Below are 57,671 nucleotides of genomic sequence, written 5' to 3' on the forward strand. Positions count from 1 at the left end.
ATGCAGGGTAAAACCTAGAATCGTTAATACTAATACAGTTAACGATTTTTTCATTAAAACAGAATCTTGAATATAATCTTTTTCATTTAAACTCATTAGCTCTTGCTTTTTACTATCTTCTACTTTTAACTTTTTACGATAGATAAGAACAAGAATCCCCAGTGTAACAACACCGATAATCAGTACTGCAGGAGCTAAATTTAATAAAAAAGCATTAAAATCAAGGTGAGGGTTCGCTGCCCCAATCATGATATTAGGCGGGTCGCCTATTAAAGTTGCCGTTCCTCCAATATTTGAAAACAGCACTTCTGATATAAGAAACGGAAAAGGGTTAATGTTTAAGATAGTAGTAATCGAAAATGTAACGGGAACGATTAATAACACGGTTGTCACATTGTCTAAAAAAGCTGATCCGACGCCTGTTAAAATCGATAAAATAACTAGAATTCGAACCGGATCACCTTTAGCAATTTTAGCAGACTTGATGGCTGCGTATTGAAACACACCCGTTTTATTTGTAATGCCGACTAAAATCATCATACCCATAAGAAGGACAATTGTTTCCCACTGAATGTGTTCGGTAATAGCATTATTAAAATCAACAATGCCTAACAAAATCATTAATATGGCACCTAAAAGAGCTGCTGAAGCGCGATTGATCTTTTCAGTCATAATCAGAAAATATGTAATGATAAATATAATAATGGCTGCGTATACATGAAAACTTGTAATGTGTTGAATTGCATTGTGCATAACTGTAACCTGGCGATATGTCATCTAGACGTCGCGAAGTGTAGATGACGTAAACTTTGGATGTTTTCCAGGTTTTCACCTCATCTTTCATCATTTAATTTACATCCAACTTTACGGTGAAACTTCTATAAAATCCGCTTTCCTTTAACCAACCTCCTTTAAAAGCTTTGGTGTTCTTTAAAATAAAGACGATTCCTTCAGCATTATATCATATTTACATAAAAGCTTTCTTGCTAATTATTCATGTGATTTTCAACCCACACGCTTATTATGCACCTTAAATTCAGTTTGCATAATTGATTCCTCTAAAATTGGACAAAGTTAGACAAAGTTGGAACAGTGTCCAATTTTGTCTAACTTTATGAGAGCAAATAAAACAATGGATTGCTAAGATATAGCGGTTTTCATGTTGGCACGGTACTTGCAAGAATAGTTAAGTGAAGGCTAGAAATCAAATGAGGAGGCTTACCATAATGAAAACTGCTCAAAATAAAACAGAAAAGCTTACGAAAGAAAAAGCCAGCTGGATGTATCAGAAAATGGCAGAAATTCGAAAGTTTGAAGATGAAGTACATCAAATTTTTGCAAAAGGGGTACTGCCTGGTTTTGTTCATCTGTATGCAGGTGAAGAAGCGGTAGCGGTTGGAATGTGCGCTCATCTTAATGACAGTGACAGTATTACGAGCACTCATCGGGGACACGGTCATTGTATTGCTAAAGGCGGCGATTTAGATGGAATGATGGCTGAACTATTTGGGAAGGTAACCGGGTTAGGCAAAGGAAAAGGCGGATCTATGCATATCGCGGATTTAGATAAAGGAATTTTAGGAGCAAATGGAATTGTAGGAGGAGGCTTTCCGCTTGCATGCGGTTCTGCTTTAACTGCTAAGTATAAAAAGACAAAAGATGTAAGCGTTTGCTTTTTTGGAGACGGAGCGGGCAATGAAGGAACGTTTCATGAAGGAATTAACTTAGCAGCCATTTGGAAACTGCCTGTTGTTTTTGTTGCTGAGAATAATGGCTACGGAGAGGCAACTCCCTTTTCTTATGCTTCAAGCTGCAGCACGATTGCAGATCGTGCCGCATCTTATAACATTCCAGGCGTACGAGTGGATGGAAAAGACGTAATGGCCGTTTATGAAGCAGCTGCAGAAGCTATTCAACGAGCTCGCAGAGGGGAAGGCCCAACGTTAATTGAATGTGTAACGTATCGAAATTACGGGCATTTCGAAGGCGACGCACAAACGTATAAATCAGGCAGTGAAAAGAAAGAACATCTCCAGGAAAAAGATGCTATTGCTCTTTTTGAAAACTATTTGCTTTCAGAACAAGTAGTAACAGAAAAAGAGCTCAGAGATATTGAAGGTGATGTAGAAAAAGCAGTAAAACGCGCGGTTGAGCTAGCAGAAACAAGCGATTATCCTGATGCTTCCGAACTACTAACAGATGTTTATGTATCTTACTAATTAAAGGGGGAAAAGAAGATGACTAGAAAATTAAGTATGTCTGAAGCTATCAATGAAGCAATGAAACTAGCGATGCGAAAAGATGAGAATGTGATTCTGCTCGGAGAAGATGTAGCCGGTGGAGCGGAAATTGACCACCTGCAAGACGATGAAGCGTGGGGCGGGGTCCTTGGAGTTACGAAAGGGCTTGTGCAAGAATTTGGACGTGAACGAATTCTTGATACGCCTATTTCAGAAGCAGCTTATATAGGAGCTGCAATGGGAGCCGCAGCCACAGGGTTAAGACCGGTTGCAGAATTAATGTTTAACGACTTTATTGGCTGCTGCTTGGACCAAGTGCTGAATCAAGGCGCAAAATTTAGATACATGTTCGGAGGAAAAGCAGAAGTGCCGGTTACAATTCGAACGACTCATGGAGCTGGATTTAGAGCTGCAGCTCAGCATTCTCAGAGCTTGTACGCTTTGTTCACTAGCATTCCTGGCATTAAAGTAGTGGTGCCTTCTAACCCTTACGATGCAAAAGGCTTGTTATTAGCAGCAATTGAAGACAATGATCCGGTTATCTTTTTTGAAGACAAAACATTGTACAACATGAAAGGTGAGGTTCCTGAAGGCTACTATACGATTCCATTAGGAAAAGCGGACGTGAAACGCGAAGGAACGGATTTAACTATTGTAGCGATTGGCAAACAAGTAAATACTGCACTTACAGCAGCAGATCAATTATCTCACAAAGGAATTGACGTAGAAGTAGTGGATCCGCGAAGTCTATCCCCTTTTGACGAGGAGACGATTCTTTCTTCTGTAGAAAAAACGAATCGATTAATTGTTATTGACGAAGCCAACCCAAGATGCAGCATAGCAACAGACATTGCTGCGCTAGTTGCTGATAAAGGATTTGACATGCTTGATGCACCTATTAAACGAATTACAGCGCCACATACACCTGTGCCATTTTCACCTCCATTAGAAGATATTTATCTGCCAACACCGCAAAAAGTAATTGAAGTTGTATCGGAGTTGCTCGGAGATAAATCGCTTTTAAGCGTGTAAGTAAAGAGAAAGGAGGAGGAAGCAAATGGCTGCAGAGGTTGTAATGCCAAAACTAGGTATGGCAATGAAAGAAGGAACCGTTTCGACATGGAATAAAAAAGTTGGAGACTCCGTTTCAAAAGGAGATATGATTGCAAGCATTAATTCTGAAAAAATAGAAATGGAAATTGAAGCTCCGCAGGACGGTGTGATTCTTGATATTCTTGTGCAAGAAGATGTAGGGGTGCCTCCTGGAACGATTATCTGTTATGTTGGAAAGCCAAACGAGCAGCTTACTGAGCAAAACAGTTCAGCAAATGAGCTCCAGGTTCCCAAAAACGAGGTAGCCGCCACTATTTCTTTAGAAGAGCCGCCAGCAAACGCAGCTTCATCAAAGAAGAGCAAAGAAACTGTGCGCATTTCACCAATTGCACGGAAAATAGCCGAATCTGAAAACATTGATATTGAAATGATTAAAGGAACGGGACCAAAAGGAAGAATCACAAAAGCGGATGTAGAGAAAGTGCTGACAGAAAAAGCTTCAGAAACAAGTCATCCACCAGCTGAAATAGATGAAGCTGCAAAAAAAGAAACGCTTCCAGTAGCTGGCATGAGGAAAGTCATTGCAGGCCGAATGCATAATAGCTTATTAAACAGTGCTCAATTAACGATTAATATGAAAGCTGACGTGACGGATTTGCTGTCTCTTCAACGAGAAATTAAAGAAGTGATTCAACAACGTCATAGTGTAAAAATATCTCTAACCGATTTTATTGCTCGTGCTGTTGTTCTTTCACTTCAAGAACACAAGCAAATGAACAGTGCCTATATCGATAACGAAATTCATCTCTATAATCATGTTCACCTTGGAATGGCCGTGGCTTTAGAAAATGGGTTAGTTGTTCCTGTTGTGCAACATGCTGAAAAAATGCCGTTAGTTGAATTAGCTGCAGAGATTAAAACACGAGCAGCGGATGCTCGGCAAGGTCAACTGAGCACTGATAGGATGCAAGGCTCAACATTCACTATTACTAATCTGGGTGCTTACGGAGTAGAGTATTTTACACCTGTATTAAATCCGCCTGAAACAGGAATCCTTGGAGTTGGAGCTACTGAAGATGTACCTATGTATAAAGAAGACGATTTACAAAGAAGAAACGTGCTGCCTTTAAGCCTGACGTTTGATCATCGCGTACTGGACGGGGCACCTGCAGCTAATTTTCTTGGAACTATTAAACAATACTTAGAGCAACCTATTTTACTACTCTTATAGAAAGGTGGTGCATTCCGTGAAACCTTTAGTTGTCATTGGCGGCGGTCCTGCAGGATATGTGGCGGCAATCACTGCCGCCCGGCAAGGAAAACAAGTTACGTTAATCGAACAAAAAGATTTAGGTGGAACATGTTTAAATGAGGGCTGCATGCCAACAAAGTCATTATTAGCAAGCGCGGAAGCCTATGAGAAAATTAAGCAAGCTGAGCAATTCGGCATCACTCTTCCTTTGGAACAAGTGAAAATTAACTGGGGTGGGGTTCAGCATCATAAAACAGCCATTGTTAAAAAACTGGTGCAGGGAATTGGCTATTTGATGAAAAAGAACAGTATTAAAGTCATAAAAGGAGAAGCTTCCTTTTTGACAAATCATCGCCTAGCCGTGCAAAACGAAAATCACGTAGATGAGATAGAGGCTGAACAGTTTATTATTGCTGCAGGTTCAGAACCTGCTAGTCTGCCATTTGCACCTTTTGATGGAAAGTGGATTATTCACAGTGGACAAGCAATGTCACTGTCTGCTATCCCTTCATCTCTTTTAATAGTAGGAGGAGGGGTAATTGGTTGTGAATTTGCAAGCATTTACAGTCAAATGGGAACAAAAGTAACGATTGTGGAAGCGGCAGATCAGCTGCTTCCTGGTGAAGATGCCGATATCGCCTTTACGTTACAGGAAGAGTTAGAGAAAAAAGGCGTAGCGATTTACACATCCGCTTCGCTAACAGAAATGCAGCCAGAAGATAAAACAGCTCTATTTAAACATAAAGAAGAGCTACACGAACTGCAATCTGACTATGCATTAATTTCAATTGGGAGAAAGCCTAGAGTGCTAGATTTAGGTTTAGAAAAGATTGGCGTACATTTCTCAAAACAAGGAATTGATGTTAATGAGCATATGCAAACGAATATACCTAATATCTATGCTTGTGGAGATGTAGTTGGCGGAATTCAGCTTGCTCATGTAGCCTTTCATGAAGGCACAGTTGCTGCTTTACACGCATGTGGAAAAGATAAGAACGTAAATTATCGAGCTGTACCACGCTGCATCTATACTCACCCTGAAATTGCAAGTGTCGGTATGACAGAAAAACAGGCCCGAGAAAAATACGGCGATATTCGCGTCGGAGAATTTTCGTTTACGGCAAACGGCAAAGCGATGATTGCAAATGATCCGGTTGGAAAAGTGAAGATAATAGTAGAACCGCAGTTTAATGAAATTATTGGGCTCTCCATTGTAGGTGCACATGCTACAGAATTAATTGGACAAGGAACCATCATGCTGCACGGAGAGTTGACCACGGATGTAATGGAAGACTTTATCGCTGCTCATCCTACATTATCCGAAGCAATTCATGAAGCTCTTTTGCATTCAACGGGTCAGGCCGTTCACTCATGATTATACAAGTGCTCAAGTTATTAAGCTCTTTAAGGATGAAAAGTAAAAATGAATGATTTAAAAAGTAAACTAGAGGATGAAGGAATCATGGTAGAGGTATAGGGATTTTCCTGCATCCTCGTCTAGTTTTTCTATTAATTTTTACATAACGTGAGCTTAAGAATCTATCTTTGATAATGATAACGTTTTCTTTGTGATTTATAATAATAGTAACAAGCCTTGATTTACTATATTCAATCAAGTTTATAGGGGAGAGGTAAGAAATGGAATCTACACTTTCTTTAAACACATGGAAACGTTTTGTAAACGAAGGGGCACTTGAATCGTCAAGGTTAAACGACATTATTGTAAAATCATGGCATCGTTGTAAAAGCGCAGATGTTAACCCTTACCTAGATAAAGGCAGATCGATTTTAAGAAACGAAGATTTTCATTCTCGAAAACAAATGAATTCTTTATTTCTCGAAACGGCTTTGCCGCACTTAGAAAGAATAAGACAATCAGCGGCAGATTTAGGAATGGTTGCTCTATTAATTGACCCAGAAGGCTATATTTTATCTATTACAGGAAATAGACTTACACTGAATGAAGCAAGAAAAATTAATTTTGTGGAAGGTGCTTGTTGGACAGAGAAAGAAGTAGGAACAAATGCAATCGGTACGGCTCTGCAAACGGAAGAACCCATTATGATAACAGGTACAGAACATTATTCGATTGCTTCGCATCAATGGAGCTGTTCGGCGGCGCCTGTTCGAAATGACGACGGAAATTTAATTGGGGTTATTAATATTTCTTGTCCCGTAAACAGAGCTCATCCTTATATGCTTGGAATGGTTACGTCCATTGCGTATACAATCGAACGGGAGTTAAGCATTCGAATGCACAAAGACGAAATTGAGGTGGTTCATGCTTCTATGAATTTTGTCGATAGCAAGCAGCTCTTGCTGCTTTGCAATTACAAAGAAATGATTGTAGGAGCAAGTAAGACCGTTCGGGAATGTATACCTAAATGGTCAGGCCAAAAGTTGAATACGATTGTACAACAGGGATTTCGTATAGTGATGGAAGTGCCTGTAATTTCAAAAAGACACGGTCATTCTATTGGAAAGATTGTTTACTTATCAGAAGAAACGATTCATAACCAAACAACTAAACAGATCTCTGCTCAATCATTTTGTTTTAAAGGAGAAGCAGGCATAAGCCGATCCTTTCAGCGAACACTAGAAGAAATAAAGCATGCGGCTCCTACGGATACAACGGTCTATATTTTAGGGGAAACAGGCACTGGAAAAGAAGTAGTGGCGAGAACGATTCATGAAAACAGTTCGCGTAAAAACGGACCTTTTATTGCTCTTAATTGTGGTGCCATTCCGAAGGAACTTATGGAAAGTGAATTATTTGGCTATGCGGAAGGAGCCTTTACAGGAGCGCGGCGTCAAGGATATCAAGGGAAGTTTGAACAGGCTAATCATGGTACGATTTTCCTTGATGAAATAGGTGAACTTCCTCATTCTATGCAAGTTTCTTTGTTAAGAGTATTGCAAGAGCGCAAGGTCACGCCTGTGGGAAGCAATCAGGAAATTCCGGTAGACATCCGGATTATTACCGCTACTCATCGAGATCTTCGCCAACTTGTCAATGAAGGGAAGTTTCGAGAAGATTTATACTACCGGCTTCACGTGTACCCCGTGCATCTTCCGCCTTTACGGGAAAGAAAAGAAGATATTCCGCATCTTATGCGGTACTTTTGTCAAACGAATGATTGGAATATGAATTTCCCCAAGGAATTAGTGGATAAATTGATAGATTACCAGTGGCCCGGAAACATTCGAGAATTATTTAATGTACTTGAACGCTTGAAGATTTCGCTAAACACCGACACAAAAAAAGAGACAATATTGAATTATTTGGGTTCTTTAAACCTCGGTGGTCAGAGGAACCTTTCTCACTCTGATACTTCACAAGAAATACAAGAAAACGATTTTACGTCCTTACCCGCACTCACATTTCGTGAAAAAGTTCAAAAAGACTTAATGATGGATGCTTTACGCAAAACTCAGGGAAATGTGTCACTGGCCGCTAAGCTGTTAGATATACCACGAAGTACATTTTATAACAGATTAAAAAAATTCAATTTGTAAGCTGAGAGTTTTTAACTGTTTTAAATTTAGAAGAAGTAAAAAAATGAACCATTGATTGATCAAGATTTTTGATTAGTGGTTCGTTTTTTTTGTTATGGTAAGCGTAGGTTCGATTTGTTTAAGTTCTTCTAGCAGTTGATTGGAGGGCAAGACAAAGACTCCTGCGGGAACAGCGGAACAGGTGAGACACCACAGGAGCATATGCGACGAGGAGGCTCAGCGCCCGCCCGCGGAAAGCGAAGTCTTGCACGGAAATCAACTGCCGTGTCATAAGCAGTTCAGCTCATGTATCCTATTTGTTCGTCTTTAGATTGAATTGATTTCGTTATATCTCAATTTTTTTAAATTTAATGAGGAATGTACGTATATTTTATTATCAGATTATTCTGTACTATATACAGTATATTGTATACAATATATAATCTAATCAATATCTAATTAACAAAACCAGAGGTGATGAGTGAATGACAGACAAACAGTTTAGAAATGTACAAGACGGAACAAAAGCGGTATGGGCAGGAGAAAAAGAATCGCTTGCTTATAATGCCACTCAAGTTCCCGTCGTCTTCAGCGTAGCTTATAATTATGATGATGTAGACGAATGGCAAGAAGTTGCGTTAGGAAACAAACCAGGCTATACGTATAATCGCATGAGCAATCCTACGGTTAAAGCTTTTGAAGAAAAAGTAAGGATACTCGAAGAAGCAGAAGAAGCGGTCGCATTCTCCTCCGGAATGGCGGCTATTAGCAGCACATTATACACGTTTTTAAAACCCGGAGACCGAGTCGTATCGGTAAAAGATACATATGGGGGAACAAACAAAATCTTCACTGAGTTTCTTCCTAACATTGGAGTGGATGTAACCTTATGTAATACGGGAAATCATGAAGAAATTGAAGCGGAAGTAAATAAAGGATGTAAAGTGCTGTATTTAGAATCTCCTACAAATCCTACGATGAAAATTATTGATATTGAAAGAATAGCGAAAGCAGGAAAATCGGTAGGGGCAGTGGTCATTATTGATAATACGTTTGCGACACCAATTAACCAAAACCCTCTTCAATTAGGAGTAGATCTTGTCATTCACAGTGCCACAAAATTTTTAAGCGGACATGCGGATGCCTTAGGAGGAGTAGTATGCGGCTCTAAAGAATTAATGCAGCATGTGTATCACTACCGTGAAATCAATGGCGCGACCATGGACCCCATGTCAGCGTATCTTATTTTAAGAGGAATGAAGACGTTAAAATTACGTATACGTCAACAAGAACGAAGCGCTTTGGAAATTGCTAAATTTCTTCAAAAGAAAGAAGCTGTTGAAGCCGTCTATTATCCTGGATTGGAAACACACCCTCATCATCATATTGCCAAAAAACAAATGAAAGGCTTTGGTGGAATATTAAGCTTTGTGTTAAAAGGAGAAATGGAAGCTATTAAAATTTTGCTGCCAAAGTTAACGTATGCAAATAAAGCCGGTAATTTAGGAGCAGTTGAAACGATTTACGGTCCGGCAAGAACGACTAGTCACGTAGAATGTACGCTTGAAGAACGTAAAGCTCTTGGAATATCCGAAGGACTGGTTCGCATATCTGTAGGAATTGAAGATACGGAAGATTTAATTGCAGACTTAGAACAAGCATTTGCTCACTTAGAATCTGCATCACCTATTAGTAATTAAAAAGACATGTATTACTTTTTAAATAAAAATAAGGTAAGCAACTCTTTTTAGTTGGTAGACGTTTCTTCAAAATTGCAGAGATATTGTGGAATAAAGCTGAGAAATTAAACTGCACGTGTATTTTTTCGTCTGATTTTGTAGGTATACTGATAAATTAGATGAAATAAAAATGTTTTTACACGCTTTAAAAATAAACTAACTTACAATAGCCTACAAATAAGGAATGATAGTATGTCGAAACAAGAAAATGAATACACAATAAAAGATGCATCATTGTTTGGATTTAAATTAATGCAGGTAAGTAAAGCCATCTGGCGAGCTGCAGAAGATGATTGGGAGCAATGGGTGAAACCTTATGGTCTGAATGTAAATGAGCATCATATTTTATGTTTGGCTAGCAGCACGGGAGAAATCTCTATGTCAGAGTTAGCTAACTTAGGCGCTATGCATATCTCTACAGCATTTAATTTTTCGAAAAAATTAGAAAATCAAGGATGCCTTCATTTATCCAAAAGGGAAAATGATAAAAGAAATACCTACATCAAACTGACTGAAAAGGGAGAACAATTATTGCTTGACACGCTCAAAGGATATGAACCACATAACAGTAAGGTGTGCAAAGGCGCACTTCCTTTAAAAACGTTATACGGAAAATTTCCCGATTTTCCAGAGCTCGTAACCGTTGTTCGTCACGTTTGCGGCGGCGACCTAGTGACCGTTGCTGATCAACCTTTTGTGAATATAGAAGAAGCGGGAATAGAAGAAAATGAAGATAAGAAAGAAGTCCAGCTAACTAGTAATTGAACGCGCTGAATAATGGGCAGAGAATAGGGCTTCGTGAAAATAAGTGAATAACAGACCGAGCTGTTTTATCCGTGAGAAACTTCACGTATAAAACAGCTCTTTTTTATTTTGTGAATAATGATTCTCCATTATATTATGAGAAATTTAGGATAAGCTACCAGTAGTAAATTTATCAGAGAGAAGGAGTGGTTACCATGAATAAGTCAGACTCAATTTCTGTTTTTCAGCTGATCCTTCTTTCGATGACGTTTATTGGCTTAAAAACTCATGTGATGCTTATATCTCCATTAATTAAAACGGCAGGGCGCGATGCTTGGGTCACTGTTCTTCTTACTTGTCTTTTAACACTCATATGGGTTCCTTTACTTGTATATGTAAATAAAAAAACAAACGGCGAACATCTTTTTCAATGGATGAAAAAACATATGAATAAGTCATTTACCAACGTTGTTATTTTTCTTATAATCGCTTATTTGACCATTATGGAAATTGCCACCTTACGAGAGACGATTACGTGGATCAATATTATTTTTCTTCAGCGAACACCTTTAATTATACTCGTTTTATTATTTGGTTTTACCTGTTGCTTACTTGCCGCTACGAGCATGAGAACGATTAGTATTGTAAACGTGTTTCTTTTATTTTTTATTGTACTATTAGGTTTTTTTGTTTCTTTTACAAACTTTCAATTTAAAGATTATTCTTTATTGCAGCCTGTTTTAGAAAATGGCTATTTTCCGGTTATTAAAAGTATTGTATTTCAAGGATCAGGGATGGTAGAGCTGCTGCTGCTGCTTTTTTTGCAGCACAAAGTACCGCAGCCTATACGCTATAAGCATTTAGCGGTGGCAGGAATTCTCTTAACGGGCCTTACAATTGGGCCTCTTATTGGGGCAATTACTGAATTTGGTCCTGTAGAAGCCTCTAAGCAACGTTTCCCTCCCTATGAAGAATGGGGAATTGCATCACTTGGAAAGTTTATAGAGCATATTGACTTTTTATCTATTTATCAGTGGCTGTCGGGTACCTTCATCCGCATTTCGACCTTTCTTTTTATTATGAAAGAATTAGTTCCATTTCAAAAAGGCCACAAAAGGTTTCTTTTACTCATTTTAGTGGTTATCACTGTATGCACGCTGGCTCCTATAACAGACTTTACTTTTTCAAATCTTTTATTTTTTACAATCATACCGGCTACTTTCTGGCTGTTTGTTGCTTTTTCTCTTTTCTTAGTAGTCATAGTCTTTCTAATTTCTCATAAAACAAGGAGGGATAAAAGTGGAATTTTTTAAGAAGCAAAAAGACTACAGCTCTAAAAAACAAGAGAGCGAAAGTCTTTTAAAAGAAAGTTCTTCTCGTTCTCAGATCATCAATGAGCGTACGTTAAGAGATTTATTTGGAAAATGCGGCGATATTAACTTCGAGACCGTTTATTTTTATAACAAACGAGTGCTTATGATTTATTGTACCGGTTTAGTGAGTACGGAAATGCTATATGGAATGATCCCTAAAAGATTAGAGGAATGCTGCGCTAAGCTAGAGGGGGAAGTAGAAGGAGACAAGATCATAAAATTATTAAACCTTCCCTCAGTTTCTATCGTTCAAAATGAAGAACAGGCAGTTTCAGAAATTTTTTCCGGGAAATTATTCATTGATTTTGGATTACCACACGCTGTTGTGTCTATCGATATTTCTGACCGTCCTCAAAGAAGTCCAGAAGAAACGAAAAATGAAGTAACCATATTGGGACCTAGAGATAATTTTATTGAAGACTTACCTGTGAATATTGCTTTAATTCGCAAGCGTCTTAAATCGGTTTCCTTGTTAACAAAATCTTTAGAAATTGGAAAACGAACAAAAACAAAAGTAAGCATTTTATACATGGAAGACGTAGCGGACAAGAAGATACTTGACGAAATTATGGAGAAGTTAGCGAATATTGATATAGACGGTATTTTCAGCGGAACACAGCTAGAAGAGCTCATTAATAAAAATCCGTATAGTTTTTTTCCTCGCCACGCTTATACAGGGAGACCTGATTTTGCGGTTCAATCTCTGTTAAATGGCCGGTTCATTATATTAATTGATGGAACTTCATATGCGTATGTTACACCCATTAACCTTTTTTACTTATTAAAAGGATCTGAGGATAAAGAAAATACATATTTATACAGCTCTTTTGAGCGTGTTCTTCGAATCTTCGGGCTTTCTATCGCTGCTTTTTTGCCCGGTTTTTGGGTTGCAATGACGGCTTTTCATCAAAATCAGCTTCCGCTCAGCCTATTAGCTACGGTTGTTGAAGCAAGAAGAGGTGTCCCGTTTCCTACCTCTCTTGAGGCCATATTAATGCTTCTTTTATTTGAATTGTTTCGAGAGGCAGGATTTAGACTCCCGACTTCTGTCGGGCAGACACTCAGTGTAATCGGAGGGCTTATTATCGGTGATGCAGCCATTAGAGCCGGTTTAACAAGTCCTGCCATGCTTGTTGTTATTGCAGGCTCTACGATTGCTACGTTTACACTAGCAAATCAGTCCCTTATAGGAACCATTTCACTGATCCGCTTTTTTAGTATTATCTGTGTCAGCATTTTAGGTTTTTTTGGGTTTTTTATTTCCATCTTTTTAGTCATGATCTATATTACAAACATTCGTACATTTGGTGTGCCATATTTCGAATTAGCAACCCGACTAGACGCGAAAAACATTTTAAAATCTCTCTTCCGCCTGCCCGAAAGTAAAAAAGCTACAAGAGCTAGTATGCTTAACCCAAGCGATTCCACCCGCGAAGAAGGAGGAAGTTAGTGAAAAGAACCATAAGGAACTTACTTATACTTTTTATGAGCTCTTTTTTATTGTTTCTTTCGGGGTGCTGGGATACGAATGAACCGGAACAAATGGTATACGCACAGGGAATGGGGGTAGATTTTAAAGATAATCGTTACGTTCTCTACCTGCAGACAATCAATTTAAGTTTATTGGCAAAATCCGAGGCAAGCGGTGCTGGCGCTGGTCAAGTCAAAGTAGAAGTTGGCTATGCAACAGGAAAAACCATTGATGAAGCTATTTTTAGGTATTATCAAATTTCCCAGCGCAGAATCTTTTTTGGGCACTTAGCTTTCCTTGTTTTAACGGACGATGCATTAAAGCATGGCGCTGTTAAATCTGCGGTGGATTTTTTAGATCGTTATCGGGAAACGAGATACAACATCTGGATGTATGCTACAAAAAGCCCTTTGAAAAAAACGTTGTTAGCTACCCCTATGTTCGAAGTATCTAACGCTCTTTCTCGCTTGAGCGATCCTAAAGTGATTTTTAAGCAAAACTCATTTATTCCACCAATTGATTTAAGAGAGCTTATTATCCATCTTAACGAACCAAGTCACGAAGTAAACATTCCTTTAGTTGAGACTAAAGAACATTTAACAACGGATCAAAAAAGAGAAACAGCTATTCAAGTAAACGGAGCAGTGGTTATTACATCATCTGAATTAAAAGGAGTTTTTTCTGAGAATAAAATCAAAGGGCTCAGATGGATAAGCGATGAATTTGTACGAGCTGGTTTACGGGTAAGGCTGCCTGATCAATCCGATATTGACCTTGTAGTAGACAAGAAAAAAGTAAAAATTGAACCTGTTATAAAAGGTAGTAATCTAACATTTAATATAAAAGTTCGGGCAAAAGCAACGATTTTAGTTATGCCGCAGCACGAAAAATTATCGACTATAAAAAAAGAAGCTGAACAGAAAATTAAGAAACAAATCATTGAAACGTATGCGCAAGGCTTAAGTATAAACAGCGATGTTTACAAGCTTTCTCATGTTCTTTATAAAAAAGAACTGCGTAAATGGAAAGCTGTTCAAAGCAACGGGGCAATTCCTTTAACAAAAGACTCAATACACGTGAAGGTCAACGTACAGGTTAAGCACGGAAACAAACAGCGAATAGGTCCAACTGTAGATTAAAATACTGAAAACCTGCATACCTCACCTAATAATGTCAAATCAAAAGTAGAAGAATAGATAAAATAGAAAAGACCAACCTAAGAACAAATCGAATTAGGAGATTATAGATGGAAACAATCAAACCAATTAAAATAGGTTTAAAAAAAACAAGCGTGAAAGAGAAATTAACAGCGCCCGAAATGGGTAAACTTTGGGCAACCTATATGGGTAACAGTATGTCTTCGTATATTTTGAGTTATTTTCTTGAACACGTTGAAGATCCCGATATAAAAAAGCTGTTACAGCATGCAAAAGGCCTAACGGAAGAATTTCAAAGTACCGTAAAAGACATTTTCACAAAAGAGAATGTGCCAATTCCATATGGATTTACGCAAGAAGACGTGAACCTAGGCGCTCCAAAGCTGTTTGAAGATGAATTTTACGTGCATTATTTAAAATATGCTGCTAAAGCGGGACTAAGCATTTACAGTATCGCACTGCCCCTAATGTATAGAGAAGATGTAAAAACATTTTTAACGTATTGTATGAAAGCTACAATGGAACTTATGGAGCAAATAAAGGCAATCTTAATGGATAAAGGATTTATTATTAAGCCGCCAATTATTCCCGCACCAGAAAAAGTGAACATCGCTAATACTCATTATTTAAGCGGGTTTATAGGAGATGTTCGACCTTTGCATGCATTAGAAATTGCTCATTTGTACGATAACATCGAGAATAATGTGACAAGCAAAGCCTTAATTTTGGCATTTAGTCAAGTTGTTAAAAGTGAAAAAATTCGTGCGTTATTTGTAAAAGGTGAAGAGCTGACAAATAAAGCGGTAGAACGCTATATTGAAAAACTTCATCTAGATAATTTACCAGCGCCATCCTTTCTTGATCATTTAATTACTACTTCGACTTTTTCACCGTTTTCGGATAAATTGATGATATTCCATAAAATGGATATGTTTTCAATGAAAATGAGGGCTTTTGGGAATTCAGTAGCCGTCAATGGAAGACATGATTTGGCGCTGTTATATGGAAAATCAATGACAAACATCTCAAAGTTTGTAAAGGAGGCTGCGGATATTATGATGGAAAATGGCTGGATGGAAACACCGCCAGAAGCGGTAGATAGAGATCATTTAAACTCCAACTAGTTACTCAACGCGTCATAAAACAACGAGAACCAGTTTAGAAACAGGTTCTCGTTATGTTGTTAAGTTAAAGGAGCAGGGTTAAAAAGACATAAATCATTATGCAGCCCCCAATAATCACTCCACGTTTTCTTATGGCCGCTTGCTATTTCTATAATTAATTGAAAAAGTTCCCAACCCACTTCCTCAATGGTTGCCTCTCCTTGTGCTATTCTTCCTGCATCTAAATCTATTAAATCATCCCATTGCTCAGTTAATGAACTTCTAGTAGATACTTTAAGAACAGGTGCCATTGCCAGGCCATATGGAGTTCCTCTCCCTGTTGTGAAAATATGCATGTTCATCCCAGATGCTAACTGTAATGTTCCGCATACAAAATCACTCGCCGGAGTTGCTGCATAGATTAAGCCTTTTTTAGTCGGTTTTTCTCCAGGCGATAAAACTTCGACGATTGGAGTTGTTCCTGCTTTAGCTATAGAGCCAAGTGCTTTTTCTACTACGTTTACAAGTCCGCCTTTTTTATTTCCAGGTGAAGGATTTGCACTTCTATCAGCTTCGCCTCTTTTTAAATATTGATCATACCACTTCATTTCATTAATTAGAGATTGACCGACTTCTTCATTAATTGTTCGTGGCGTTAACAAATGAATAGCATCTCGAACTTCAGTAACTTCAGAAAATAAAACAGTAGCGCCTGCTCTTACTAATAAATCTGCCGCATATCCAACTGCTGGATTGGCGGTAACACCGGAAAAGGCATCGCTTCCTCCACATTGTAAACCTACCGTTAAATCAGATAGGGGGCAGGTTACGCGCGTCCTGTTATTTAGCTTAATTAATTTTCCCTCTGCCATCTCTATGATTGTAGCAATCATTTGCTTAAAGCCGGTCTGGTCCTGCAAACGTGTTATATTTCCTGAATCCTCCTGGGGAATCAAACGTTCAGGAAGAAGCTTTTCACACCCTAAGCCAACTACTAAAACTTCACCCCCGAAATTTGGATGGGTAGAAAGATTTTGTAATGTACGAATCGGAATGACGGCATCCGGTGCATTAATGGCAACTCCGCAGCCATAATTATGAGTTAAAGCTACTACATCATCTACATTTGGATAAGAAGGAAGAAGCTCTGTTTTGATTTTTTTAACCGCATAATCAAGTACTCCTGCTACACATTGAACACTTGTTGCAATCCCAAGTATATTTTTTGTTCCAACACTTCCATTTGTATTTTTATAGCCTTCAAATGTGTAACCTTCTAAAGGAGGTAAAGGGGCAAAAACTTTAGTTTCCAAAGGCAACTTTTCTAAAATAGGAGGATCAGGCAGGGTAACATATGATTCTTTTACCCAAGTTCCTTGAGAAATTGGTGAGGAAGCAGTTCCGATAATTTCTCCATAGCGAATAATTTTGTCATCTTTCTCAAAGTTTCTTAATGAAACTTTATGCCCTTGAGGGATATATTCTTTTAACTCTAACCCAGATGGAAACACAGTTCCTTTCGGCAATCCTTTTGAGTTTACAATAGTAGCAACATTATCGTTTTCATTTACTTTGATATAAAGGGGTTTTTCCGTTTGATTGATTTGCAAAGACATGATTCATCTCTCCTTAATCGTTTTTAATTTCTTTCTAAACATGTTCATCTTTATTTATTGCAATAAGCATGCCAAGTGCTTTAACGGGTAAAAAAAGCCTTTATATCGAATAAAAGTGATGAAATATACAACAATTGTTGTACATAAAGCAACAATTGTTGTGTCAATACGTTATAATAACTAGAATATTCTAACTAATAAGGAGGGAACGAATATGTCAAAAATTGCTTTTATTGCTCCAGATAAACAACTGTTTTTACAAGGGAGAAGAGTAATTCAAGAGTTAGGATTACAAGGAGAGGTTGAAATCTATCTTGCAAGGTTAAGTCGCGCCGTAAAACTCGCCAATAAATTAGAATCCAGTTGTGATGTTATCGTTTGCAGAGGAGGGACTGCAAGGTTAATTACTGATTCTGTAAGCAGAATTCCTCTAGTTGAAATTCCAATTACAGGACAAGATTTAGCTCAAGCCTTTTATAAAAGCAAGAAGGCAACAGGCTTAGAGAATCCTAAAGTGGCCATGCTCGCGTTTCAGAATATGAAAAATGATGTGGAAATTTTAGCAGATATTTTGGGTATCAACCTTTCTATTTATCCTCTTAATTCAGTTGAAGATATTCCAACTTGTATTGAGCAACTTTCTTCAGTAGAAACAGATATTGTTATTGGCGGAATGAAAACAACTACTTTATCGCTTAGGAAAGGCTTTAAGGCAATTCCTATTGAATCTGGAAACTCCGCTGTTAGAACAGCATTTTTAGAAGCTAAAAAGATTTCTTTAGGAAGAAAAATTGAAAAAGAGCGTTCCCAAACAGTTAAAGCCCTTATTGATTATTCTATACAAGGAATTATTAGTATTAATAGAAATAAAAAAGTAGAAGTATTTAATCATGCTGCTGAGCATTTACTAGAATTAAAAAGGCAAGAGGTGCTAGGAAAGCAGATCGATGCTGCTATGCCTTTTTTGCCTATTAAAAATTGTTTTGAAGGAGAAGAGCATCTAGGTATAATCAAAAAAATCAAAAATAAAAGTTTAATATTTAATATTGCTCCAATTAAAGTGGAGAAAGACATTATTGGAGCAATGATAACTTTTCAAGATATTACAAGTATTCAAGAAATGGAAGCTAAAATTAGAGGGGAAGTACTGTCAAGAAAGTTCGAGACACGCTACACATTTTCTGATATTTTAGGACATTCTAAGCATATTTGTGAAGCCAAACGGATTGGACAGACAGTGTCTTCGGTAGATGCAACCGTTCTAATTTATGGGGAGTCCGGCACTGGGAAAGAGTTATTTGCTCAGAGTATTCATGCAGAAAGTTTGCGGAAAAACGGTCCTTTTGTTGCTGTTAATTGTGCCGCCATTCCGCCTAATTTACTGGAAAGTGAGTTATTTGGATATGTAGAAGGGGCCTTTACTGGGGCGACCAGAAAAGGAAAGCAAGGTTTGTTTGAAATGGCGCATCGAGGAACGATTTTTCTGGATGAAATTTCTGAGATGGATACATATGGACAATCGCGCTTACTTAGAGTTTTACAAGAAAAACAGGTTATGCGCTTAGGTGATAATAAATATATTCCTGTAGATGTAAGAGTTATTGCAGCAACGAACAAAAATTTATTAAAAGTCGTAGAAAAAGGCGAATTTCGAGAGGATTTACTCTATAGGCTTAAGGTCTTAACTATAAATATTCCACCGCTCCGTAAAAGAAAAAGTGATATTCGTTATCTTGCTCAGCATTTTTTAGTCTATTACACTAATCTCTATAAAAAGAAAAATATAGAAATTACAGAAAAAGCTTATTCACAATTAACTACCTATGAATGGAAAGGAAATGTAAGAGAATTAATGCATTTTATTGAAAGATTAGTAGTGACCAGTAAAAATAATGTAGTTTCGGCTCAGGATATGAAAGATCAGCTAAATGAAAATGTTTTTGACACAACTTACATCGGTGAAGAAGCGGAAACTAACAATTATCTTCAATCTGAAAAAGAGCAAATTTTGCTTACTCTAAGGGAAACCCATTCCAATATATCTCAAGCAGCTAAATTGTTGGGAATTGATCGAAGTACACTTTACCGTAAGTTGAGAAACTATGAAATTGAAATAAAAAAAGCGTATAAATAGAAACAAAACACACCTCTTTGTTAGAGGTGTGTTTTGTTTCTATTTTAAAATCCTTTATTTAATAATTTAAGTTTATTTATTTTATTGACAAACAATTTAATTTGTCTTACAATAAAAATGTAAAAATTATCTGAAAATTTATAGGAGGATATGCATGTGAATATGAATAGAAAAGCACCTACAGGAATTTTAGGTTTCCCCGTTGCTCCCCTTAATAACCAAGGAAAATTAGATGAAAAAGCTTTAGAAACAAATATTCAATTTTTATTAGACGAAGGATTAGAGGCTATCTTCATCGCTTGCGGTTCAGGGGAATTTCAATCCTTAAATACAAAAGAATATACAGCAATGTTAGAAGTAGCTATATCTGTCGTCAACGGAAAAGTTCCCGTTTATACAGGTGTGGGCGGTAATCTTTCTACAGCTTTAGAGTGGGCTCGTATTTCAGAGGAAAAACAGGCAGACGGCTATTTAATTTTACCTCCATACTTAATTGAAGGTGAACAAGAAGGCCTTTACAACTATCTAAAAGCAATCATTAAGCATACACATTTAAACGCAATTGTTTATCAAAGAGACAATGCTATTTTACAGTTGCCAACTTTAGAAAAACTTACAGAATTAAACCAATTAGTAGGATTAAAAGACGGATATGGAAATATGGAATTAAATATAGAATTAACCCAGTCTTTAGGGAAACGACTAAGCTGGCTAAACGGAATGCCAATGGCTGAAGTAACGATGCCAGCATACGCTCCAATTGGATTTGATTCTTATTCGTCAGCAATCTCTAACTATATTCCGCACATATCAAGAATGTTTTACAACGCTTTATTAAGTTACGATCAAGAGTTACTAAGTGAACTCTACCAAAATATAATTCTTCCAATTAACGATATTCGCAAGCAGAAAAAAGGATATGCTGTTTCATTGATTAAAGCAGGGATGGAAATTATAGGTCTACCTGTTACAGATACAGTAAGGCCTCCTATTGTTTCAGTAGATAAAGAACATTACGCACAGCTCGAAAAGATTTTAACACGAGCATTTGATCAATACCCTAAATCCTCTAAACAAGTTTTATCTTAACCAATAAAATGTAAACGCTTTATAAAAAGGAGAGTTCATATGACAATTAGTGTTCAAAACAAACAATATTTAAATTTTATTAACGGAAAAGGCGTGCCATCATCGTCTCAAGAGATGATGGAAAGTCTAAACCCAGCCAATAAGAAAGAGGCTGTAGGATATGTACAAAAATCAACTCTTGAAGATTTAAATCTAGCGGTAAAAGCAGCTCAACAAGCTCAAGAAAAATGGAAGCGCTTGTCAGGCGCAGCTCGCGGACAGTACCTTCACAAAGCTGCGGATATTATGGAAAATAGACTAGATGAAATTGCGGAATGCGCTACCCGTGAAATGGGAAAAACCTTGTCTGAAACAAAAGGAGAAACAGCTCGCGGAATAGCTATTCTTCGATACTATGCGGGAGAAGGTATGAGAAAAATGGGAGATGTAATTCCTTCTACCGATGCTGAAGCATTGATGTTTACATCTCGAGTGCCGTTAGGCGTTGTTGGAGTTATCACCCCATGGAACTTTCCTATTGCTATTCCTATATGGAAAATAGCTCCGGCACTTGTCTACGGAAACACTATCATAATTAAACCAGCTACCGAAACAGCTATTACGTGTGCTAAGATTATCGAATGTTTTGAAGAAGCAAAAATTCCAGCGGGTGTAGTAAACATGATTACTGGCTCAGGGTCAATCATTGGTCAAGCTATTGCTGAACATCCAGAAATTAATGCGATTACATTTACAGGTTCCGATCGAGTAGGTAAACAAATTGGTCAAAAGGCTTTCGTTCGAGGAGCTAAATATCAGTTAGAAATGGGGGGGAAGAACCCTGTAATTGTAGCGGCGGATGCAGATTTAGATTTAGCAGTAGAAGGTACAATCAGCGGGGCATTCCGTTCGACAGGTCAAAAATGTACTGCGACTAGTCGGGTAATTGTTCAGCACGAGGTATATGAAAAATTCAAACAAAAGCTATTAGCAAAAACAAAAGAAATTACCGTTGGAGAAGGGTTAAACGGGGAAACGTGGATGGGGCCATGTGCAAGCGAAAATCAGTTACAGACCGTATTGTCATATATTGAAAAAGGAAAAAGTGAAGGTGCAACTCTTTTATACGGAGGACGTCAGTTAACTGACGGGGAATACGAAAATGGATTTTACGTAGAACCTACTATTTTTGAAAACGTAGAATCGAATATGACGATTTCACAAGAAGAAATTTTTGGTCCTGTCATAGCGCTGATGAAAGTAGAATCCATCGAGGAAGCATTAGCACTAGCTAACGATGTTCAATATGGGCTAAGCGCTTCTATTTTCACTACAAATATTTCTCATATGCTTTCATTTATTAATGAAATGGATGCTGGACTTATTCGAATTAACTCGGAAAGCGCAGGCGTTGAACTTCAGGCACCGTTTGGAGGCATGAAACAATCAAGTTCTCACTCTAGAGAACAAGGGGAGGCTGCTAAGGAGTTTTTCACTGCTATTAAAACTGTTTTTATAAAAAGTTAAGTACCTTTATTGTATTATGAACCTTTTATTCTCTTGAAAAGGAGGAAAATTCCTTCTTTTTAAGAGAGATAAACATAGGAAAAGAACAAAACAATAAGAGGGGGATGGAATAGGTGATTATGCAAGCTAAACCAAAATTGGAAGCGGGAAGCAGCAAAAAAAGCCATGTACGCTGGTTTGTCGTATTTATGCTTTTCGTTTTGACAACGATTAACTATGCCGATAGAGCGACGCTGTCCATTGTAGGAGACTCTGTTCAAAAAGAATTAGGCTTAAATTCAGTTTCAATGGGGTATGTTTTTTCAGCATTTGGATGGGCTTATGTAATTGGTCAGCTTCCTGGAGGTTGGTTTTTAGACAAATTCGGATCAAAGACAATCATTGCATGCAGTGTATTTTTTTGGTCTATTTTCACCTTTTTTCAAGGATTTATCGGCTTTTTTAGTGGCGGTGCTGCTATAATTATCTTATTTACGCTTCGTTTTATGGTTGGGTTAGCTGAAGCCCCTTCTTTTCCAGGAAATAGCCGTATTGTAGCGGCCTGGTTTCCAAAATCTGAACGTGGGACAGCCTCTGCGATTTTTAATTCGGCTCAGTATTTTGCACTAGTATTATTTTCGCCTATTATGGCATGGCTCACTCACAGGTTCGGCTGGCATTTTGTATTTATTATTATGGGTGTCTTAGGGGTAATCTTAGCTGCTGTTTGGATGAAAGTGATCTACAGTCCAAGCAAACATCCTCGCATTACAAAAGAAGAAGTAAATTATATCCAGCAGGGCGGCGGGCTCATTGATATGGATGATAAAAAATTAGAAAAAAAGAAAAATACCGGCCCGGGATGGAATCAAATTAAACAACTTCTTAAGAGCAGAATGTTGTTAGGGGTTTATATTGGACAATATTGTATTACGACGCTCACTTATTTCTTTTTAACATGGTTTCCTGTTTATTTAGTTCAAGCACGCGGAATGTCAATTTTGGAAGCTGGATTTATTGCTTCTCTACCTGCTATATGCGGATTTTTAGGAGGGGTGTTAGGGGGAATTGTATCTGATTTCTTTTTAAAGAGAGGTCGTTCATTAACGTTTGCACGTAAAACACCTATCGTTATTGGCATGTTGCTTTCCTGTAGCATGGTTGCTTGCAATTATGTAGATGCTGAATGGATTGTTGTAGTAATTATGTCACTTGCTTTTTTTGGAAAAGGATTTGGAGCATTAGGGTGGGCTGTTGTGGCTGACACTTCCCCTAAAGAAATAGCGGGTTTAAGCGGCGGGCTTTTTAACACATTTGGAAACATTGCTTCTATTACAACACCTATTATTATTGGGTACATTGTCAATGCAACAGGCTCTTTTAATGGAGCATTAGTTTTTGTGGGCGCTAACGCTCTTGTAGCTATTCTCTGCTATCTTCTTTTAGTGGGAGAGATTAAACGAGTAGAACTAAAGAATATCCCCGCAAAGGATGAAAGTACGTTTAATATGTAAGCGGATACAACAAAACCTAAATTAGGAGTGGAAATCATGAACAATTATGTCCTTACAAATAGTGAAATTCAAAACGAAAAAAAATCGTCTACGCCTCAAATTATAGATATGCAGGTCATACCAGTGGCTGGGTATGATAGTATGCTGCTTAATCTCAGCGGAGCTCACAGTCCCTTTTTCACTCGAAATATTGTTATTTTAAAAGACAGTACCGGAAGCACAGGGGTGGGAGAGGTGCCTGGAGGTGAAAACATTCGTCAAACGCTTGAAGATGCGAAAACATTTGTAGTAGGTCAATCAATCGGAAATTATAATAACATCTTAAATACAGTACGTAAAAAATTTGAAGATCGAGATATGGCAGGGCGAGGCCTTCAAACATTCGATTTACGGACGACTATTCATGCTGTTACAGCGTTGGAGGCGGCGTTATTAGATTTAGTAGGAAAATTTCTTGATGTACCAGTTGCAGCATTATTAGGAGAAGGACAACAAAGAGAATATGTGGAAATGCTAGGTTATTTATTTTATATTGGAAATCGCAAAAAAACCGACTTGGACTATCTAAGTGGTGAAAATGAAAAAGTGGAGTGGTTCCGACTTCGTCATGAAGAAGCTCTGACTCCTGAAGCAATTGTAAAACTTGCACAGGCAGCTCATCAGCAGTATGGATTTAATGATTTTAAATTAAAAGGCGGTGTACTTCAAGGTGAGCAAGAAATAGAAGCGGTAGCAGCATTAGCTGCAAAATTCCCTGAAGCTCGCATTACCTTAGACCCCAACGGAGCTTGGTCTTTGGAAGAAGCTATTCAACTATGTAAAAATAAACATCATATATTGGCCTATGCAGAGGACCCTTGCGGAAGCGAAAATGGATATTCAGCAAGAGAAACAATGGCGGAATTTCGCAGAGCAACTGGACTGCCAACTGCTACGAATATGATTGCTACAGACTGGCGTCAAATGGGGCATGCTATCCAGTTAAACGCTGTAGATATTCCTCTAGCAGATCCCCATTTTTGGACGATGCAAGGCTCAGTTCGTGTAGCTCAAATGTGTCATGATTGGGGTCTTACATGGGGATCACATTCAAATAATCATTTTGACATTTCACTGGCCATGTTTACTCATGTGGCTGCTGCCGCTCCTGGAAAAATAACGGCTATTGATACGCATTGGATTTGGCAAGATGGTCAGCGATTGACAAAAGATCCTTTTAAAATTGAGGGAGGAAGAGTAGCAGTACCTAAGAAACCAGGACTTGGCATAGAGGTGGATTTAGAACGAATCGAGCAAGCACATCAGCTATATAAGAAAATGCAATTAGGAGCACGTGATGATTCAAAAGCTATGCAGTATTTAATTAAAAATTGGAGCTTTGATAATAAACGTCCTTGTCTGGTACGTTAAAAATTTTTTCAAAAATAATTATAAGGTGCTTTTAGCTCGAACAATTCTACGTATTTGTTCGAGCTTCTGTTTTTATAATAACGAGCAGTTTAATACATAATCTTATGTAGATAAGAAATAAGAATAGTTAAGAAGTAGTGGTTGGTAATACATAAAAAAATTCTATATGATATAATTAGTCTTACAAATAAACAATATTCAGAAAAGGGTGGATGAAGATGAGTGGTTCGACTAAAAAAGTGTCATTTGAATCCGTTAATCGTAATACGCTGGCAAAACAAGTAGTCGACCGTATTATTCAGTTATTGGTCAGCGGGCAATTAAAGCCAGGAGACAAACTGCCAACTGAAATGGAGTTATTAGACGTACTGAATGTAAGTCGCCCTGTATTGAGAGAAGCCTTGAGTGCATTAGAAGTACTTGGTGTAATTACACGAAAAACTCGTGGAGGTACGTATTTTAATAACAAAATAGGAGCACATCCTTTTTCCGTTATGTTAGCGTTATCAATCGATAATTTACCTGCAGTAGTGGAGGCGCGCATGGCACTAGAACTGGGCCTAGTAACCATGGCGGCGGAAAAAATAAACGATGATCAATTAAGCCAGTTAAAAGAAACGATTGAGGAAATAAAAAAGAGCACAGATAACAATTACGGTGCAGCGGATAAGGAATTCCATCGAATTATTGCTGTTAGCGCGGATAATCCAGTGGTAGAAGGTATGATTAATTCCTTGCTTTTCACTCATGAAAAAACAGATAGCGAAATTACCTTTAGAGAACCAGCACTTACTGTAGAACATCATACCGCTATTTATAATGCGTTAGCTAATCATGACCCAGATGATGCATTCAAAAAAATGTATCATCATCTTAAATATGTACGTGATAAAGTTCTTAAACAATATAATCCTACTAAATAAAAAAAAACACACAAAGCAGATGTAAAGAATTTGTTTTGTGTGTTTTTTTATGAAGTGATACAGATACATGAAGTAAGAAAGATGGTTTCTATTTTATGGGATAACTTTTTCAGTGAGTTATATATTTTAATTTAATGCATTCAGATATACGAATGCTATTTATTCGCTGCTCTTTATTTTAAAGAAATTACTATACATTTATAAGAGATTAAAAAGAAATTAAAGAAATTATAAATATTGTTAAAACTGATATTGGTAAAAGCCTTCTGCTGACTGAGTTTAAGAGGTATTAAGGAATCAAAAAAACTGCAGTTAACAACAAGAATTTTCACGAAAAAATATAGGATTTTTTTATCACAGCCATATTTTCTACGCAATCGATCGGAAAATAACGTTTATTTATTGTATTTTTTGTTCATTTAATTGATTTTTTTCACGAAAATGAAAATCATTATCATTTAAAGGGGTTTATTATAGTTAATAGACAAATATATTTTAGTAAGTTAAAGAGAAAGAAAGAATGGGAGGGAAATAAAGTAGAGGTGAGTAAAAAAAGGCATAACAAAAAAGAGTATTATAGAGCGTTAATTTTTGCCTGATAATACCCGTTGGCAATTTTGCGGATATACGTAAAGAAGTTTGACTCCATTTCATGCACAAGAGGGCGAAATGCATCCATACTTTCTTCTATGTAAGTTTGTTGTAAGTAACGCTGAACGGACGTTAATGATTTTTCGATTATATCTAAACCGAACTCATGTACAATGGAATGAATATCTTCTTTTTTAATGGAATAATGGCCAAAAGATTTAAAGAAATTCTTAAACTGAGCAAATGCATGTTCTCCACGGATTTTTTCGATTTCTTTTTGTTTTTTACTATCATGAGCACCAGTTAAATTGAAGCTTAAAATAAAACCATCCTTGATTTTTTCAATAATTGATTTTCTTGGCTGCTTTTCTTCTAATAATGTTTTGACACAATCATCTTTTTCTAGCACATCGATACGGAAAATTTTACTCAATTTACTAGCCATTTCTTTAATAGCAGCTTTATAGCCAATGTATTTCGGAAGAATGTGTTTTACCTCGGTGTAAGATAAAAGGGCTTCTGAATCTTTCTTTACGTTTACATCAGATTCGTATACATACAAAGCACGTAAAGCCAGGCGCAGCATGTTAATATTTTTGATAGCCAGCAATTGATAAATCACTTCCATTGAAACAGAAGTGTAACCACCTTTTGAAGTATATGTATTGTGATCTTTATCAAGCATTTCCGGAGTATATGATATGTTTTGAGCATCAGCAGCTTCTTTTATATGTAAATCTAAAAAATCCTCTAAATAGTTGTTTAAAGAAACTTGAATATAGTCTCCCCATAAACGATCCCAGCGAATGATGTCATAGTCTTCTAAAAGCTTATTATTATTTTGAACGGTCCGAACGGAACATTGGATTGTATTAGCCAGTTCTTGCTCAGAAATAATTGAAATATGACCTTGGCTGTTACATTTGGCTACGTAAGCTAAAATTTGCTTCATCAGAGAACCTGTCCACTTTATGTCTACAAAGTTTTTCGCTAGACCAAATGAATGTTTTTCATAGTAATAGCTGTTGTCTCGTTTCGTCTCTCTATTTAAACCACTCATGACAATCAGCAGCTTGTTTGCTATCAGGGTGTGCCGTTTTAGTGCCAGCTTTTGTATACTCATGCAGTTACCTCCTTTCCAAAACTATATACGTCGTCTTTTACAGTATAGACACAGTCATATAGGCTGTAAAATGACATATTTGCACGGAAAAATGGTGCATTTTTTAAAAAGACTAGTGATACCAAGGGACGAGACATCTATTTACAAGGTGACATATTTGCACGGAGATGTGGAGCAAAAATAGCGTTATATTTCATAAACGTTGATAAAACAGCATTCTTAAGACAAATGTCGTATTATGACGGATGAAATACACAAAATGCGACAAATTCAAAAAAAATTTTGATGTAAAAATGACATATTTGCACGGAGAATAGGAGCAAAAATGATAAAAATAAAGATTTGGGCGACAAAGTGACACATTTGCACGGAAAATAGGAACAAAAAACAAAAAAATACCCTTTTTTAGACACAGAAAGTTCACATTTTTACAGAGAATAAATGAACATTTGCAGAAAAAATCGCGTTTTTTTAAAAAAGTGGCATATTTGCACGGAAATCTGGAGCAAAAAACACTTTTGCACGGAGATTTGGAGCCAAAAATGCAGAAAACGGAGGGGAAAAGTCGCTGTCCCAAGAAAAATTATGTAAAAGTGGCATGTTTGCACGGAAGATTGGAGCCAAACTTATAGTAAATGCAGTATAGAAAGAAAAACGACACTTTTACACGGGAACCTGGAGCAAAAAGTAGTTGTAACACTTCTTTTGGACACAAAAAGTTCACAAAATGATGAGGAAGATGAAGTTTAATAACTATATCAGCAGGGGAAATAGTATGTTTATATGGAGAATTGGAGCAAAAAAACACTTTTGCACGGAAATGTGGAGCAAAAAATGCAGTAACTAATAGTAGGCAGATAAAAAGAATGCTCTTATAAAGATCATAAGAGCATTCTTTTTTTAGCCTATAGAACTTGTTACGTTTTGATAAATAGAAAGGGGAGCATATTCGTAATCACCGGCTAATAAGTCTTTTACTTCACTTTCTCCCACAGGAATAAAGGTGATCTGAAACACTTGGCCCACTCTTTTATAAGATTGGACAGCTAGTTTTTGTTCGACTAGCTCATCTAAGGCTGTTTCAATTTCGACAAGGTTTTCTTTTTTGCGTCTTTTTCGAAAGCGGACTCTTGTCGAAAAATATAAATAATCTCTTGTGACATTGTATGAAGATTTTGTTTCATAGCAAATGAGACGCTCTTTTTGCATAACGAATAGCAAATGGTAAGCGGCGTCTAAACTTAATTTTTCTACTTTATTTTTGTAAATACGCACCGTTTGGCGTTGAATATAGTCTCTATATATCACTTCATTGACGTGAATTTCAGCAATTCGCGTTCCGTTTGGCATCGTAGTAATATCCACAAAGTCAAAAATACCATAGGCAATTGTCTTATTATGCTGTACTTTTGACATGCTGTAGTGCTTCATTTTTGTAATTCTTTCTTCTATCATCTGATAATTGCGCTTACTGTCTGTTTTATAAAGTGCTTTCACAAGGTCACCAATCTTTACGTTAATGATTTTTTGTGTAGCGAACAACTCGTCGCGTTGGCTCATGATCTCTAAAAACACTTTATAATCAAACCGATCTAAATCACTAATTTTATTTCCATTTTCTTCAGCGTATTCTTTTTCTATTAACAATTCGTAATCTGTCCCGTCTTCAGAGTTATAAGTACTTAAGAAATATTCTTTTCCTTCTTTCTCTAATAGGGGTTGCTCGACGAGAAGCTTTGCTCTTGAGTTAGAGAAAAAAGGGTTCTCTACAGTTGAAAAAGGGCTCTCAATAATACTATGATTTCCGTTTTGGAAGCTAGGATCCAGTATAGTCAGCCCAATAATAATAGATATATCCGTATGAATTGCTTTTTCTCGCTGCGTTTTGGTTTTTTGATGAATATAAGGATAATCCGTTAAGAAGAAGCTATCTTCTTGACTCCATTCACGTAGAATATCAATTCGTTTATTAATGACTTCTTCCGGAGACGGTATGTTTTCAAACTGTTTGCAAAAGAGTTCTTTGCCGTTTGTTTTATAATAAGCTGTTAGCGCTCTGTATTCCCCAATCAGCTCTTTATTCTTCTTGGGCTTTTTTTGCTCATAGTCGCGTATAGCAGCATCTAACCATCTGCGTTTCGTACGATTGAGAAAGTCTTTTTTTAAAATCCTCAACGCTTCGTTTACATCTTTATTTTCAAAGTGCTGCTGATAAAGAGGGAGGATGGTGCTCTCTAAATCACCTTTTATACTTTCGTTATAAACAGATAAGAGGCGTAATTTAGATACTCTATCAATGACTTCGCGTATGAGTAAAGATGAATAATCCATACACATCTAACCTCCTTAATCTTAAGTTAGTCATTTTAATTCTTAGTTGGATAGTAGCTTTAAATCTATTGTAATGCACGAAAGTTCGATGCTACAAACAAAAGACGGCTACTATCTATAGTCTATTTTTCATTATACACGTGCAAAGCAGGCGAAGGGGGAGATTTTCTTATTTTCTTTTTTCGTAATCCAAATTTGGTGATGAAGTATATACATTTGCTGCGTAGCTTATGTAAGGAGGATAACTCTGTTCGCAAGACTACTAATTCTGCTGCGGAGTTTACTGGATGAATAGCAAGCAATTTAAAATAAAAGGATATCAGCGGTTAAAGGAGAATACTTTCTAAAACTACTAAACATACCCTGGAGGTCATAAATGAACCCTATATTAAATGAAGTAGGCACGATTTTTATTCCTGTAAAAGATATACAAAAAGCACGAGACTGGTATTGTGACGTGCTAGGTTTGCCTGCAGATGGAGACATTTTATATAATCATTTATATGTGCTACCTATGAAGGTAACAGGAATTGTATTAGATAGCAAAACTTATTCAAAAAATACGCTTTTTAAAACGCCGGCTTTTCATTTGAATACAAACGACATCAAAGAAGCTTATGAGTATATGAAACAGAAAAAAGTAGAGCTAACGACAGGAATTGAACACAATCACTGGTTTACATTTAAAGATCCAGATGGAAATCATCTTATGGTGTGTGAATGCTGAACCTATAGAACAATAAAAGGACCTTCAAGAGAAGGTCCTTTTATTGTATTGCCTTTGCATTTTACAACTTGATAGATTTGTTTCTGAATTGAATCATCCTTACAATATTTATCACAATTGTTTTTGTTACAGCATAAGCCGGAATCGCTAAGATCATTCCGAGTATTCCTGCAATATTACCCGCAACAAGCAATAAAATAATAATCGTTAAAGGATGAGTGTTTAATTTCTTTCCAATTACCAGCGGAGAAATAATGTTCCCATCGAGCTGTTGAACGATGACGACGACGATAATCACTAATATCGCTTTTGTAGGAGAGTATAATAAACCTACGATTAAAGCGGGAGCTACGCCAATAAAAGGGCCGACGTACGGGATAATATTAGTAAGGGCTCCTATTAGTGCAAGTATTAATGCATAGGGCAACCCAATGATGAGGTAACCAATGAACGTACTAATACCGACAAACAAACAAACGAGCATTTGACCTTGAATATAAGTAGCTAGCGTATTCGTTGTTTCTTTCATTGTGCGCAACGTTTCTTTTCGGTAAGAAGCAGGAACCATACGCAGCGTATTTTTACGAAGTTTATGGCTGTCTTTAAGCATATAAAAAAGAATGAAAGGAACAGTTACAACGGTAAGTGTAATATTCGTTACGACGCTTAAAACAGATGAAATACTGTTTGTGAGATTCGTAGGTAAAGTGGACGCGTAGTTTAAAAGTGACTCTTCAATATGATCGAGCGACACATATTTTTGTTCAATGAGCCAGTTAAACCATCTTGAGTTAGATAAATCATTTATGTACTCTCTCGTTTCTACAATGTAAGACGGAATATTCTTAGCCAAATCAGTTAATTGTTTAGATAAAGTAGGTCCCACACCGCCCACAATAGAAGCAATTACGCCGATAAAAACAACGTATAATAGTAAAATGGCCAGTGTTTTTGGCACTTTTTTTCTTGTGAGAAATGACACAATTGGTTCGAATAAAAAGAAAAGAAAACCAGCTACAAGAATAGGGAAAAACAAAGTAGAGATAAATACACCGATTGGTAGAAAAACAAACGAAATATGTTTACAAATGTAAATCAGTAAAGCAATCATTAATAGTTCTAATGTCCAAAAATGCAGTTTCGATTTAAACAAAAAGTTACCTTCTTTCTTTACTATTTTTTACTATCATACATCAAAAAAGAAACCCACTGCACGTGAAAAGTGGGTTTTTTAGTCTATATAACTTTTATTTACATAAAAATTAGGATTTTTCCTCTTTATCTTTAGTGGTACCTTCTGGAGTTTGTTTGTCGTCATCCTGCATAATTCCTTCCGCCGCATTTTTAAATTCTCGCAGGGAATGTCCAAATGCTCGTCCTATGTCCGGCAATTTACTTGGTCCAAATACAATTAAGGCAGTAATCCCGATTACGACCATGCTTGTGGCTCCTGGCATGATATCCTCTCCTTTAAAAACAATGAATATATAAAATTTAAAAAGAGATAGTGAATAAAGTGCATGTTTATACTATTCACTTTTCTCTTTAAAATTCCTTTATTTTAAATGATGCGAAAATAAGGTACAGCGATTATGTATGATTTAAAGGCTTGTTGTGATACTTTTTTCTTTTGCATGCGAAGCTAATTATAGCATTAAAAAGGTGTGTTCATAATCAGCAGCAAGTCAGAGCTGAGACAACAGTATTTTAGCACAAAAAGTATCCGCACAATTAATCGAGAGAATTGATTAATTGTGCGGCCTTTTTTTGTTGTAATAGTGAAATCAGGTTTAATGTGGTATTTGCTTCTAGCTGTTAATTGCAGGGAAATCAACAGCGGTGTAACAAGCAGTCGAGCTCATTTACCCCATTTGTGCGTCTTTAGATTGAATTGATTTCGTTATGTCTCAATCTCTTTCATGTTAATGTTTCAAAACATGTAAATAAACGATGTGTCTATGTATTAATAATGGTAAAAAACTGCTCTGTAATTTTTACTATTTTATAGAGGAGTCAAATGAATCTTACTAATTGATAGATCACATGTGTAAAAAATATCACTTTTGATCATTGTTTTCCAAGCAATTTATTACCTAAATGTGGATATAGAAGGTACAAGGGAAGGTACATAAAAGAATTATAAAAACATTTGTCTTTGTAAGCGTTTTATTCTTTGTTTTAATAAAGAGCAAAAAAAGGATGTTTTTCTCTAAAATTTTACCATTGAATATTTTGAATAAAGTTCATAAAATAAACTTGTAAGCGTTTTAAAAGATTAGGAAGTATGTATCTTAAAAGTTGAATAGAGAATTATTTATGAAGAAAGGAAATGTGATTTTTTTGCTTTTGATCACCGTTTCCAAGAATACCTCAACAAGTAACAGCAAAACGTTCATTTAATGAAATAAAGAAATAGATAGGAGTAGAGAAAAATGTACATCGGCGTCGATTATTACCCTGAACATTGGCCAGAGAATATGATAGAAGAAGATATCCAAGGTATTAAAGAGTTAGGATCAAACATGGTGAGAATAGGGGAGTTCGCTTGGCACCTTATGGAGCCTAAAGAAGGGCAATATGACTTTTCATTTTTTGATAGCGTTATCAATAAGCTTAAAAAACAGAATATTGATGTTATGTTTGGTACGCCTACTGCCACTTTTCCGGCTTGGCTTGCGAAGCAGCATCCTTCTATTTTATCAAAAGATGAAAATGGGGCGGTCAGGGCGTTTGGAGGAAGACGTCAATATTGTTTTAATTCTCCTCTTTACCGGCAGTATAGCGCTCAGATTACAGAACAACTAGTAAGGCACTACGGCTCAGAAGAAGCAATCGTAGCATGGCAGGTTGACAATGAATTTGGTCATGAAGGCAGTGATATGTGTTACTGCGAACAATGCCATAAAGAGTTTCAGCAGTTTTTGGAAAGAAAATATGAAGATATCAATGAGTTAAATGAGAAGTATGGCACTATTTTCTGGGGACAAACGTATAACGACTTTACCGAAGTGCCTATGCCTGTAAAAACAATTACGACACACAGCCCTTCTTTAAAGCTAGACTGGGCCCGCTTTCGCTCTTTTTCGTTAAACAGATATGCTCACGAACAAACAGCAATTGTGAAGAAATATAAAGGTGATCACCAGCTGTTGACAACGAACGTATCAGGAGGCTTTTTTGATAAATGGTTCGATCATGAAGAAAACCTAGAAGTAATGGACTTTGTATCCTATGATAATTATCCGGTATGGGGCGGTCAAACAGAGCCAATTACCCCGGCTCATATTGCATTAGGACATGATTTTAATAGAGGCTTGTTACATAAAAACTTCTGGATTGTAGAGGAATTAATGGGTGCTCAAGGTCATGATATCATCGGTTATCTACCGCGACCTAATCAGGCAAAAATGTGGTCTTATCAAGCTTTTGCTCATGGATGCACGAATATGCTGTATTTCCGTTGGCGCGGAATGACAAGAGGAGCCGAGCAATACTGCTACGGAATTGTAGGTCACGATAATCACTATGGAAAACGCTACAAAGAAGTGCAGTCGTTATTTAGTGAAATCGTTCATTACGAACATGTACTTGAGTCTGATATTAAGTCGGATGTTGCCGTTTTATATGACTATGAAAATATATGGTCGTGGCGCTTTCAGCAGCAAAGTGAAGGGTTTGACTTTACGCAAGAGCTTCTTCGAGGGTATACACCGTTTTATAAGTTGAATACACCTATTGATGTTATTCCTGCTGCGAGAGATTTTTCAAGCTATAAAGTACTGGTGGTTCCAGCTTTGCAAATCATTGATGAAGAACTAGGTAAGAGATTTACTGAATTTACTGAAAACGGAGGCGTCATCGTTTTTACGTTTAGAACTGGCATTAAAGACAAACAAAATAATATTCACTTTAAACAGACGCTGCCGGGATATGTAAAAGAAATAGCAGGAATTGAAATTCATGAAGTGGAAGCACTGTCTTCTACCCAAAAAGCATCGATTAAAGGAAAAGGACCGTATGAAGGAGAACAAGCAAGTGCGTCCGTGTGGAGAGACATTATCACGCCTGTAACAGCTGAAGTGCTGTATGAGTATGATGATCCATTTTATAATCAAGCGGCTGTAACAAAAAATCAGTGTGGCCGTGGAACGGTTTATTATGTAGGCTGTGGAATTGAGGAACAGGCTTTTGAAAAAATTGCGCTTGATATTGTGAAACAACAGCATATTGAGCATACAGAAAGTGAAGAGGGAATTGAAGTATATCCTCGAAAGCTGGGAGAGAAGAGTTATTACTTCCTTATGAACCATACGTCAGAAGTAAAAGTGTTTAAAGATATTGTGCTGCAGCCTTACGAAAGTCGTATCGCAGAAAACGTGTAGCAGCAACAGAAGACTAGAATCTCGTGTAGTAATGAGATTCTAGTCATCCATGATATGAAAGCGTTTTATAGGAGAAGGGAGTTAGGTTATATGAGCACGGGGGTACAGTCAAAAGTTTCTTTAAAAACCGTATTGTCATACGGAATGGGGAGTTTTGGAAATAATATTATTTATGCATTAACAAGTACATATTTAATGATTTTTTATACGGACAGCGTAGGATTAAATGCCGCAGCTGTAGGAACTTTATTTCTTATTGCTAGGATATGGGATGGAATTGCCGACATTATTATTGGAATGCTAGTTGATAATACAGAAACGAGATTTGGCAAGTTTAGGCCTTATCTGCTAATAGGCGGATTTTTTGCAGCTGTTGCTACAGTCGCATGTTTTATTAGTCCGGATCTTTCTCATACAGGAAAATTAATTTATGCTTATATCACCTATATCGCGTGGGGAACAAGCTTTGCTATTATGGACATTCCCTATTGGTCGCTTTCGGCAACGATTACACAAGATGTAAAAGAACGAAATAAAGTAGTGGCTTTTCCTAGAACCATTGCAGCAGTAGGCTCTTTATTTGCTAGTTTATTAACTCTTCCACTAGCTCATTATTTTGGGAATTGGTTTATGCTTAGTCTTATTTATGCGTGTATCTTAATGATTACCATGATTATTACATTTTCAGGAGTAAAAGAAAACTATACCGTAAAAAGACAGGAAAAGCAGACGCCAAAAGCAGTTTGGAACTTATTTATTCAAAATAAACCGCTGCGCTATCTAATTTTCTCGATGCTTTTAGTTGAAACGATTTTAACAATTCGAACTACGTTTTCTATTTACTATTTTAAATACAATTTAAATGCAGAGAATATCGCGTCTCTTTATTTAACCTTATTTTTTACAGCACAAATTGTAGGAGCGATCGCGTCTCCTTTTATTTCAAATAAATTTGGAAAGAAACGCGCAGCAATAGGAGGAATTGCGCTAAATGCCGTAGCTACTCTTACAATGTTTGTAACTGGTTTTCACGTTATGCCGGTAATGATTTTAAGCTTTTTAGCTTCTTTCGGCGGTGGGGTTAGCAACATTGCTCAAACATCTATGCTTGCTGACTGTGTAGAATACGGCGAGTGGAAAACCGGGAACCGAGCGGAAGGAATGGTGTTTTCTACGAATATCTTCAAAACGAAGGTTGCTTCAGCAGTGGGCGGAGCAGTAGGAGGGTATATTCTTTCAGCAGTAGGATATGTGCCAAATCAAATTCAGTCACACAGCACGCTCATTTGGATTGCTTTAATCTTTACGATCATTCCAGGCATCCTTTGCTTGTTATCACTTGTCCCACTCGTAAAATATGAGTTGACGGAAAAGAGATATTTAGAAATTTTACAAGATATGAAAAAGCGCTCCAGCCGCATAAAAGAAAAACCGGCTATGAAGGTGTCTAGTTAATTCAAATTAGCATAAACACTGTACACAAAAACAACAGGAAAAAAAGACTGCATTTTCTCAGCTCCTCTTGCTATGATGTCAGGTAGACAGATATCAATGTAAAGAGGAGTTTTAGTTATGTTTATTAATTTTTCAAAAGAAGACAAAGATAAAATGCTGAATGAAATTCAAACGTTTTTTTATAACGAACGAGATGAAGAAATCAGTGAATTTGCAGCAGAAAATGTATTAGAGTTTATTAAAGAACATATCGGCCCTCACTTTTATAACCAAGCCATTAAAGATGCAGAAGATATTATGAACCAGGTCATGCTTTCTGCGGAAGAAAATTTACATGCATTAAAAAAACCAATCGAAAAGTAGTTCAAAAAAGAAAATATGAAGTAGGACAAAAGCGTTTTATGTACAAAAGCATAAAGCGCTTTTGTTTGTCTATGAAACAAATTATTTGTTCGCATAAGCGATATATGATACATTCGGTTTAAGATAATATTAACGTTAACGTAAAGGTTATATTTAAAGTGTTTTGATTTAACTCGATGAGGGCATAACTTCAGCAAGCAGGGACATAATGAGGTAATTATATTAGGAAAGAAGGGACTATACGTGAGCAACATTACGAAAGGTCAGCTAACAAATTCTATTGTGAAAGTAAATGAAAATCGTTTAACGGATAATAGTGATTTTGATATCTATCAAGAGTTGGAAAATGTGCTTCAAGGAGTCGGCTTATCAGCAAAAGACAGCGGAGGAAACATTACGTTTTACGGAGAAGATCCGATTGTTCCTAGTACGCTGCGCCTTGCCTCAGCAGCAGCTATTGCACTAGTTGCTAAATCAGTAGCTGTCTCAAAAGTTTGGAGAATACGCGGAGGAAAAGGTCAAGATATTCATATGGATTTGCGAAAAGCTATCCGAAGATTATCACCTTTTTACGATAAAAAATGGGAAAAGCTTAACGGGTACGCACCAAGTAAAGCAAATGATCCATATAACCCATTAGGCTTTCACTTTTATCAAACAAAAGATGACAAATGGGTGATGCCGCTGAATCCATATCCACGCTCTAAGCATGAAACGCTCAAGCTATTAAATTGTATAGAAGACCCTGAGGCAGTGGCAAAAGCAATTCGCGGATGGAATGCAGAAGAATTAGAAAAAGCCGCAGCGGAGCGAGGAGTTATCATGCCTGTTGTGCGGACAATTGAAGAGTTTATGAAAGAATCCGTGTATGAAGAAATAGCACAGCTTCCTTTAATTGAAATTGAAAAGATTGGCGAAAGTGAGCCGATTCCTTTTTCAAAGAATCCTAAAACGCCGCTAGACGGTATTCGAGCATTAGGTCTTGGTCATGTTATTGCAGGAGCAGGATTTGGTCGGGCTCTCGCCTTACACGGTGCCGATGTCTTAAATATTTGGAAGCCAACCGATTGGGAGCATGATACGATCTATGCTACGTCTAATGTCGGTATGCGCTCTTCAACGCTGGATATCGGTGAAAAAGAAGGAAAAGAAAAAATGGTTGAACTTCTAAAAGGAGCCGATATCTTTTTTGCGAACCGCCGATACGGATTTCTAGAGAGATACGGTCTAACAGCTGAAGAGTGTGCGGAACTAAAACCAGGCATCATCCACTGCACCGTTAACCTGCACGGAACGCAAGGAAATTGGGCGAAAAGAAATGGATTTGATCAAACAGCGGGAAGTGTAACGGGAGTCATGGCATTAGAAGGGTCGCCAGAAAATCCTAAGCTGCCTCCTATTGTAGTGGTAAACGATTATGCGGTTTCTTGGCTGCTTGAAGTCGGTGCTTTAATGGCACTGGAAAGAAGAGCAAAAGAAGGAGGCAGCTACCGCGTGCGTGTATCACTAGATCGCGTATCTTTATGGATTTTATCAATGGGCATCTATGACAAAACATACGCTCATCAAACAGCTGGTTCGTCAGAGAAGCATGAGTACATCGCACCGGATCTCTTTACAGCCCAAACACCTTTAGGATTGTATCAAGGGCTTACAGAACAAATTGAAATGTCAGAAACCCCAGGGGAATATAAGACGGTTCTCGTTCCTCGAGGTTCTTCACGCCCAAAGTGGTTGTGATAATAAGAGGCTGAAACAAAAGTATTTTAGTTGAAAGAAAATCCGAACGATGAATCGAGATTCTTGAGAAAGGATCCAACTCGTTCGGATTTTTTTGTTATTGTGGTGAACGTAGGTTTCGTTTATGTGGGTAGGTGCTTCTAGCGGTTGATTGGAGGGCAAGGCGAAGACTCCTGCGGGAAAAGCGGAACAGGTGAGACCCCGCAGGAGCGCAAGCGACGAGGAGGCTCAGCGGCCGCCTGCGGAAAGCGAAGCCTTGCACGGAAATCAACAGCGGTGTCATAAGCGGTTCAGCTCATGTATCCAATTTGTTTGTCTTTAGATCGAATTGATTTCGTTATGTCTTAATCTCGGTTTTTGGGGGTCAAATTTAAAATGAAAAATAAGAAAAAATATTTGAATAATTATATGATTTCTTATATAATAGCGAAAAGGATGAGGAGTTGACTTGTAATGGAAAACTATACGTCCCGCAAAATGACACGAGAAGAAGTAAAAGTATCAGACGCGACAGCAGCTCAACTAGTGCTAAACAAATCTCTTCGTGACTTTAAAAAAGCACAGCTTTTACTGCAAATCGATCAGTCGTTAGAAAAAAGAGATAAAGAAACTTTTTTACGTTTAACTGAAGAGTTAAAAGAAGTTTGTTAAATAACCTACTAACATAAACAATCAGCCTTTGCTTCTAGTGAGCAAAGGCTTTTTATATGGAAAAAAACGGATAAATGTTTTGTTTTTTCTGAAAGCGGTAAAAGTATAGTATGGATGATAAAGCAAAAATCAAGAAGTCTCTTACTTTATTATTTTTTGCTTTATCATCTACAGCACCTAGATAGTAGTACATCACGAAAGAACAAACAGAGAGAGGGTTCTTTATATGTATAACAAAATCTTAGTCGCCTTTGATGGTTCCGCACCTTCCATTCGTGCTCTTCAACATGCAAGTAAACTAGCTAAAAGCGTAAATGCTAATAAGCTGACAATTGTACATATTAAGGAAAGAATTCACTTGCAGCAGCCTGTTTTTAGCGTTGACTTAGACGCACTGATAGAAGAAGAAAATCGCGATATTTTATCTGAAGCTCACAATCATTTAACTCAATCAGGTATTCCATACGAGGCATATGGTTTAGAAGGCACCGCTTCAAAGAAAATTATCGAATATGCACGTGATAATCAACAAGACGTCATTGTAATAGGAAGCCGAGGAAAGGGCTTTGTTAAAGAGACATTTTTAGGAAGTGTAAGTCACGAAGTTGCTCAATCCGCAGAATGTCCTGTTATCATTATTAAATAAAAAGCATGTTCTCCTTGGAGAACATGCTTTTTATTTTGAGTTAATCTGTGTCTCCTTTAAATCGTCTGGTGCTTTAGCTGGTTAGGAATTTTTAATATGGTAAAAGCGCAGGAGGTCTCCACGTAATACACTACTTTTATTGGAAAGCTTTAAGAAAATGAAAAAATACATGTCTAAATAACTAATCAGACGAGATAAGACCTAGAAGATGGTATAGCTGTAAAGCCTTACACTTCCATAAGTTATCTCTAAATTCGATAAATTAGCATATATACCGCTTCATTTACTTCTGTTATCCTTTTGTTTGCAGAAAAACTTATAGTGTCAGACGCACAGGGGTATAAAAGTTTTCGCTCTTTTGAGTATATGACTTTTTACAAAAACAACGCGATCTCTACACTTTTTTCTACTAGCAAAATAAAAAGTGTAGAGAAAGTGATAAACATACATAGAGGATATAAAAACAGAGGTAGAAACGTTTTTTCCTTTACATCATAGCTAAAAAGGATAGAAAGCAGGTATGGATGTGCAAACAACACGATTCACCAAAAAGAACAGGCGAGGCGAGAAGACGGCTGGTTCGCACACGGACAAAAGTAAGAAAAAATTCATTTTTGAGACTAGTTCTCTAAAACGATGGCATATTATTATAAGTCTATTTATACTCGTAATCATTTTTACTCTTTTTTCAGCTTTCGTTTCAGGCTTAAGCCTTCACTTTAATCCGGTCTTGCCAACATGGGGGACTGAAGAAAAGAATGAATTTTCGACTATTTATCCATCCGATAACGATAGCGGCCGGCTCTCTTCTTTTTCAGAAGATGAGTCCCATAAAAAGTTTTTAGAAAACCGGATTGTGAACAAAGAAGATTTTTATGCGTTCTATGTTAATTGGGATAAAAATAGTGAACGTTCATTAAAAAATAATATTGATCAAATTGATGTTCTTGTACCTCAATGGTTTTCATTAAATTCGAACTTAGAATTAAAAAGCAGTGTTCAAAAAGATATCGGAGATTTTGCTAAAAAGCATCATACAAAGGTTTTACCGTTGCTGACAAATGAGTCGAATGGAAAATGGGATGAACAAACGGTTCACCGCTTGCTGCAATCTCCTCAGGAACAATCCAAACTTATACATAATTTACATCGTCAAATTAAAGAAAATGGATATGATGGGATAAATATAGATTTTGAAAATATCAAAAGCAGCGACAGAGAGTTACTAACAGACTTTATGAAGAAACTTTATACAGCCTTCCATGAAGATGGGTTAATGGTAACTATGGATGTGCCTCCAGCTAATAAAGCATTCGATTATAGCCGTTTAGAACAGTATAATGACCGTATGATTTTAATGATGTACGACGAGCACTTTCAAAGCCCGGGTCCTATTGCTTCATTTTCTTGGTATCAAAACAATTTATCAAAATCGTTAAAAGATAAGATGATTGTTAGTCTTGGAAACTATGGATATGACTGGGATGAAAAGAGCAAGCAAGGAGGAAAAGTCGTATCATTTGAAGACGTCATGCGAATGGCTCAAAAAGCTCACTTGAATGTAGAGTGGGATGATAAAAGCAAAACGCCGTATGTAAATTATAAAGACGGAACGGGTACGCATGAGCTATGGTTTTTGGACAGCGTGACATTTTATAATCAGTGGAAAGCTGCTTCATCAAGCGGTGCCAAAGGAGTTGCTTTATGGAGACTGGGAACGGAAGACCCGTCTGTATGGGATGTAGTAAAAGGACATAAAGTAAGTGAGATTCAGACTGTTAAAAATGGAGAAATTGCTTACAATTATGGAGAAGGAAGCATACTTCATGCAAAAACAGAGGCTTCTCCAGGAGAAAGACGTTTTGCTTTTGATTCGAAAGGATTTATTTCAGGGGAAGAGTACACAGCAATGCCGCAAGCTCCTGAGATTGAACGGCTAAGCAAAATATTTAACAAAGAAATTGTTTTAACATTTGATGATGGGCCAGATCCTGAATACACAGAGAAAATTTTAAAAATTTTAAAAGCCCATGATGTAAAAGCTACTTTCTTTATGATTGGTGAAAATGCAGTATTTCATCAAGATATTGTTAAAGAAGTATATAAAGATGGTCATGAAATTGGAAATCATACATTTTCCCATCCAAATACAATCAATATTTCTAAAAATCAGCTAAAGTATGAAGTAAATGCAACAGAACGAATCATTCAAGGGATCACTGGTCATTCATCTATTTTATATCGGCCTCCGTATGGAGATAATCAAAACACTTATAATGGTTATGATGAAACGGTATATGACCCAGCTTCATTTCAAAAAATGGCGGATACGACGAAGATGGGATATATAACTGTTAACTACGATATTGATTCGAGTGACTGGAAAGCTAAAAATAGTAAAGAAATTGTAAACCGTGTGATGAAGCAAGCAGAGAACGGTGATATTATCTTACTTCATGATGGAGGAGGAAACCGAGAAGCAACAGTAGAAGCACTGCCTCAAATCATTGAAAAGCTGCAGGCACGAGGGTATACATTTGTAACAGCAGGGGATTTGACGAATAAAAGCAGGGAAAGTACAATGCCCGCCGTTTTAAAAGCAGAGAATCCGATTATTCAAAACATCAAATTGATTCTAGCGAATATTGCTGCGCTGCATACTGTTTTTTTCGTTCTGTTTTATGGAACATTAATTGTATTTACACTGCGTTTGCTTATTGTCTTTTATCTCGCGCTTAAACATAAAAGAAAAGCTGATAAACTGCATTTTGATGCTTCATATCAGCCTTTAGTCAGCGTAGTCATCGCTGCATACAACGAAGAGAATGTGATAAGCAGGACGATCAAGTCGGTGTTGAAGAGTTCATATCAAAATCTTGAGATTATTATGGTTGATGATGGGTCAACAGATGGCACATCAAAGGCTGTTACTGAAGATTTCAGAGACAATGACAAGTTTCATCTTCTTCGAAAGAAAAATGGAGGAAAAGCTGCGGCGATCAATTTGGGTATCCAAAAAGCAGAAGGAGACATCATTGTATCAATTGATGCCGATACCATTATTTCACCTGAAGCTATATCACTTATGGTGAGACACTTTAACGATGAAAAAGTAGGAGCGGTATCGGGGAACATTAAAGTAGGTAATGTCCGTAATTTATTAACAACATGGCAGCATATTGAATATGTGTCAGGTTTTAATTTAGAGAAACGTGCTTTTTCCATGCTTAATTGCGTGACGGTGGTTCCAGGCGCAATAGGAGCATGGCGAAAAAAACTTGTTCAAGAATTAGGATATTTTACGGCCGATACATTAGCTGAAGATACAGACATGTCTCTGCGTATATTGCGCAGCGGTTATAAAATTTCAATTGAAGAGAAAGCAAGTGCATATACAGAAGCACCAGAAAAGCGGAAAGATTTTCTCAAACAGCGCCATCGCTGGAACTTTGGAACTTTACAGTGCTTGTGGAAGCACAAAAGAGCTTTTGGAGGGCGCAAGCATAAAGCATTAGGTTTTATGGCTCTTCCTAATATGCTGCTGTTTCAATTCATTTTTCCTTTATTTGCACCATTTTTAGACCTTTTATTTGTTTTGAGGCTATGTACTGGAGATGTTAAACATTCGGTTCTTCTATATGGGTGCTACTTTATTGTTGATTTTCTTGTTTGTTTAGTGGCCTTTAGATTAGAGCGAATAAGCAGTAAACCATTGATTGCTCTAGTGATACAAAGAATTGTGTATCGCTACTTATTACTATGGGTAGCTTGGAAGGCAGTTTTAGCTGCATTAAAAGGAACAAGAGTAGGGTGGAACAAATTAAAACGCTCCGGAAATTTGCAGGTAACAAGAGACAGTTCAGCTGAGAGAACTGGGTGAAATTGCACTATTTAACGAGGTTAATTAGCTTTTGCTAATTAACCTTTTTTATTAGAAAAACAGTAAAGAGTTCACTTAATAATGATAGTTAAAAGAACCTTTATTTTTAAGCCTGTCAATAGGGATTATTCACATCCCTTTCTTGTTCATTGAAATGCTGTTCTGCGTACGTGCGTGTACCTATGGTAAAATGTCAGAGAATAACGCTTATTTGACTAATTCAGTACAGTTGTATCAACAGAGGAACCTTCTTATTAGGGGATTTTTCATAGTATAAAGACAATTATTTTGTGGGGGCGTTTTTATTCTGCACAGTTTCTTCAATTATTACTTCTATAATGAAAGCAAGGGGTGTGAATAAATGAATAGACTTTCTATTAAGCTTGGACTCTTGTTTTTAATGTTCATTTTACTAGTTGAAGCCGCTCTCTTTTTCTATTTATATAGCGGTCTTGCCAATACAAGAATTTCAGAGGAGTTGCAAAGCTTGCGTCTAAGAGGAAACAGTCACCGAGAAGTATTAGAGAAGCATCATGATTCAGCTACGCTTAACCATGTTGCACTGATGGAATCTGAGGCAGAAACCGACGTTGTTATCACAGATAAAACAGGAAAAATTATCAGTTCGTCTAGGCCTTTAATTCAAGGTGCAAGAAAATCGGTAGAGAAATGGAAAGGAAAATCTCTTACATACAAAGGTGAAATCATGCAAGGCGACTGGAAAAGCAAACCTTATATCGCCACAGCATCACCTATTAAAAAAGATCATCAGCAGTTCGGAACGGTTTATATGTTCAAGAACACAAATGATATTCACGAAATGATTGCGAGACTACAGCATCATTTTTACGTAGCGGGAGCTGTTTCCGTTTTATTTTCCATTGTGACTATTTTTGCCCTGTCTAAATTTATAACGGCTCCTTTAATCAAAATGAAAAAAGCAACAGAGAAGCTGAGTCAAGGAGATTTGTCTGTGAAACTTGGCGCTCATTCAAGAGATGAACTTGGACAGTTAGGAATGTCGATTCAGTCGCTAGCGAATGAGCTGCAGCGGTTGCGAAAAGAGAGAAATGAATTTTTAAGCAGCATTTCACATGAACTTCAAACGCCTTTAATGTATTTAAAGGGCTATGCAGACGTAGCAAGAAGGCCTTCTAATACACCGGAAGAAAGGGATAAATATCTTGCTATTGTGAAAGAAGAAGCAGAAAGAATTTCACAGTTAGTTAAAGATTTGTTTCAGTTGGCGCAGCTGGATCAGCATACATTTTTTATTCAAAAACAAAAAGTAGAGCTAGCTGCATATTTGCACACCATATGCGCGAACTTTCATTTAGCTTTAAAAGAAAAAGGGATGAAGCTGGACATAAGCTGTCCTCAAGGTCTTTACATTTCACTAGATCCTGAAAGATTTCAGCAAGTAATTATCAATTTACTTGATAATGCAATGAACTATTCAAAAGAAGAGACCAAAATTGATGTAGTCGTAAAAAAATCAGCTAAATTAGTAACCATAACCCTTAAAGATCGAGGAATAGGTATTCCAGAAAAAGATCTACCTTACATATTTGATAAGCTATATCGAGTAGAGAAATCTCGCTCGAGAAAAAGCGGAGGCTACGGACTAGGCTTATCCATTGTAAAAGAGATTGTAGAAGCTCACGGAGGAGAAATAACAATCACAAGCGAGATGGGAAAAGGAACGACTGTAGAGATTGTAATAAGAGAGGATGGATAGAATGACAACCATTTTATTAGTCGATGATGAAGTAAGGATGCTAGATTTACTAGAACTTTATCTACGGCCAAACGGATTTACGTGTATAAAATTTGAAAGCGGCACTGAAGCGCTACGCTATCTTTCTCAAGGTAACAAAGCAGATTTGATGTTATTAGATATTATGATGCCAAGCAGAGATGGGTGGGAGATTTGCCAAGAAATAAGAAAAATGTCTGATCTACCTGTCATTATGCTCACAGCCCGCAGTCAAACATTAGATGTAGTAAAAGGATTAAATATAGGGGCAGACGACTATATTACTAAACCGTTTAGCGAAGAAGAATTGGTTGCACGCATCCGTGCGGTTCTTAGACGTTCGTTAAAGGAAAAACATGAAATCACCTACAAAGGGTTAGTATGGAGCAAGGAAAATCACGTATTACAATATAAAAATCAGCAGATTCAAGTAACGCCTAAAGAGTTTGAATTAGTGGGTTTACTTCTTCAGCATTTAAATCGCGTGTTCAGCCGAGACGACTTGCTTGTGTTAGTGTGGGGATATGAGGCGGAGATTGGAGACCGTACTATTGACTCTCATGTGCGAAATGTTCGGGATAAGCTTAGAAAAGCAGGCTTTCCTGTAGACGAATACTTGCAAACCGTATGGGGAATAGGCTATAAGTGGGTTGATGTTAGTTGAACATGATATGAGCATAGCTGTTGAAATTGGTGAAAAGATAAAGTAAGCAGAAGTGAGCTTTTCTCTTTACATAGGGTAGGGGGGTATAGTAACATGGACTTATGAAGGGAGGATGTTAGATGGTCGAAGTGAATCACATGAATAGTGAAGAAAAATGTTGTACGATAAATAGTGAAAGAAAAAGTCACCATTCTCCAGAAGTGAAGAAAAATCTAACAAGCCGATTAAATCGAATTGAAGGACAAATTCGAGGAATTAAAGGATTAATTGAAAAAGATACGTATTGTGACGACGTGATTACTCAAATCGCAGCTGCGCAGTCTGCTTTAAATAGTGTAAGTAAAATTTTGCTTGAAGGTCACTTGAAGCATTGCATTGTAGAACGTGTGCAAGCTGGTGATGAAGAAGTAGTGGATGAATTATTAACAACCATTAAACGATTAATGAAATAAAGGAGATGCTAGAAATGGAAAACGTAACATTATCAGTACAAGGAATGTCTTGCGGTCATTGTGTCAAAGCTGTTGAAGGAGGCGTAGGCGAACTTAATGGCGTTAAAAGCGTGGAAGTAAGCTTAGAAGATGCAAAAGTAACGGTTGCATTTGATCCAAGTCAAGTAACGATCGAAGCTATTAAAGACGCTATTGATGACCAAGGTTATGACGTAGCATAAATAGCATCGCGTGCGAATACCTTCGCACGCTTGATTTAGGAGAAAAATATACCCCTTGTAGGTATATAACAGGAGGCGAAACGCGGTGAGTGACAAACAAAAAGAATCCACCTTGCAAATTACGGGTATGACATGTGCAGCGTGTTCAAATCGAATTGAAAAAGGATTAAAAAAAATAGAAGGTGTAAAAGAAGCAAACGTGAATTTGGCTTTAGAAAGATCTACTATCATATTTGATCCGTCTAAAACAAGTCCACAGGCCTTTGAAGAAAAAATCGAAAAGCTTGGATACGGAGTTGTAAATGAAAAAGCCGAATTTGCTATTACTGGTATGACGTGCGCCGCTTGTTCGACCCGTATTGAAAAAGGGTTAAACAAATTAGAAGGCGTGACAAAGGCAAGTGTTAACCTTGCTTTAGAAACAGCTTCTGTTGAATACAGCCCTTCTCAAATAGCTCCGCAAGATATAACGCAGCGAGTTGAAAAACTTGGATACGGAGCAAAGCTAAAGTCGGAGGAAAGAGAAGAAGAGCAAAGCTACCGAGAAAAAGAACTGAGTAAACAAAAAGGGAAGTTTTGGTTTTCGTTTATTTTAAGCGTACCGTTATTATGGGCAATGGTTAGTCATTTTACGTTTACGTCGTTTATTCCTTTACCTCATATGCTGATGAATCCATGGGTTCAGCTCGCTTTAGCTACGCCTGTTCAATTCGTGGTAGGGAAACAATTTTATGTAGGTGCATTTAAAGCTCTGCGTAATAAAAGTGCCAACATGGATGTTTTAGTAGCACTAGGCACAAGCGCAGCTTATTTCTATAGTTTGTACTCTTCTCTTAAATCGCTTGGCTCATCTGTTCATACAGCTCAGCTTTACTATGAAACGAGCGCTATATTAATTACGCTGATTCTTTTAGGGAAATTATTTGAAGCCAACGCCAAGGGCCGTTCTTCAGAAGCAATTAAAAAGATGATGGGTTTACAAGCTAAAACGGCTGTTGTAGTAAGAGACGGAGCGGAAGTTAAAATTCCAGTGGAAGAAGTGCAAAAAGGCGAAGTTATTTTTATTAAACCCGGTGAAAAAGTACCTGTAGACGGAGAGATTATTGAAGGGCAATCGGCTATAGATGAGTCTATGCTGACAGGTGAAAGCGTACCGGTAGATAAAAACATTGGAGATAAAGTAATTGGAGCTACACTCAATAAAAATGGTTTTCTAAAAATAAAAGCTACAAACGTTGGAAAAGAGACGGCGCTTGCGCAAATTATTAAAGTAGTAGAAGAAGCTCAAGGGTCTAAAGCGCCTATTCAGCGATTAGCTGATTATATTTCAGGTATATTCGTGCCAATTGTGGTTGGAATTGCTCTTCTTACTTTCTTTGTTTGGTATATCTGGATTGTGCCTGGCGAATTTGCACTGGCTTTAGAGAAGCTTATTGCCGTATTAGTGATTGCATGTCCATGCGCGTTAGGTTTAGCTACTCCAACTTCCATTATGGCCGGTTCGGGCCGCGCAGCAGAATTTGGTATTTTGTTCAAAGGCGGCGAGCATTTAGAAGCGACTCATAAAATCGATACGATTCTTTTAGATAAAACGGGAACTGTTACAAATGGAACTCCCGAGCTAACCGATGTACGTATTGCACAAGGCTACGAAGAAAATGAGCTATTGCAGTTAGTCGCATCGGCTGAGCGTTTATCGGAGCACCCTCTAGCTCAAGCCCTCGTAGCAGGTATAAAAAATAAAGGTATAGAAATTCAAGACCCGTTATCTTTTGAAGCTATTCCAGGGTATGGAGTAAAAGCAACTGTACAAGAACGAGAACTGTTAGTAGGAACAAGAAAGCTTATGAACCAACATAAAGTGAATATTGATGCAGCTTTAGAAGGAATGACAAATTTAGAACGAGAAGGAAAAACGGTCATGCTCGTTGGTCTTGACGGAAAATATGCCGGCATGCTTGCTGTTGCAGACACCATTAAAATGACTTCTAAAGAAGCAGTTTCTAGGTTGAAAGAGATGGGCTTAGAAGTGATGATGATTACAGGAGATAATCGTCAAACAGCTCAGGCTATTGCAATGCAAGCGGGTATTGATCACGTTATCGCAGAAGTGTTGCCAGAAGGCAAAGCAGAAGAAGTGAAAAAGCTTCAGCAGCAAGGTAAAAAAGTCGCAATGGTAGGAGATGGCATTAATGATGCTCCTGCACTTGCGTTAGCTGATATTGGAATGGCCATCGGAACAGGAACGGATGTAGCGATGGAAGCCGCTGATATTACGCTGATGCGAGGAGACTTGATGAGCATTGCAGATGCGATTGAAATGAGCAGAAAAACGATTTCTAATATCAAGCAAAACTTATTCTGGGCAATGGGTTATAACACGCTCGGTATTCCCATTGCAGCAGTCGGGCTGTTGGCTCCTTGGGTTGCTGGAGCCGCGATGGCTTTTAGTTCTGTATCGGTTGTATTAAATGCACTGCGATTGCAGAGAGTGAGGCTATAAGGTATGAAAAAGTGGATCATCTCAGCTATTTTATACGTGCTTGCAGTCATAGCAGTATATGCTGTGTGGGAAATATAAAGTGAAAAATATTGGAGTCACCAAGCCATTTTCGGTGAAAGTGATGTAAAACAAAGCTGCTAAAGAATATTCTTTAGCAGCTTTGTTAGGTGCAAGGAATGTTTTTTGCTTAATTCATATCCTTTAAGATGAAGGTCCTCGGGATGTTTTTGATGGGCAATTAACACATCCCGTCCATCATCCATAATCCAAATGAAATAATGACGGCTGGAACCATCTCCATAGGTAATGGTCATTTTGCAATCAATACTCCCAGCAGATTCTTCATCCAATAGAAGTTTCATGCGCTCTGCCTTTTTTATACTATTGGTGAATGCATTCATATCTTGTTCATCGATAAACGTTTTGAGCGTTTTCATTTTAATGGACGTTACTTCTACCTTTTGTACATTAGAGGGGGGCTTGGAGTGTGCGGAAGCAAAGGGAGCTCCCATCACCAAGCTAACTGCAAGTATGAGTGAGGACAGAGCAAAGCGTATTTTTAGCATGTTTCTTTCCTCCTTTTATTTTTATACTTTTTCCTAGCGGTAAGTGTTTCATACGAAGGCCTTTTTTAGGCACAGGAATTTTTTGTACCTAACTACCTTCATCTTCACAAAATCTGCACAAAGTCTGGCTATAATAAAGAAACGAAGAAGAGTATGCATAGATAAGTTGTTTCTAAGGGTTAAATGATTTTTATTTTAAAATTTATTAGGTGGAAAAGAGGGACTGTCATGAAAAAACAGCTATTTATTCTTGGTGCATCTGTCATTATTGGACTAAGCGGATGCGGAAACGATTCTAGTCATGAAAAGCCTTCAGCTGACAAAAATGAATCCATGCACGATCACTCAGAGATGAATCACTCTAGTTCAGGAGAGGTTCCAAAAGGATTAAAGCAAGCTGAGAATCCAACATATAAAGTTGGAGATAAAGCCGTTATGAAAGCTGATCATATGAAAGGCATGAACGGGGCTGAAGCAACGATTGTTGGTGCTTACGACACTACCGCCTATACCGTTTCGTATACGCTAAAGACCGGCGGAAAAAAAGTGAAAAATCATAAGTGGGTTATTCAAGAAGAAATAAAAGATGCGGGTAACAAGCAGTTAAAGCCAGGTAGCGAAGTAACGCTTGAAGCAGACCATATGAAAGGTATGAAAGGGGCAAAAGCAACGATTGATTCAGCGGAAAAAACAACGGTATATATGGTAGACTACACACCGACTACAGGCGGAAAGAAAGTGAAAAACCACAAGTGGGTAACCGAAGATGAGCTTTCAGCAAAATAGACTGTTAGCAAGAAAAGCCCAAGAATAGATGTATTCTTAGGCTTTTTTTGTTTGCTTCTTTTTTTATGCTTTATAATGATAAATTTCTTACATGATGTATGAAGAAAACTCATGTTTCTTTCAAAAGAAGTTGTGGTATTAAGTAGAATGCTACGGTAATAAAACGAACAAACTACTGATGAAAGGAGCTAGCTATGAGTGAACATACAGTAAAGCGAACAGGACGCACACGATGGTTCATTTCATCTTTGTTAAGCAGTATGATTATTTTAAACTATTTTGATCGTGTAGCGGTGTCAGTGGCCGCTCCTGCAATACAAGATGCATTTCACTTAACGGGAACAGAGCTCGGAATTGTCTTTTCTATTTATACATATTCTTATACGATCATGCAAATACCTGCCGGGAGCTTGCTTGATCGGTTTGGAGTAGCATGGGTAACAAGAGTCGGTATGGTGATTTGGAGTTTATTAACGATGTCAATGGCTTTTTTGCAAGGAAAACTTCTTCTCTATATTGTCCGGTTTTTAATAGGAATAATGAGTGCTTCCGCATTTCCGGCAGCATCAAAAGCTACGTCGCTATGGTTTCCTCCAAACGAAAGAAGCTTACCAAATTCTTTGTTTGATTCAGCAGCCAAATTTTCAAATGTACTTGGCGCGCCTCTTGTAGCGTTTCTCATCACCAAATTTGATTGGCGCACAGCATTTTTATCCATTGGAATTATAAACGTGCTGTTTACGCTGCTGTTTTGGTTTTATTACGAAAAGCCAGAAAAGCATAGACGCATATCAGATGATGAGTTGAAGTATATTCAAGAAAATAATCTAAATGCAAACGATGAGCAAACATCAAAATTTTTACATACCTTGAAAGTATTATTTGCGAATCGAAAAGTTTGGGGGCTAATGATTGGGTTTACAGGCTATGGATATACGTTTAATTTACTGTTAACGTGGCTGCCAACTTTTTTAAAAGAAAAATACGGTATGGATATAATGTCATCGGGCCTGCTTACGGCAGTACCTTGGCTAATTGCTACATTTGCTGGCATTTTAGTTGGCGGGTGGCTTGTTGATTACCTTATAAAAAAAGGATACAACAGTCAAAAAGTATATCGCACGATCATTGTTGTGGGATTATGCTTAGGATTTGTTTTTTTAGGCTCTATTTTCACCAATAGTGTCGTCGTAGCGATGATTTGTATCTCGATTGGACTGGCAGGTATATCTGCAACGGCACCAATCGGCTGGTCTATTTCTGCAGAAATTGCGCCTGCAGGGTCTATTTCCCTTCTCAGTTCTATCGTTAATTTAGCTAATAATTTGTTTGGAGGAATTATAGCTACAGCTTTAACGGGATATCTTTTAGATAAAACAGGTTCTTTTAATCTAAGCTTTATTGTAGCGGGAATTGTCTTGTTGCTAGGCTTAATTTTTTATATTTATGTGCTGGGAGATATTAAACAAATTAAAATTCCAAAAAACCAGCGTACGAAGTAAAACCCCATGACTCGTGATGGAGTTTTACTTTTGATTATAAATAACGACCTTGCTTGTGCGTTTAGTGATGTGAGAAACGCTATTAAGAAGGGAAATAATGTAAATTTGTTTGTTTGAAACATATGATAGAGACTTATTTTAAAATAGAATTGTTAGTATAGCATGTTCTTAAAAAGGTTAAGCTGGTTTTTATGAAGAAACCTTGTGTCTAGTTTTGTTATTTCAGCAGAAGTAGATATGAACCGCACTATAAAAAATAGAAAGGCAGAGGAACATGAATCATAAAGAAAGTGAAAACAATACTGAGTTAAATCAAAGCCATTTGTTAAAGGAGCCTCAGCGCATAGAATTATCTAAGTATCAAATTTTAAAGGCACTAATACCTGTTATTATACTTGGGCTTGTCGTTTTGGTTGCTGTACTACAAAACGATGGTCTTCTTAATTGGATCTAGGCATGTAAAAGGGGTCTGTAACGTACAACAGACGTCGCAATCAGTAGAAATAATGGATTACAACTTAGGCATGCAATAAAAAGAAATTGCATATAGTGTAATTCAAATCGCTTGGATACAGTAGAGGGAAAGAGGGAGATATATGCCAAGAGTAACCGTTTTAGGGTACGGAAGTTTTGAAGTGGCAAAAGGGAAAAAGCTTGTCTTGGCACTCGAAGACAACGGTATAAATATTCTTCATCGGTGCGGCGGGAAAGCTAAATGCACGACTTGCAGAGTAGAAGTACTCGAAGGAGAATATTGCGATTTAACAACCGCGGAGAAAAATGCATACTCAGAAAGTTCAATTGAAGATCATTTGCGCTTATCTTGCCAAATTCGTGTAAATGAAGATGTCACCGTTCGGCCAATACTAACGGTAGAAAGTTCAGGACAAGAAGCAGGACCTCGACCCGCAGAGTAGTCATGTAATTGAAAAAAGCAGCGCGTGGAATGTTCACATGCTGTTTTTTGTATTTTTATCTAAAAAAATAACAAGAACAGCGACGGGGAGTAACAGCTGTTCTTGTTCAAGTAAAATACCTACGGAATGATTCCTTTAAATTTTAGCATTCTGTAAGGCGGGAAGTAAATCACTCAAAAGAGTGATTATAAAGGCTTTTTTCGAACCGTTATCTGTAAATAGATTTAATTGGATTCTTCAATCACATCTCCACTTTTGTAAATATGATACCAGCCTATGGTACCTGATCCCCCTTGATCCATCCAGTCTTTATTTTTTGCTACGAATCTATAGTAAGCTTTATCGTTGTTATCTTTCCGTAAGCGGTCGTCTGTACTAAAGACAATGTTGTCACCGAGTTCTTTTTTACCGAATGTAATGGCCGTGCTGACAGGGAATTGCTTTCTTTCTACCTTGTTCTCATCTAAAGCTGCCCATGTTAAGGGGCCAACAATACCATCTGGAGACAGGCGGTGATCGGTTTGAAATTCTTTTACTACATTTTGCGTTCGCGTACCGAAAATGCCATCAACGGATGTGTTATACTTCACATCCTTTAAGCTTTGCTGTAAGTCTCTTACGTAGCTAGAGTGAGAACCTTTACGAAGCGTAGGCCTCGTTTCTGCTTTAGCTTCAATTTTTTTTGAGTAGGTATCTTTAGCAGCTGCTTCACTAGTTGGAGTGCTGAATGCTACGCATGTTGTTGCAAGCGCAAGAGTAGAAAGTGTGACAAGTGTTTTTTTCGTTAACATGAAATAACCTCCTTGTTTTTAGCAACTATTTGTCGCTTTTCATGAGCTTTATAACTAATTAGTAGCTATAAAGTCAATTTATTATAGCGCAGACAATTTTCTATTTGTTTTTATATTCCTATGATTATATAAGATAGTCATAAAAAACTAGTGAAGTAGATAAATCGTTCTATGTTTTCACTATAATTTCATTTTTCTCTGTTACAGTACGGAAGGGAAAAACAGCAGGTTTGAGCGTCTTGTGTACCTGGAGTATGTCTTGCTCTATAACGCTCATAATAAATGAATGAAAAGACTGCAAAGGGAATTTAGATCTCTTTGCAGTCTCTTCATGTTCAAAAGCCCTGCGTTTCAAATAATAACCAGAAAGGAATTATGTGATGTCACCTCTGTATTCCCAGCATATAAGGAATCTTTTTTCGAAGCAAAAGTCTAATAAATTATCGCGTAAACAAATCTTTCTCTATATACTAGGAATTTGCTGTTTGTGTATAGCGCTAATAGTAACGAACCATAATTATTCGCTTTATAAAAAACCGATAGCCGAGGTAGTGAAGGCGAATGTTGTAGAACAAAACAAATCTACTGATTTAAATCGCAACAAAGATGCCGTATATTCTCAAAAAATTGTTGCTAAAATCATGAACGGGAAATATAAAGGAAGGCTTATTCATTTAGAGAATACGTACTCATACTCAGGTGCTTATGATCAAAAGTATACTGTCGGAACAGATCTTTTTGTCTCCTTAGAAAAGAATTCACAGCATGCTTTAAGCGGCACGATTGAAGGAGTGAAGCGGGACACGCAGGTTACCGCTGTCGCGGGCTTATTTATACTAATTTTGCTGGCGATTGGAAAAAAACAAGGTTTTTATTCAATTATCAGCTTACTTATTAATATTGTTCTTTTAATCGGGGCCCTCAATGTATATCTAGCACTAGGGAATGTGAGCTTGCTAGCTGTATGTATTGTTGCGGTCGTTCTTTTTACGGTTATTTCTTTGTTATTAGTAAGCGGTAATAAAGAAAAAACGCATGTAGCAATTATTTCAACTTTAATAGGTACATTTGTTTCTCTATTAATTGCTTACATCGTCATGCAGCTAACAGATTCGAACGGTCTTCATTATGAAGGAATGGAGTTTGTGACGATTCCTCCTCAAAAAATATTTATGAGTGAGGTATTAATCGGATCATTGGGAGCTGTCATGGATGTAGCGATTACCATTACTTCTTCTGTTTATGAACTATATGAAAAGAATAAAGAGATAGCGCACAAAGATTTACTGAAATCGGGCAAGGAAATTGGCGGAGACATTATGGGAGCTATGACGAATATTTTATTTTTTTCGTATATAAGCGGAACAATCCCAATGGTTCTTCTTTATTTAAAGAATGGCTCTCCTTTAGGATATACGTTTTCGATGAATTTCTCCTTGGAGTTAATCCGTGCTCTTACTGGCAGCATTGGCATTGTTTTAACGATTCCAATTACACTCTATCTTTCGATTCTTTTTATTTTTAGGAAGGGGAACAGAAAGTGAACGTTTTACTATTGCTTGCTCTTATTTTATTTATTCTGATGAGTATTGTGGGCGGAAAAAAAGGGATTAGATCTTTCCTTGCTTTGTTCTTGAATTTTGGCGTTATTTTTCTAACCATTCTCTTTATGCTGTCTATAAAAAATACGATTGTTGTTACGTTGATAGCTTGTACAATCATTAGCTGCATTAATTTATTTTATATCAATAAATTCAATCATAAAACGCTTGCTGCGTTTGTTTCAACAATTATTACCTTAGCTGTTTTAGTGTTCTTTATTTTTATTATTGAACATCATGCAATGATTCAAGGATTTGGAGAAGAACAGGAAGAAGAAATTAACGCTTTTTCACTTTATGTTGGCATTGATTTTGCTAAAATAGCCATTTGTACAATTATTATGGGTGCCATAGGAGCGATCATTGATATTTCGCTATCTATTTCGTCTTCTATGAATGAGTTATTTGTTCATGATCCGTCCGTAACTAAAAAAAATCTCTTCAATTCTGGTTTGAAAATCGGAAGAGATATTTTGGGCACCACAACCAATACACTGTATTTTGCCTTTGTAGGCGGGTATTTGACGTTAATTATCTGGTTTAAGAGATTGTCGTATTCGTTTGGAGACATTATCAATTCAAAAACCTTTTGTGCAGAAGTCATTTCTATTTTAAGCGGAGGCATTGGTGTAGCCATTATTATTCCGATTACTTCTTGGATTAGCGCTTCTATTTTCTTACAAAAAAGAGAAAAAGGGAAGCAGTACAAGAAAATAAAGTAGAGAAGCGTATGGACAAATAAAAACAAAAAGTCATAAGAAACTGCCCCTCCAATGGTTAACCATTGGAGGGGCAGTTCAAATTGACCTTGACCTATTTGTGGGATTTTGAGAGGAAACTAGGCGGAGGATGGGAGTTGTAATAGCATTAAGGATTACAATCTGTTTTTCTTACTGATAGATAATGCGAAAAGGCCAAGAAGCAGAATTTACAGGAGAAGCAGCTTTTACAAGGACCGTCTCACCATTAGCTGGAAGCAGATTCTTAAAAGCATAAATTCTGCGTTCACCTCTTGGAGATCCACGTCCTCGAGAGATCTTTTGAGTTATAATATTTCGTTCATTGTTTGGATCAAGTATCCAGTGTACGTACCAAATCTGCCGTAAAAATTGTCTATTTGTACTTTGCGGACGTTCATCAAATATACAGTGATTCACTTGGCCTGTCCAATATAGATATCGCCCGTTTCCTATATGCCATTCATCTCCTGACCGATATCTGATTCCTACACATTCACCCGGGTAGATAACATCGGGGATGTTGTAATGACTTTCTCTTTGACAGCTAGGGTCACTATATTGTGTATAAGGTGTGACTTCTACTTTTTCTAACTGATTTTTTCTAAAATACAAATATTGCTGCGTGACTTGCCCTGTCGTTCGATTTACGGCTCGGTGACTTAGAAGAATACCATTATAGGTCTGTAACTTTGTGTTATCGATGCTTCTTGTAACCGTTAAGGTACCGCCATTTGAGCTTATGACGCCGCCTACTAATCTTCCATTATGAACACAGTACCCGTTTCTGCATGATGAACCGGCATTAGCTCGATATAGAACTCCTACGCATGTCCCACTAGTAATTAGAGTCAATTATATTCACCTCACATTTCAACGTTGTTTATAAGAATAGCTTTCGAAAGTACTTTTCGCGTGAAGTAATTTCTATAGATCATCCGGGCCATATCGATAGGAAGGCTGTGTTTGAATAAAATAGCCATTTCGTACTTGAGCTACCCAGTTTTGAAATATTTCTCTCCATTCAACACGGTTAAAAAACTCATCAAGCGGCTTTGAAGAATCCCATTCAATGATAAAGAACGGAACTACTGATGGATTCCATACGCCTATACTATTGACACCTGATTCTTTGATAAGAAGTAAAGGCAGGCCTCGTTGGTAACCCATGCTTGGCTCTATTTGTAAAAATGGAGCGCCTTCCCATGATGGTGGCGGAGGTGTACCGCCGGGAATATTCGTCATGGTATAATTGGCGAAGACTTGCTGCATATTCACCGCGATCAACCCATAGCTAGAGAGTATCATTCGGCGAACGCTTGTTATCGTTTTATTAGGATATTGCTCTGTATCAGGAAGTGTGCGAGGGAAAAGAAGAGCACGTTCAATTTCATCGATTAAGCGATTAAGAAATCTTGTTTGAGTAGTATTAAGCATAGACGGGTGGCTGAGGAATACAGGGATTTTATAAGCTCTGTCGGCTGTATT

The 57,671-nt window shown here is 37.3% G+C and carries 47 protein-coding genes (1 of these 47 only partly in view); 37 read left to right on the forward strand and 10 right to left on the reverse strand.

Annotation, left to right across the window (positions count from 1 at the left end; genetic code table 11):
• Positions 1-753, reverse strand: partial view of an ArsB/NhaD family transporter gene (locus ACOZIR_RS18625; RefSeq protein WP_029714724.1) — the 5' portion only. Its footprint begins 582 nt before the window's first position; 753 of the gene's 1,335 nt are visible here — the first part of the coding sequence; it begins with the start codon at positions 751-753; its stop codon lies off the left edge, out of view.
• 473 nt (positions 754-1,226) lie between these two features.
• Here ACOZIR_RS18625 and ACOZIR_RS18630 point away from each other — a divergent pair, with 473 nt between their 5' ends.
• The 12 genes from ACOZIR_RS18630 to ACOZIR_RS18685 all read left to right on the forward strand — a co-directional run bounded on the left by ACOZIR_RS18630 (position 1,227) and on the right by ACOZIR_RS18685 (position 15,648).
• Complete coding sequence (locus ACOZIR_RS18630; RefSeq protein WP_045289503.1) at positions 1,227-2,219, forward strand: thiamine pyrophosphate-dependent dehydrogenase E1 component subunit alpha; 993 nt, start codon at positions 1,227-1,229, stop codon at positions 2,217-2,219.
• Between the two features lie 18 nt (positions 2,220-2,237).
• Positions 2,238-3,272, forward strand: coding sequence for an alpha-ketoacid dehydrogenase subunit beta (locus ACOZIR_RS18635; protein WP_013082775.1), 1,035 nt, complete (start codon positions 2,238-2,240; stop codon positions 3,270-3,272).
• A 25-nt stretch (positions 3,273-3,297) separates the two neighbouring features.
• Positions 3,298-4,524, forward strand: a complete 1,227-nt coding sequence (locus ACOZIR_RS18640) for a dihydrolipoamide acetyltransferase family protein (RefSeq protein WP_045289500.1) — start codon at positions 3,298-3,300, stop codon at positions 4,522-4,524.
• 16 nt (positions 4,525-4,540) lie between these two features.
• Complete coding sequence (gene lpdA, locus ACOZIR_RS18645; RefSeq protein WP_421535748.1) at positions 4,541-5,920, forward strand: dihydrolipoyl dehydrogenase; 1,380 nt, start codon at positions 4,541-4,543, stop codon at positions 5,918-5,920.
• 263 nt (positions 5,921-6,183) lie between these two features.
• Positions 6,184-8,061, forward strand: a complete 1,878-nt coding sequence (locus ACOZIR_RS18650) for a sigma-54-dependent Fis family transcriptional regulator (protein ID WP_328120958.1) — start codon at positions 6,184-6,186, stop codon at positions 8,059-8,061.
• 135 nt (positions 8,062-8,196) lie between these two features.
• The gene (locus ACOZIR_RS18655; RefSeq protein WP_328120971.1) at positions 8,197-8,334 is read left to right on the forward strand and encodes a hypothetical protein; all 138 of its coding nucleotides are present in this window, start codon (positions 8,197-8,199) and stop codon (positions 8,332-8,334) included.
• 191 nt (positions 8,335-8,525) lie between these two features.
• Entirely contained in the window at positions 8,526-9,740 is a 1,215-nt protein-coding gene (locus ACOZIR_RS18660) for a cystathionine gamma-synthase family protein (RefSeq protein ID WP_045289493.1), read from the forward strand.
• A gap of 231 nt (positions 9,741-9,971) precedes the next feature.
• Positions 9,972-10,544 (forward strand): HTH-type transcriptional regulator Hpr, encoded by a 573-nt coding sequence (locus ACOZIR_RS18665; protein WP_033578720.1) that lies wholly within the window; start codon positions 9,972-9,974, stop codon positions 10,542-10,544.
• Between the two features lie 194 nt (positions 10,545-10,738).
• On the forward strand, positions 10,739-11,836 hold the full coding sequence (locus tag ACOZIR_RS18670) for an endospore germination permease (RefSeq protein WP_045289486.1): 1,098 nt from the start codon (positions 10,739-10,741) through the stop codon (positions 11,834-11,836).
• Positions 11,823-13,346: a spore germination protein gene (locus ACOZIR_RS18675; RefSeq protein WP_310879160.1), complete on the forward strand. Its 1,524-nt coding sequence runs from the start codon at positions 11,823-11,825 to the stop codon at positions 13,344-13,346. Before ACOZIR_RS18670 ends, ACOZIR_RS18675 begins: the two co-directional genes overlap by 14 nt.
• On the forward strand, positions 13,346-14,506 hold the full coding sequence (locus ACOZIR_RS18680) for a Ger(x)C family spore germination protein (protein WP_340141400.1): 1,161 nt from the start codon (positions 13,346-13,348) through the stop codon (positions 14,504-14,506). Before ACOZIR_RS18675 ends, ACOZIR_RS18680 begins: the two co-directional genes overlap by 1 nt.
• 107 nt (positions 14,507-14,613) lie before the next feature.
• On the forward strand, positions 14,614-15,648 hold the full coding sequence (locus ACOZIR_RS18685; RefSeq protein WP_421535749.1) for a DUF3231 family protein: 1,035 nt from the start codon (positions 14,614-14,616) through the stop codon (positions 15,646-15,648).
• A 59-nt stretch (positions 15,649-15,707) separates the two neighbouring features.
• On the opposite strand, the gene garD is transcribed toward ACOZIR_RS18685, so the two are convergent.
• The gene (garD, locus tag ACOZIR_RS18690; protein WP_328120947.1) at positions 15,708-17,243 is read right to left on the reverse strand and encodes a galactarate dehydratase; all 1,536 of its coding nucleotides are present in this window, start codon (positions 17,241-17,243) and stop codon (positions 15,708-15,710) included.
• 214 nt (positions 17,244-17,457) lie between these two features.
• Between garD and ACOZIR_RS18695 the strand changes: the two genes are divergently transcribed.
• The 6 genes from ACOZIR_RS18695 (at position 17,458) to ACOZIR_RS18720 (ending at position 25,798) form a co-directional block, all read left to right on the forward strand.
• Positions 17,458-19,377, forward strand: coding sequence for a sigma 54-interacting transcriptional regulator (locus ACOZIR_RS18695; protein ID WP_340141399.1), 1,920 nt, complete (start codon positions 17,458-17,460; stop codon positions 19,375-19,377).
• Between the two features lie 156 nt (positions 19,378-19,533).
• A complete protein-coding gene (kdgD, locus tag ACOZIR_RS18700; protein WP_045289480.1) occupies positions 19,534-20,466 on the forward strand; it encodes a 5-dehydro-4-deoxyglucarate dehydratase in 933 nt (310 codons plus the stop codon).
• Positions 20,467-20,505: 39 nt separating this feature from the next.
• The gene (gene gucD, locus ACOZIR_RS18705; RefSeq protein WP_045289479.1) at positions 20,506-21,972 is read left to right on the forward strand and encodes an alpha-ketoglutaric semialdehyde dehydrogenase GucD; all 1,467 of its coding nucleotides are present in this window, start codon (positions 20,506-20,508) and stop codon (positions 21,970-21,972) included.
• A 119-nt stretch (positions 21,973-22,091) separates the two neighbouring features.
• Entirely contained in the window at positions 22,092-23,465 is a 1,374-nt protein-coding gene (locus tag ACOZIR_RS18710; RefSeq protein ID WP_421535813.1) for an MFS transporter, read from the forward strand.
• Positions 23,466-23,501: 36 nt separating this feature from the next.
• On the forward strand, positions 23,502-24,875 hold the full coding sequence (gudD, locus tag ACOZIR_RS18715) for a glucarate dehydratase (RefSeq protein ID WP_310879158.1): 1,374 nt from the start codon (positions 23,502-23,504) through the stop codon (positions 24,873-24,875).
• Between the two features lie 218 nt (positions 24,876-25,093).
• On the forward strand, positions 25,094-25,798 hold the full coding sequence (locus ACOZIR_RS18720; RefSeq protein ID WP_045289477.1) for a FadR/GntR family transcriptional regulator: 705 nt from the start codon (positions 25,094-25,096) through the stop codon (positions 25,796-25,798).
• Between the two features lie 574 nt (positions 25,799-26,372).
• On the opposite strand, the gene ACOZIR_RS18725 is transcribed toward ACOZIR_RS18720, so the two are convergent.
• Positions 26,373-27,512, reverse strand: a complete 1,140-nt coding sequence (locus ACOZIR_RS18725) for a hypothetical protein (RefSeq protein WP_034264556.1) — start codon at positions 27,510-27,512, stop codon at positions 26,373-26,375.
• Positions 27,513-28,412: 900 nt separating this feature from the next.
• Complete coding sequence (locus ACOZIR_RS18730; protein ID WP_028413700.1) at positions 28,413-29,843, reverse strand: hypothetical protein; 1,431 nt, start codon at positions 29,841-29,843, stop codon at positions 28,413-28,415.
• Between the two features lie 376 nt (positions 29,844-30,219).
• Here ACOZIR_RS18730 and ACOZIR_RS18735 point away from each other — a divergent pair, with 376 nt between their 5' ends.
• On the forward strand, positions 30,220-30,570 hold the full coding sequence (locus tag ACOZIR_RS18735) for a VOC family protein (protein WP_045289472.1): 351 nt from the start codon (positions 30,220-30,222) through the stop codon (positions 30,568-30,570).
• Positions 30,571-30,631: 61 nt separating this feature from the next.
• Here the strand turns inward: ACOZIR_RS18735 and ACOZIR_RS18740 are convergent, their stop codons facing one another.
• Positions 30,632-31,723 (reverse strand): AI-2E family transporter, encoded by a 1,092-nt coding sequence (locus ACOZIR_RS18740; RefSeq protein WP_057243907.1) that lies wholly within the window; start codon positions 31,721-31,723, stop codon positions 30,632-30,634.
• Between the two features lie 109 nt (positions 31,724-31,832).
• Positions 31,833-32,027, reverse strand: a complete 195-nt coding sequence (locus ACOZIR_RS18745) for a twin-arginine translocase TatA/TatE family subunit (protein ID WP_045289468.1) — start codon at positions 32,025-32,027, stop codon at positions 31,833-31,835.
• 975 nt (positions 32,028-33,002) lie between these two features.
• Here ACOZIR_RS18745 and ACOZIR_RS18750 point away from each other — a divergent pair.
• The 13 genes from ACOZIR_RS18750 (at position 33,003) to ACOZIR_RS18810 (ending at position 49,283) form a co-directional block, all read left to right on the forward strand.
• A complete protein-coding gene (locus tag ACOZIR_RS18750; protein ID WP_328121576.1) occupies positions 33,003-34,952 on the forward strand; it encodes a beta-galactosidase in 1,950 nt (649 codons plus the stop codon).
• A gap of 90 nt (positions 34,953-35,042) precedes the next feature.
• Positions 35,043-36,407: a glycoside-pentoside-hexuronide (GPH):cation symporter gene (locus tag ACOZIR_RS18755; protein ID WP_045289466.1), complete on the forward strand. Its 1,365-nt coding sequence runs from the start codon at positions 35,043-35,045 to the stop codon at positions 36,405-36,407.
• Positions 36,408-36,524: 117 nt separating this feature from the next.
• The gene (locus ACOZIR_RS18760) at positions 36,525-36,770 is read left to right on the forward strand and encodes a DUF2164 domain-containing protein (RefSeq protein WP_013082790.1); all 246 of its coding nucleotides are present in this window, start codon (positions 36,525-36,527) and stop codon (positions 36,768-36,770) included.
• 243 nt (positions 36,771-37,013) lie between these two features.
• A complete protein-coding gene (locus ACOZIR_RS18765) occupies positions 37,014-38,510 on the forward strand; it encodes a CoA transferase (RefSeq protein ID WP_328121575.1) in 1,497 nt (498 codons plus the stop codon).
• A gap of 147 nt (positions 38,511-38,657) precedes the next feature.
• The gene (locus ACOZIR_RS18770; protein WP_340141397.1) at positions 38,658-38,795 is read left to right on the forward strand and encodes a hypothetical protein; all 138 of its coding nucleotides are present in this window, start codon (positions 38,658-38,660) and stop codon (positions 38,793-38,795) included.
• Positions 38,796-38,963: 168 nt separating this feature from the next.
• Positions 38,964-39,161 carry an IDEAL domain-containing protein gene (locus ACOZIR_RS18775; RefSeq protein WP_013082792.1) on the forward strand — a complete coding sequence of 66 codons (198 nt, stop codon included), beginning with the start codon at positions 38,964-38,966 and terminating at the stop codon, positions 39,159-39,161.
• A gap of 226 nt (positions 39,162-39,387) precedes the next feature.
• Positions 39,388-39,807, forward strand: a complete 420-nt coding sequence (locus ACOZIR_RS18780; RefSeq protein ID WP_045289458.1) for a universal stress protein — start codon at positions 39,388-39,390, stop codon at positions 39,805-39,807.
• Between the two features lie 526 nt (positions 39,808-40,333).
• Positions 40,334-43,687 (forward strand): glycosyltransferase, encoded by a 3,354-nt coding sequence (locus ACOZIR_RS18785; RefSeq protein ID WP_411304738.1) that lies wholly within the window; start codon positions 40,334-40,336, stop codon positions 43,685-43,687.
• 361 nt (positions 43,688-44,048) lie between these two features.
• Entirely contained in the window at positions 44,049-45,425 is a 1,377-nt protein-coding gene (locus tag ACOZIR_RS18790) for a sensor histidine kinase (RefSeq protein ID WP_045289456.1), read from the forward strand.
• A gap of 1 nt (position 45,426) precedes the next feature.
• A complete protein-coding gene (locus ACOZIR_RS18795; RefSeq protein WP_045289453.1) occupies positions 45,427-46,107 on the forward strand; it encodes a response regulator transcription factor in 681 nt (226 codons plus the stop codon).
• Positions 46,108-46,226: 119 nt separating this feature from the next.
• Positions 46,227-46,559 carry a metal-sensitive transcriptional regulator gene (locus tag ACOZIR_RS18800; RefSeq protein WP_045289451.1) on the forward strand — a complete coding sequence of 111 codons (333 nt, stop codon included), beginning with the start codon at positions 46,227-46,229 and terminating at the stop codon, positions 46,557-46,559.
• A gap of 14 nt (positions 46,560-46,573) precedes the next feature.
• Entirely contained in the window at positions 46,574-46,780 is a 207-nt protein-coding gene (copZ, locus tag ACOZIR_RS18805) for a copper chaperone CopZ (RefSeq protein WP_045289448.1), read from the forward strand.
• 85 nt (positions 46,781-46,865) lie between these two features.
• Positions 46,866-49,283: a heavy metal translocating P-type ATPase gene (locus tag ACOZIR_RS18810; protein ID WP_045289446.1), complete on the forward strand. Its 2,418-nt coding sequence runs from the start codon at positions 46,866-46,868 to the stop codon at positions 49,281-49,283.
• Positions 49,284-49,420: 137 nt separating this feature from the next.
• Here ACOZIR_RS18810 and ACOZIR_RS18815 read toward each other — a convergent pair whose 3' ends face one another.
• Complete coding sequence (locus tag ACOZIR_RS18815; RefSeq protein ID WP_045289444.1) at positions 49,421-49,849, reverse strand: hypothetical protein; 429 nt, start codon at positions 49,847-49,849, stop codon at positions 49,421-49,423.
• Between the two features lie 228 nt (positions 49,850-50,077).
• Here ACOZIR_RS18815 and ACOZIR_RS18820 point away from each other — a divergent pair, with 228 nt between their 5' ends.
• The 3 genes from ACOZIR_RS18820 (at position 50,078) to ACOZIR_RS18830 (ending at position 53,054) form a co-directional block, all read left to right on the forward strand.
• The gene (locus ACOZIR_RS18820) at positions 50,078-50,635 is read left to right on the forward strand and encodes a YdhK family protein (RefSeq protein WP_045289442.1); all 558 of its coding nucleotides are present in this window, start codon (positions 50,078-50,080) and stop codon (positions 50,633-50,635) included.
• 194 nt (positions 50,636-50,829) lie between these two features.
• A complete protein-coding gene (locus tag ACOZIR_RS18825) occupies positions 50,830-52,137 on the forward strand; it encodes an MFS transporter (protein ID WP_045289440.1) in 1,308 nt (435 codons plus the stop codon).
• Positions 52,138-52,733: 596 nt separating this feature from the next.
• Complete coding sequence (locus tag ACOZIR_RS18830) at positions 52,734-53,054, forward strand: 2Fe-2S iron-sulfur cluster-binding protein (RefSeq protein WP_029714556.1); 321 nt, start codon at positions 52,734-52,736, stop codon at positions 53,052-53,054.
• Between the two features lie 224 nt (positions 53,055-53,278).
• On the opposite strand, the gene ACOZIR_RS18835 is transcribed toward ACOZIR_RS18830, so the two are convergent.
• Entirely contained in the window at positions 53,279-53,845 is a 567-nt protein-coding gene (locus tag ACOZIR_RS18835) for a peptidoglycan-binding domain-containing protein (RefSeq protein WP_310879154.1), read from the reverse strand.
• A 551-nt stretch (positions 53,846-54,396) separates the two neighbouring features.
• Between ACOZIR_RS18835 and ACOZIR_RS18840 the strand changes: the two genes are divergently transcribed.
• Positions 54,397-55,389, forward strand: coding sequence for a YibE/F family protein (locus ACOZIR_RS18840; protein ID WP_045289881.1), 993 nt, complete (start codon positions 54,397-54,399; stop codon positions 55,387-55,389).
• Entirely contained in the window at positions 55,386-56,168 is a 783-nt protein-coding gene (locus ACOZIR_RS18845; RefSeq protein WP_045289433.1) for a YibE/F family protein, read from the forward strand. Before ACOZIR_RS18840 ends, ACOZIR_RS18845 begins: the two co-directional genes overlap by 4 nt.
• A gap of 168 nt (positions 56,169-56,336) precedes the next feature.
• On the opposite strand, the gene ACOZIR_RS18850 is transcribed toward ACOZIR_RS18845, so the two are convergent.
• Together ACOZIR_RS18850 and ACOZIR_RS18855 are read right to left on the reverse strand one after the other, a co-directional pair.
• Positions 56,337-57,038 carry a hypothetical protein gene (locus ACOZIR_RS18850; RefSeq protein WP_328120736.1) on the reverse strand — a complete coding sequence of 234 codons (702 nt, stop codon included), beginning with the start codon at positions 57,036-57,038 and terminating at the stop codon, positions 56,337-56,339.
• 72 nt (positions 57,039-57,110) lie between these two features.
• Positions 57,111-57,620 carry a hypothetical protein gene (locus tag ACOZIR_RS18855; RefSeq protein ID WP_052942366.1) on the reverse strand — a complete coding sequence of 170 codons (510 nt, stop codon included), beginning with the start codon at positions 57,618-57,620 and terminating at the stop codon, positions 57,111-57,113.
• Positions 57,621-57,671: the final 51 nt, after the last annotated feature.

This window comes from Priestia sp. D3YE.R1 (genome assembly GCF_049199565.1).
Lineage (GTDB): Bacteria > Bacillota > Bacilli > Bacillales > Bacillaceae_H > Priestia > Priestia aryabhattai.

Coding starts and splice junctions, on each gene's coding strand:
- ACOZIR_RS18710 (WP_421535813.1), top strand. CDS start 22,092: ATGCAAGCTAAACCAAAATTGGAAGCGGGAAGCAGCAAAAAAAGCCAT.
- garD (WP_328120947.1), bottom strand. CDS start 17,243: ATGTCTTTGCAAATCAATCAAACGGAAAAACCCCTTTATATCAAAGTA.
- ACOZIR_RS18630 (WP_045289503.1), top strand. CDS start 1,227: ATGAAAACTGCTCAAAATAAAACAGAAAAGCTTACGAAAGAAAAAGCC.
- ACOZIR_RS18815 (WP_045289444.1), bottom strand. CDS start 49,849: ATGCTAAAAATACGCTTTGCTCTGTCCTCACTCATACTTGCAGTTAGC.
- ACOZIR_RS18730 (WP_028413700.1), bottom strand. CDS start 29,843: ATGGATTATTCATCTTTACTCATACGCGAAGTCATTGATAGAGTATCT.
- ACOZIR_RS18790 (WP_045289456.1), top strand. CDS start 44,049: ATGAATAGACTTTCTATTAAGCTTGGACTCTTGTTTTTAATGTTCATT.
- ACOZIR_RS18745 (WP_045289468.1), bottom strand. CDS start 32,027: ATGCCAGGAGCCACAAGCATGGTCGTAATCGGGATTACTGCCTTAATT.
- gucD (WP_045289479.1), top strand. CDS start 20,506: ATGACAATTAGTGTTCAAAACAAACAATATTTAAATTTTATTAACGGA.
- ACOZIR_RS18855 (WP_052942366.1), bottom strand. CDS start 57,620: ATGCTTAATACTACTCAAACAAGATTTCTTAATCGCTTAATCGATGAA.
- ACOZIR_RS18830 (WP_029714556.1), top strand. CDS start 52,734: ATGCCAAGAGTAACCGTTTTAGGGTACGGAAGTTTTGAAGTGGCAAAA.
- ACOZIR_RS18665 (WP_033578720.1), top strand. CDS start 9,972: ATGTCGAAACAAGAAAATGAATACACAATAAAAGATGCATCATTGTTT.
- ACOZIR_RS18735 (WP_045289472.1), top strand. CDS start 30,220: ATGAACCCTATATTAAATGAAGTAGGCACGATTTTTATTCCTGTAAAA.
- ACOZIR_RS18660 (WP_045289493.1), top strand. CDS start 8,526: ATGACAGACAAACAGTTTAGAAATGTACAAGACGGAACAAAAGCGGTA.
- ACOZIR_RS18825 (WP_045289440.1), top strand. CDS start 50,830: ATGAGTGAACATACAGTAAAGCGAACAGGACGCACACGATGGTTCATT.
- ACOZIR_RS18800 (WP_045289451.1), top strand. CDS start 46,227: ATGGTCGAAGTGAATCACATGAATAGTGAAGAAAAATGTTGTACGATA.
- ACOZIR_RS18650 (WP_328120958.1), top strand. CDS start 6,184: ATGGAATCTACACTTTCTTTAAACACATGGAAACGTTTTGTAAACGAA.
- ACOZIR_RS18775 (WP_013082792.1), top strand. CDS start 38,964: ATGGAAAACTATACGTCCCGCAAAATGACACGAGAAGAAGTAAAAGTA.
- ACOZIR_RS18760 (WP_013082790.1), top strand. CDS start 36,525: ATGTTTATTAATTTTTCAAAAGAAGACAAAGATAAAATGCTGAATGAA.
- ACOZIR_RS18780 (WP_045289458.1), top strand. CDS start 39,388: ATGTATAACAAAATCTTAGTCGCCTTTGATGGTTCCGCACCTTCCATT.
- ACOZIR_RS18820 (WP_045289442.1), top strand. CDS start 50,078: ATGAAAAAACAGCTATTTATTCTTGGTGCATCTGTCATTATTGGACTA.
- ACOZIR_RS18670 (WP_045289486.1), top strand. CDS start 10,739: ATGAATAAGTCAGACTCAATTTCTGTTTTTCAGCTGATCCTTCTTTCG.
- ACOZIR_RS18720 (WP_045289477.1), top strand. CDS start 25,094: ATGAGTGGTTCGACTAAAAAAGTGTCATTTGAATCCGTTAATCGTAAT.
- ACOZIR_RS18695 (WP_340141399.1), top strand. CDS start 17,458: ATGTCAAAAATTGCTTTTATTGCTCCAGATAAACAACTGTTTTTACAA.
- gudD (WP_310879158.1), top strand. CDS start 23,502: ATGAACAATTATGTCCTTACAAATAGTGAAATTCAAAACGAAAAAAAA.
- ACOZIR_RS18750 (WP_328121576.1), top strand. CDS start 33,003: ATGTACATCGGCGTCGATTATTACCCTGAACATTGGCCAGAGAATATG.
- ACOZIR_RS18755 (WP_045289466.1), top strand. CDS start 35,043: ATGAGCACGGGGGTACAGTCAAAAGTTTCTTTAAAAACCGTATTGTCA.
- ACOZIR_RS18835 (WP_310879154.1), bottom strand. CDS start 53,845: ATGTTAACGAAAAAAACACTTGTCACACTTTCTACTCTTGCGCTTGCA.
- ACOZIR_RS18725 (WP_034264556.1), bottom strand. CDS start 27,512: ATGAGTATACAAAAGCTGGCACTAAAACGGCACACCCTGATAGCAAAC.
- copZ (WP_045289448.1), top strand. CDS start 46,574: ATGGAAAACGTAACATTATCAGTACAAGGAATGTCTTGCGGTCATTGT.
- ACOZIR_RS18635 (WP_013082775.1), top strand. CDS start 2,238: ATGACTAGAAAATTAAGTATGTCTGAAGCTATCAATGAAGCAATGAAA.
- ACOZIR_RS18685 (WP_421535749.1), top strand. CDS start 14,614: ATGGAAACAATCAAACCAATTAAAATAGGTTTAAAAAAAACAAGCGTG.
- ACOZIR_RS18640 (WP_045289500.1), top strand. CDS start 3,298: ATGGCTGCAGAGGTTGTAATGCCAAAACTAGGTATGGCAATGAAAGAA.
- ACOZIR_RS18795 (WP_045289453.1), top strand. CDS start 45,427: ATGACAACCATTTTATTAGTCGATGATGAAGTAAGGATGCTAGATTTA.